Annotated in this window: 44 protein-coding genes and 1 other RNA gene (1 of these 45 only partly in view); 13 read left to right on the top strand and 32 right to left on the bottom strand. The window is 40.8% G+C overall.

From position 1 onward, the window contains the following. The 3 genes from EV282_RS20415 to EV282_RS04075 all read right to left on the bottom strand — a co-directional run. On the bottom strand, positions 1 to 216 hold a 216-nt coding region (locus tag EV282_RS20415; RefSeq protein ID WP_207224280.1), incomplete at its 3' end, for a hypothetical protein. 120 nt (positions 217 to 336) lie between these two features. Continuing rightward, entirely contained in the window at positions 337 to 1,905 is a 1,569-nt protein-coding gene (locus EV282_RS04080) for a flotillin family protein (protein WP_130294005.1), read from the bottom strand. A gap of 15 nt (positions 1,906 to 1,920) precedes the next feature. After that, positions 1,921 to 2,454, bottom strand: coding sequence for an NfeD family protein (locus EV282_RS04075; RefSeq protein ID WP_130294003.1), 534 nt, complete (start codon positions 2,452 to 2,454; stop codon positions 1,921 to 1,923). Between the two features lie 228 nt (positions 2,455 to 2,682). Here EV282_RS04075 and EV282_RS04070 point away from each other — a divergent pair, with 228 nt between their 5' ends. Continuing rightward, positions 2,683 to 3,363 (top strand): DNA alkylation repair protein, encoded by a 681-nt coding sequence (locus tag EV282_RS04070; RefSeq protein ID WP_130294001.1) that lies wholly within the window; start codon positions 2,683 to 2,685, stop codon positions 3,361 to 3,363. A 22-nt stretch (positions 3,364 to 3,385) separates the two neighbouring features. Here EV282_RS04070 and EV282_RS04065 read toward each other — a convergent pair whose 3' ends face one another. After that, positions 3,386 to 4,150, bottom strand: coding sequence for an STAS domain-containing protein (locus tag EV282_RS04065; protein WP_130293999.1), 765 nt, complete (start codon positions 4,148 to 4,150; stop codon positions 3,386 to 3,388). A gap of 227 nt (positions 4,151 to 4,377) precedes the next feature. On the opposite strand from EV282_RS04065, the gene EV282_RS04060 reads away from it, so the two are divergent. The 4 genes from EV282_RS04060 (at position 4,378) to EV282_RS20110 (ending at position 7,878) form a co-directional block, all read left to right on the top strand. Next, complete coding sequence (locus EV282_RS04060; protein ID WP_130293997.1) at positions 4,378 to 5,670, top strand: homoserine dehydrogenase; 1,293 nt, start codon at positions 4,378 to 4,380, stop codon at positions 5,668 to 5,670. A 1-nt stretch (position 5,671) separates the two neighbouring features. Then, positions 5,672 to 6,730, top strand: coding sequence for a threonine synthase (gene thrC / locus EV282_RS04055; RefSeq protein ID WP_130293995.1), 1,059 nt, complete (start codon positions 5,672 to 5,674; stop codon positions 6,728 to 6,730). Next, complete coding sequence (thrB, locus tag EV282_RS04050; protein ID WP_130293993.1) at positions 6,731 to 7,648, top strand: homoserine kinase; 918 nt, start codon at positions 6,731 to 6,733, stop codon at positions 7,646 to 7,648. It abuts the gene before it with no gap. Between the two features lie 86 nt (positions 7,649 to 7,734). After that, the gene (locus EV282_RS20110; RefSeq protein WP_165389350.1) at positions 7,735 to 7,878 is read left to right on the top strand and encodes a hypothetical protein; all 144 of its coding nucleotides are present in this window, start codon (positions 7,735 to 7,737) and stop codon (positions 7,876 to 7,878) included. 207 nt (positions 7,879 to 8,085) lie between these two features. Here EV282_RS20110 and EV282_RS04045 read toward each other — a convergent pair whose 3' ends face one another. From EV282_RS04045 to EV282_RS04030, 4 genes are all read right to left on the bottom strand, one after another. Next, entirely contained in the window at positions 8,086 to 9,264 is a 1,179-nt protein-coding gene (locus EV282_RS04045) for a glycosyl hydrolase family 18 protein (RefSeq protein WP_130293991.1), read from the bottom strand. A 57-nt stretch (positions 9,265 to 9,321) separates the two neighbouring features. Continuing rightward, positions 9,322 to 10,104 (bottom strand): 2-phosphosulfolactate phosphatase, encoded by a 783-nt coding sequence (locus tag EV282_RS04040; RefSeq protein ID WP_130293989.1) that lies wholly within the window; start codon positions 10,102 to 10,104, stop codon positions 9,322 to 9,324. Between the two features lie 160 nt (positions 10,105 to 10,264). Then, the gene (locus EV282_RS04035; RefSeq protein WP_130293987.1) at positions 10,265 to 11,500 is read right to left on the bottom strand and encodes an aminopeptidase; all 1,236 of its coding nucleotides are present in this window, start codon (positions 11,498 to 11,500) and stop codon (positions 10,265 to 10,267) included. Between the two features lie 138 nt (positions 11,501 to 11,638). Continuing rightward, on the bottom strand, positions 11,639 to 12,487 hold the full coding sequence (locus tag EV282_RS04030) for a GAF domain-containing protein (RefSeq protein WP_226535745.1): 849 nt from the start codon (positions 12,485 to 12,487) through the stop codon (positions 11,639 to 11,641). 375 nt (positions 12,488 to 12,862) lie between these two features. Between EV282_RS04030 and EV282_RS04025 the strand changes: the two genes are divergently transcribed. Next, on the top strand, positions 12,863 to 15,250 hold the full coding sequence (locus EV282_RS04025) for an immune inhibitor A domain-containing protein (RefSeq protein WP_165389349.1): 2,388 nt from the start codon (positions 12,863 to 12,865) through the stop codon (positions 15,248 to 15,250). A gap of 86 nt (positions 15,251 to 15,336) precedes the next feature. Further along, positions 15,337 to 15,669, top strand: coding sequence for a hypothetical protein (locus tag EV282_RS04020; RefSeq protein WP_130293985.1), 333 nt, complete (start codon positions 15,337 to 15,339; stop codon positions 15,667 to 15,669). Between the two features lie 227 nt (positions 15,670 to 15,896). Here the strand turns inward: EV282_RS04020 and EV282_RS04010 are convergent, their stop codons facing one another. From EV282_RS04010 to EV282_RS03990, 5 genes are all read right to left on the bottom strand, one after another. Next, positions 15,897 to 17,345, bottom strand: coding sequence for a hypothetical protein (locus EV282_RS04010; RefSeq protein WP_130293981.1), 1,449 nt, complete (start codon positions 17,343 to 17,345; stop codon positions 15,897 to 15,899). Positions 17,346 to 17,411: 66 nt separating this feature from the next. Then, a complete protein-coding gene (locus EV282_RS04005; RefSeq protein ID WP_130293979.1) occupies positions 17,412 to 18,353 on the bottom strand; it encodes an FTR1 family iron permease in 942 nt (313 codons plus the stop codon). A gap of 24 nt (positions 18,354 to 18,377) precedes the next feature. After that, positions 18,378 to 19,130, bottom strand: a complete 753-nt coding sequence (locus tag EV282_RS04000; RefSeq protein WP_130293977.1) for a hypothetical protein — start codon at positions 19,128 to 19,130, stop codon at positions 18,378 to 18,380. A gap of 156 nt (positions 19,131 to 19,286) precedes the next feature. Continuing rightward, positions 19,287 to 20,474, bottom strand: coding sequence for a hypothetical protein (locus EV282_RS03995; protein WP_130293975.1), 1,188 nt, complete (start codon positions 20,472 to 20,474; stop codon positions 19,287 to 19,289). A 136-nt stretch (positions 20,475 to 20,610) separates the two neighbouring features. Continuing rightward, positions 20,611 to 21,120: a DinB family protein gene (locus tag EV282_RS03990; RefSeq protein WP_130293973.1), complete on the bottom strand. Its 510-nt coding sequence runs from the start codon at positions 21,118 to 21,120 to the stop codon at positions 20,611 to 20,613. A gap of 171 nt (positions 21,121 to 21,291) precedes the next feature. Here EV282_RS03990 and EV282_RS03985 point away from each other — a divergent pair, with 171 nt between their 5' ends. Further along, a complete protein-coding gene (locus EV282_RS03985; RefSeq protein WP_130293971.1) occupies positions 21,292 to 21,702 on the top strand; it encodes a VOC family protein in 411 nt (136 codons plus the stop codon). 49 nt (positions 21,703 to 21,751) lie between these two features. On the opposite strand, the gene EV282_RS03980 is transcribed toward EV282_RS03985, so the two are convergent. Together EV282_RS03980 and EV282_RS03975 are read right to left on the bottom strand one after the other, a co-directional pair. Beyond that, entirely contained in the window at positions 21,752 to 22,774 is a 1,023-nt protein-coding gene (locus EV282_RS03980) for an LLM class flavin-dependent oxidoreductase (protein WP_130293969.1), read from the bottom strand. A gap of 108 nt (positions 22,775 to 22,882) precedes the next feature. Next, positions 22,883 to 23,890, bottom strand: a complete 1,008-nt coding sequence (locus EV282_RS03975; RefSeq protein WP_130293967.1) for an LLM class flavin-dependent oxidoreductase — start codon at positions 23,888 to 23,890, stop codon at positions 22,883 to 22,885. A gap of 205 nt (positions 23,891 to 24,095) precedes the next feature. Here EV282_RS03975 and EV282_RS03970 point away from each other — a divergent pair, with 205 nt between their 5' ends. Further along, on the top strand, positions 24,096 to 24,968 hold the full coding sequence (locus tag EV282_RS03970; RefSeq protein WP_130293965.1) for an esterase/lipase family protein: 873 nt from the start codon (positions 24,096 to 24,098) through the stop codon (positions 24,966 to 24,968). 40 nt (positions 24,969 to 25,008) lie between these two features. Here the strand turns inward: EV282_RS03970 and EV282_RS03965 are convergent, their stop codons facing one another. Beyond that, entirely contained in the window at positions 25,009 to 26,235 is a 1,227-nt protein-coding gene (locus EV282_RS03965) for an EAL and HDOD domain-containing protein (protein WP_130293964.1), read from the bottom strand. A 254-nt stretch (positions 26,236 to 26,489) separates the two neighbouring features. Here EV282_RS03965 and EV282_RS03960 point away from each other — a divergent pair, with 254 nt between their 5' ends. Further along, positions 26,490 to 27,020 carry a general stress protein gene (locus EV282_RS03960; protein WP_130293962.1) on the top strand — a complete coding sequence of 177 codons (531 nt, stop codon included), beginning with the start codon at positions 26,490 to 26,492 and terminating at the stop codon, positions 27,018 to 27,020. Between the two features lie 18 nt (positions 27,021 to 27,038). Then, on the top strand, positions 27,039 to 27,245 hold the full coding sequence (locus tag EV282_RS03955) for a CsbD family protein (protein WP_130293960.1): 207 nt from the start codon (positions 27,039 to 27,041) through the stop codon (positions 27,243 to 27,245). 52 nt (positions 27,246 to 27,297) lie between these two features. On the opposite strand, the gene EV282_RS03950 is transcribed toward EV282_RS03955, so the two are convergent. The 12 genes from EV282_RS03950 to EV282_RS03895 form a co-directional block, all read right to left on the bottom strand. Beyond that, positions 27,298 to 28,728 (bottom strand): LVIVD repeat-containing protein, encoded by a 1,431-nt coding sequence (locus tag EV282_RS03950; RefSeq protein ID WP_130293958.1) that lies wholly within the window; start codon positions 28,726 to 28,728, stop codon positions 27,298 to 27,300. Positions 28,729 to 28,922: 194 nt separating this feature from the next. Further along, the gene (locus EV282_RS03945; protein ID WP_242611827.1) at positions 28,923 to 29,984 is read right to left on the bottom strand and encodes a M42 family metallopeptidase; all 1,062 of its coding nucleotides are present in this window, start codon (positions 29,982 to 29,984) and stop codon (positions 28,923 to 28,925) included. 110 nt (positions 29,985 to 30,094) lie between these two features. Then, a complete protein-coding gene (locus tag EV282_RS03940) occupies positions 30,095 to 30,868 on the bottom strand; it encodes a hypothetical protein (RefSeq protein ID WP_130293956.1) in 774 nt (257 codons plus the stop codon). 476 nt (positions 30,869 to 31,344) lie between these two features. Continuing rightward, positions 31,345 to 31,682, bottom strand: a transfer-messenger RNA (tmRNA) gene (gene ssrA / locus EV282_RS03935). 149 nt (positions 31,683 to 31,831) lie between these two features. Then, on the bottom strand, positions 31,832 to 32,299 hold the full coding sequence (smpB, locus tag EV282_RS03930) for an SsrA-binding protein SmpB (protein ID WP_066292503.1): 468 nt from the start codon (positions 32,297 to 32,299) through the stop codon (positions 31,832 to 31,834). A 102-nt stretch (positions 32,300 to 32,401) separates the two neighbouring features. Then, positions 32,402 to 34,693, bottom strand: a complete 2,292-nt coding sequence (gene rnr, locus EV282_RS03925) for a ribonuclease R (protein WP_130296893.1) — start codon at positions 34,691 to 34,693, stop codon at positions 32,402 to 32,404. A gap of 56 nt (positions 34,694 to 34,749) precedes the next feature. Next, positions 34,750 to 35,496 (bottom strand): alpha/beta hydrolase, encoded by a 747-nt coding sequence (locus EV282_RS03920; RefSeq protein WP_130293954.1) that lies wholly within the window; start codon positions 35,494 to 35,496, stop codon positions 34,750 to 34,752. Positions 35,497 to 35,508: 12 nt separating this feature from the next. Then, complete coding sequence (locus tag EV282_RS03915; protein WP_130293952.1) at positions 35,509 to 36,198, bottom strand: alpha/beta hydrolase; 690 nt, start codon at positions 36,196 to 36,198, stop codon at positions 35,509 to 35,511. Positions 36,199 to 36,338: 140 nt separating this feature from the next. Next, positions 36,339 to 36,578: a preprotein translocase subunit SecG gene (gene secG / locus EV282_RS03910; RefSeq protein ID WP_077359719.1), complete on the bottom strand. Its 240-nt coding sequence runs from the start codon at positions 36,576 to 36,578 to the stop codon at positions 36,339 to 36,341. A gap of 88 nt (positions 36,579 to 36,666) precedes the next feature. Beyond that, positions 36,667 to 36,999 carry a hypothetical protein gene (locus EV282_RS03905; protein ID WP_165389348.1) on the bottom strand — a complete coding sequence of 111 codons (333 nt, stop codon included), beginning with the start codon at positions 36,997 to 36,999 and terminating at the stop codon, positions 36,667 to 36,669. 44 nt (positions 37,000 to 37,043) lie between these two features. Continuing rightward, positions 37,044 to 37,304, bottom strand: a complete 261-nt coding sequence (locus tag EV282_RS03900) for a hypothetical protein (protein WP_130293948.1) — start codon at positions 37,302 to 37,304, stop codon at positions 37,044 to 37,046. 215 nt (positions 37,305 to 37,519) lie between these two features. Beyond that, positions 37,520 to 38,221, bottom strand: a complete 702-nt coding sequence (locus EV282_RS03895; RefSeq protein ID WP_130293946.1) for an FHA domain-containing protein — start codon at positions 38,219 to 38,221, stop codon at positions 37,520 to 37,522. 183 nt (positions 38,222 to 38,404) lie between these two features. Here EV282_RS03895 and EV282_RS03890 point away from each other — a divergent pair, with 183 nt between their 5' ends. Together EV282_RS03890 and EV282_RS20670 are read left to right on the top strand one after the other, a co-directional pair. After that, positions 38,405 to 38,578 carry an asparagine synthase gene (locus tag EV282_RS03890; protein WP_077359727.1) on the top strand — a complete coding sequence of 58 codons (174 nt, stop codon included), beginning with the start codon at positions 38,405 to 38,407 and terminating at the stop codon, positions 38,576 to 38,578. Between the two features lie 184 nt (positions 38,579 to 38,762). Continuing rightward, positions 38,763 to 38,849, top strand: coding sequence for a putative holin-like toxin (locus EV282_RS20670; protein WP_226536389.1), 87 nt, complete (start codon positions 38,763 to 38,765; stop codon positions 38,847 to 38,849). Positions 38,850 to 39,015: 166 nt separating this feature from the next. Here EV282_RS20670 and eno read toward each other — a convergent pair whose 3' ends face one another. From eno to EV282_RS03870, 4 genes are all read right to left on the bottom strand, one after another. Beyond that, positions 39,016 to 40,308, bottom strand: a complete 1,293-nt coding sequence (gene eno / locus EV282_RS03885; RefSeq protein ID WP_077359729.1) for a phosphopyruvate hydratase — start codon at positions 40,306 to 40,308, stop codon at positions 39,016 to 39,018. A gap of 97 nt (positions 40,309 to 40,405) precedes the next feature. Then, entirely contained in the window at positions 40,406 to 41,938 is a 1,533-nt protein-coding gene (gene gpmI / locus EV282_RS03880; RefSeq protein WP_130293944.1) for a 2,3-bisphosphoglycerate-independent phosphoglycerate mutase, read from the bottom strand. After that, positions 41,935 to 42,693, bottom strand: coding sequence for a triose-phosphate isomerase (gene tpiA / locus EV282_RS03875; RefSeq protein WP_130293942.1), 759 nt, complete (start codon positions 42,691 to 42,693; stop codon positions 41,935 to 41,937). Before tpiA ends, gpmI begins: the two co-directional genes overlap by 4 nt. A gap of 266 nt (positions 42,694 to 42,959) precedes the next feature. Beyond that, positions 42,960 to 43,343 carry the end of a phosphoglycerate kinase gene (locus tag EV282_RS03870; RefSeq protein ID WP_130293940.1) on the bottom strand. The gene runs 801 nt beyond the window's last position, so 384 of the gene's 1,185 nt are visible here — the last part of the coding sequence; its start codon lies off the right edge, out of view — the gene reads right to left on this strand; its stop codon occupies positions 42,960 to 42,962.

The following is a 43,343-nucleotide window of genomic DNA, read 5'->3' as shown; positions in this document are numbered from 1 at the left end:
TTGGGAACCGCTCGTAAATCTTGGGAACCGCTCGTAAATCTTGGGAACCGCTCGTAAATCTTGGGAACCGCTCGTAAATCTTGGGAACCGCTCGTAAATCTTGGGAACCGCTCGTAAATCTTGGGAACCGCTCGTAAATCTTGGGAACCGCTCGTAAATCTTGGGAACCGCTCGTTCAGCGATCATAAACTCCGCTGAACGAGCATAATTCTCCATGAACGCGCATATATCTCTTCGAACGCGCATATATCCCAACGAGCGCGCATAAAACGTCATATTCAGAAAAAAGCTTACTCTTGATGGGCATTTCCAGCCCCTAGAGTAAGCTTTCTTCTATTATTCTCCTTTAGCAGATGTTACTTCTGCTGCTTTTTCTTTTGTTTTCGCAGCGTTTGGTTCTTTTTTCGCAAAGTCGATGCGTAAGTCGTCAATACTTTGACGAACATTCCCTTTACCAGAGAAGTTTTCTAGTAATTCTTTTACATCAATCCCAGAGGAAGCTTTCAAAGACTCTTGCAATGTTGACATCAAGTTTGTTGCATAGCCCGTGATGCGGTTAGCTCCGCCGTTCTCACCACCGCCTGTATCCACGACAGTAATCTTATCGATATTAGATAGCGGTGCTGCAACTTGCTTCGCGTATTCCGGAAGCATCTTGATCATCATATCCATCATGGCTGCCTGGCCGTATAACTCGAATGCTTCGGCAATCTTTTGTTTCGCTTCTGCTTCTGCAAGACCTTTTAGGCGGATAACTTCAGCTTCAGTTTCCCCTTTAGCACGTTCTGCTTCTGCTCGGGATAGACCGTCGAGTCGAACCTTTTCTGCTTCCGCTTTTGCCATTGCTTCTACACGGTACTTATGTGCATCAGCTTCTGCAACCTGCTTGCGCTTTTCAGCTTCTGCCGATTGTTCAACGGCATATCGGTCTGCATCGGCTTTCTTCTTTACTTCTGAATCATATTGCTTTTCACGGCGCAGAATCTCTTTTTCTTCAAGCTCGATCTGCTTTTGACGCTCAATGATTTTGATCTGCATCTGCTGTTCTGTAACCTGTTGTTTTGCGATAGCTTCTTCTAGGTGATAAGCCTGGTCAGCACGTGCCTTCGCAACATCTTGCTCACGTCTGAATTCAGCTACCTTCAGCTGGTTCATCTTTTCAGCTTCCGCTACTTCTGTCGCGCGTCCTAACTCGGATTGTTTGGCTTCTTTATCTGCTTCTGCTCGTTTGATGCGTGTTTCTTTTTCAGCTTCAGCTGTCGCGATATCTGCATCACGCTTAACTTGTGCAATACGAGGTTTACCCAGTGCATCCAGGTATCCATTCTTATCGCGTACATCTTTGATCGTAAATGAAACGATGATCAATCCCATTTTTGCAAGGTCCTGAGACGCGACACGCTGGACCTCTTGAGAGAATTTTTCACGGTTTTTATAGATTTCTTCAACTGTCATAGATCCGAGGATCGAGCGCAAGTGACCTTCTAGTACTTCACGCGCTTCATTCTCACGGTCTTCTTTTGTTTTCCCTAAGAATTGTTCAGCTGCAGTTGCAATTTCCCCGATCGAGCTTCCGACTTTGATGATCGCTGTTCCATCAGCCATTACAGGAACACCTTGCTCTGTATACACTTCTGGCGTTTGAACATCCAGCTTGCTCGTTAATAAGCTAAGAGGTTTCGCTTGCTGAAAAACCGGCAGGACGAACGTACCGCCTCCACGTACGATCTTGATCCTGTTGCCTGATTCATCAATATTCACGTTTTTGTTTCCTAAGAAGCTTCCTGTTACGATCAATGCTTCATCAGGACTTGCCGTACGGTACTTCGTAATAAAAACACTAATAAGAGCTGCTAGCAGAAAGACTGCAATTCCAACTACAATAAATAATGGCGAAAAACTCATGAAATCCCCTCCAGATTAATGAAAATAAGTTTGTTCTACTTGTTCATAACGCATAACCGAAACAACACCTTTTTGAATATCGATAATTAATATCTTTTCCCCTTGCTGAATCGGTTTGTTATCCATACTTATTGCGGTTTTTGAGATTCTACCGCTAATTCCTTCAATTAATATCTCTCCAAAACCATCAACCGGAACAGACGTAATGACTGTACCTACTCTTCCCTTTAAATCCTCATCCCGATAAGCTAATGACTCTTCCGCCGATCGAATCGGTGTTAAAACAAATACGTTTAAAAGAGTGACAAGCAACAGAGAAAGCAGACAACTGAACACAAGGATGAACCAGCTGTTGATTCCGGTCATGATCTCCAGCAGATAACCTGAAGCGCTGCCGATCGTAAAGAAGGAAAGAATAAGTGCCGGATGCAAGAATTCCATGGCTGCATCAAGCATGTCACCAAAAAGAATATAAACAAACGTGATACATCCAAATACAATGAAACTTCCTAAGTATATGGTTGATAACGGATACCCAAACAGTTCCATGTTCATCTCTCCCTACCCTTTATTAAGTTATTATTTTTAGATAACAAGCCCCCCATGTCGAATTTCTTTAACCATATCAAAAAGGTAAAGAAAAAAATGTAAAATTTTGTCGAAAGTAAGATAAATTCCAATATTGGTTTTATATGTTAATTTACGGATGTCTATTTAAAAAGTTTCAGTTTGTTAACAATTTTTTGTATAATTTTGTTAAAGAGAGGATGGGATCGTATGTACATTGATCGATTAAGAAATGCTCTGAAAAAGATGGAGAATAAAGAAGAAGCTGAAAAAATGAAGCAATATATGCGTGGGCAGTTTGAGTATTTTGGATTGCGAGCACCTGTAATGAAAGATACGTTTAAAAGTTTTATCCAAGAGAATGGTCTCCCTGCTCATAATGATCTTTATTTCTTTTTAAAAGAAGCATGGGCAATGCCTGAACGTGAAATGCAGATGGCCGGTCTATCCATTGCGGATAAATTGAAAAAGGAAATGACACAGCAGGACATTGAATGGATTGAATATATCATCGTAAATAAAAGCTGGTGGGACACAGTTGACCATATTGCAAAACATATAGCAGGGTACTATTTCAGCAAGTTCCCTGAACAAATACACACTGTAACAGAACGATGGATCGCATCTCAAAATATCTGGCTGATGAGGTCAGCAATTCTGTTTCAATTAGGGTATAAGGATAGAACTGATAAAGAACGGCTGGCACACATTATTAAAGAAACCAAATACGAGCAAGACTTCTTTATTCGTAAAGGCATCGGATGGGCATTGCGAGAATACGCAAAAGTAAATCCGGATTGGGTGTGGGATTTCGTACATATAGAGGAATTAAGTCCGCTTTCTTATAAGGAAGCGATCAAAAATATAAAGAAAACAAAGCAGCCGTCATGATTAACGGCTGCTTTGTCCTTATTTAGGATGGTATTCCTACTTTAGAGGCAACATATCGTATCGCATTACGGAACGACACAAAGGTTTTCTGATTTGTATCAATTCCGAGATTCACCATGTTCTTAACCATGTCCTGCTTAAATCCGCAATAAAGGACTTCAGCCCCCATTAGTTCTACCGTCGTTGTCAGTTTCTGAATCTCCTGGCCTAAGTCAGGATCTTCCACCGTCGTAATTCCAGAGAAGTCTATAATGACATACTCAGCATGATAATTTAAACATTCGTTTAACAGTTTTGTCGTTAAGCTTTCCATTCTCTCTAATGTCAGCTCACCGATAAGGGGTACGAGAAGTGTATTTTCCGCAATCGTCGGTAAGATTGGTGTAGATAATTCATTAATGATCGCTTTTGTTTTTTCCTTTTCTTTTTCACGCTCAGTAATGTCTCTCCATGTTAAGATAAACCCTAGTTTTTCTTCTTTAACAATGAATTCCTTTACGACCAGTCTGGCTACAAACTTGTTGAATAAAACAAGCTGCATGTCGATTGGAAAATCACCTTTTTGAAGCATTTCTTCTTGGTAAGAAGGATTTTTATGAAAATGGGCAATCGGAGTACCAATCAATTCTTCTGCTTGATCCAGCCTAAAATAGGTCTTAAGGGATTCAATGAAACCTTTTGCCGCATCATTCATCCAGGCAACCTTATAGTCTAAATCGATAATAAAAATATTTTCTTCTAGACAATTAAGTGTATCAGTAATGGTATCCTCTAAATGGTAGACCATAAAAGCTATCCCCTTCTCTAATTTCCTGTATCTATCATATCCGAGTTCGACAAATTCTTCTATAGAATTCCTCGATATTCTCAAGTTTCCCAACACATTCCATATTAAATGTAAGCGCTATCTTAATCTTTACAAAGATATCTGTTGTAACCTCTCTTCACACCATGTAAAATGTCCCTATCAAACATACAATTGTATTTCTCAGAAAAACATAAGGGGTGGATCAAATGGTAAATCATGTTTCTGTAGGACTTTTAGGATTAGGTACAGTGGGTAGCGGTGTCGTTAGAATGATTGAAGGAAACCGTGAAGAACTTCAGCATCGTGTTGGCTGTCCGGTTTATATTGAAAAGATCTTAGTTCAAAACACAGAAAAAGAACGTCTCGTTGCGATCAAAAATGACTGGCTGACACAGCAGCCGCAAGAAGTATTAGAAAACCCCGATATTCATGTTGTTATTGAAGTAATGGGAGGCATCGAGCTTGCCCGTGAATATATCACGCTTGCTTTGCAGAATAAAAAACATGTGATTACAGCAAATAAGGACCTCATGGCACTTCATGGTGCTGAACTTTTACAAGTTGCACAGCAGAACGGATGCGATCTGTTCTATGAAGCAAGTGTTGCAGGAGGAATCCCTATTATCCGTTCACTTGTCGACGGACTTGCATCTGACCGTATCACAAAAATGATGGGTATCGTGAACGGAACAACAAATTATATCCTTACTAAAATGGATAAACAGCAGCGCAATTATGAAGAAGTTTTAAAAGAAGCACAATCACTAGGCTATGCTGAAGCCGACCCGACTTCCGATGTAGAAGGAATTGATGCGGCAAGGAAGATGGCAATACTTTCAACACTCGGGTTTTCAATGCACATCCACCTTGATGATGTTAAGGTTACGGGTATTTCAAGAGTGACTCAAGAAGATCTCGAATACGCAAGACAATTTGGCTATACACTTAAACTTATCGGAAATGCAAAAAAAGATAACGGAAAAGTGGAGATCAGTGTAGAACCTACTTTGCTGCCTGATTCTCATCCCTTAGCAAGTGTACAGAATGAATATAATGCGGTTTACGTATATGGAGAATCTGTGGGAGAGACGATGTTTTTCGGACCTGGCGCCGGCCAGCTTCCAACAGCTACATCCGTCGTTTCAGATCTAGTAGCTGTAGTCAAAAACATGCGTTTAGGTGTTAATGGCAAAAGCGCGGTTGCTCCACAATTTGATAAACAATTGAAGCAGCCTGAAGAGATCGATGGAAAGTTCTTTTACAGACTGCACATCAAAGATGAAGCTGGCGCGTTTTCAGCGATCACTTCCCTCTTTGCCCTACATGAGATCTCTTTGGAAAAATTAATCCAGAGTCCCGTTGATGAAAAAGGTGTTGCGGAAGTGGTAATCGTTACTCATGGCACGAATAAGCAGCAAGACAACCATGTTTACAATTTGCTGAGAGATTCAGATGTTGTACAGGAAATTAAAAGTCATTACAGAGTGGAGGGTGCCTAACATGAACTGGAATGGGTTGCTGCAGCAATATAAAGAATACTTGCCCGTGAATGACGGCACTCCCCTGCTTTCTTTAAACGAAGGTCATACACCTCTCATCCCTTTAGACCATCTATCAAAGGAATGGGGCATCGAGCTGTACGCGAAATATGAAGGTGCCAATCCAACAGGCTCTTTTAAAGACCGGGGGATGGTTCTTGCAGTTGCAAAAGCGAAAGAAGCAGGCAGCAAAGCGATCATCTGTGCATCTACAGGCAATACTTCAGCCGCTGCTGCGGCATATGGAGCCCGTGCCAGTTTGCGCTGTATTGTCGTGATTCCAGACGGAAAAATTGCTCAAGGTAAGCTCGCACAAGCCAAAATGTACGGAGCTGAAATTTTTGCTATACAAGGTAATTTTGATGAAGCGCTTGAAATGGTAAAGCAGATGAGCGAAGAAGAAGGCTATACACTTGTAAATTCGGTAAATCCATTTCGGTTGGAAGGTCAAAAAACAGCAGCCTTTGAACTTGTAGATTCACTCGGAAAAGCCCCAGACATTCTTGCGATCCCAGTCGGAAACGCCGGTAATATAAGTGCATATTGGAAAGGATTTAAAGAATACGATTCGGTCAAAGCTTCAGGTACGCCAAGAATACATGGCTTTCAAGCTGCAGGTGCTGCGCCCATTGTAAATGGCAGCGCCGTAAAGAATCCAGATACGATCGCAACTGCTATCCGGATCGGCAACCCGGCAAGCTGGCAGCTGGCGACTGCTGCTCTAGATGAGTCAGGCGGTATCATCGACAGTGTAACTGATGAAGAAATTTTAGAAGCATATCAAATGCTTGCTTCAAAAGAAGGTGTGTTTGCAGAACCGGCTTCCTGCAGTACGATCGCAGGATTATATAAACAGCATAAGCAAGGACTCTTGCCAAAAGGAGCTTCTATCGTTGCGGTTTTAACAGGCAATGGATTGAAAGATCCTGACATCGCATTAAAAACTGTTGCACAAGAACCAGTTGTGATCCCCAATGATCTGGATCAGTTACGTCAGCAGCTGAAAGGATGTGTCGTATAAATGAAGCTTGATGCTTATTCCATTCATGTACCTGCCAGCACGGCCAACCTCGGTCCAGGCTTTGACTCTGTAGGGCTCGCACTCAATCGTTACTTATCTGTCCATGTACAACCAGCATCTGAATGGAAAACGGTTTTTTATGGCCAAGAACTGCAATCTTTAAATGGAGAAGAACAGAATTTAATCATTCGAGCCGCTCAATTTACGGCGAAGGCTTATGATAAAGACCTTCCTCCTTGCAGATTGGAAGTTGAGAGCGGGTTCCCTCTTTCAAAGGGCATGGGAAGTTCTGCATCCGCAATCGTGGCAGGGATTGAACTGGCTGATACCCTTTTCGATCTGCAGCTCTCAAAAAAAGAAAAGGCACTTTTGGCGAGTTTGTTGGAAAAACACCCTGACAACGTGATACCTGCTATTTATGGCGGGCTGACCATCAGCTGTTATAATGGAAAAGATGTCGAAACGGTCCATGTTCCTGATGTTGCTGTTGAAATGATTGTCGCCATACCTGATGAGGTTCTTCATACAAAAGAGTCACGAAAGTCATTGCCAAATCTTCTTCCTTTCAATAAAGCGGTTGAAGCGAGCGCCATCAGCAATGTTCTCGTTGCCGCTTTAATTAAAAATGACTGGCAAAAAGCGGCTGATATGATGAATCGCGACCTGTTTCATGAACCGTTCAGGACAAAGAATATTCCTTTTTATTGTGAACTAAAAGAAAAGGCTGTTTCGCTCGGAGCATACGGTGCTGCGATCAGCGGGTCAGGTCCTTCTATCGTATTCTTTACACCTCATCAAAAAGCAGCTTCGATAACAGAAAAACTTTCATATCAGTATCCAGACTACCTTTTCGAAACGGTTTTCCCTGACAGAAAAGGTGCAGTGGTAAATAAGTCTTTATCTGCTGCTGCCTTATAGGACTTACGTTACTTTTCCTTCTGATTGCGTTTGGTTTCATAACAGCGTGGTAAAGGATTATATCAAATCCTTTAGGAGGGATAAAAGTGAAGGAAGAAAAAAATGAAACAGTTAATGAAAGTTTAAAAGAACAGGAAAAGAAGAGGCAGGAAAAAGAACAAGCAAAATATGATCAGACAAAGCGGATTCCGAATGAACAGAATCGGATGATTGATACTCAGAAAAGATGATTAAATCAAAATTCTTTGCTATGTCATATATATATATGACTAAATGTGGATTGATGGACAAATCTCGTGGATTCGAGCCCAATATTTTTGGATTCAGCACCGGAATTTTTGGATTCAAAGCCAAAACTTTTGGATTCCACACTTAAAATAACCTCATCATATAAAAGTGGCTGACTAGTACGTTCTAGTCAGCCACTTTTTCCTTTATTATCTTTTTGCGATCTGGAATTCATCTCGCAGTTGTATCCAGTTTTCAGGGAAAGGCTCACCAAGTACCCAATATGCAAGTCCTCTAAGCTTATATTGTTTTACAAGCTTATTTTTTGCCTCGGCACTTTGTTCATTTTCAAACCACACCACGTGTTCTTTTCCATTATCATCTTTATAATTAAAGAACGGAGCTTGTGCTTCATTATCGTATTTCACTGTGACTTTTTCTTTTAACGCTAGGTCATGTGCTTCTGCTGGAGCTATGCGCTTCGCAAATTTGTTTCCTTTTTTATAAGGAAGTGTCCAGTCATAGCCATAAAGCGGTGCACCCATGATAATTTTTTCAGGAGGGATTACAGAAACTGCATAATCTACAACTTTCTTAACTTGCGGAACAGGTGCTACAGCCATTGGAGGACCACCAGACCAACCCCACTCGTAAGTCATGAGGACTACAAAATCAGCCAGTTCTCCGTGTCGTTTGTAATCATGAGCTCCATGCCAAGGTCCTTTTTGCTCGTCGCTTGTTTTTGGAGCAAGTGCTGTTGAAACCTTGAATCCTTCTTTCTGCACTTGAGGGATGATTGTTTCTAAAAATCCATTGTATAGCTCACGGTCTTTTTCTTTTATATGTTCAAAATCGATATTTAGCGCTTTATAGCCCTTTTGCTTCATCGTGCTGATCACACTGCCAATAAGTGTTTTAGACGCTTGTTTATCAGTAAAAATGTTGTGTGCGATCTCTGGAGAAAAGTTGCCATCTGAAAAGTTCGTTAAAACCATCATAGGCATCGCGCGTGTCTTTTTGATTTCCTTAAGTGCAGCCCAATCCTTGATCGGTTTTAATGTACCGTTTTTGTTGACTTGGTAGCTGAAAAAAGCTATATAAGTTAGGTCATTTTCTGCTTCTTGAACATCTTTAACCGATTGTTTCGCTTCAAGAGGCTCTAAAAAACCAAGTGTTTCAATCCTTGTTTTTCCGTGTTTGGTCTCAGCTTTTGAAGTATCCTGCTGTGTTTTTTTCGGAGAATTGATCTGTTCTAGCCGAGGACTTTCTCTTGTTTCATTGCTCATATTCTTCGGAGCCGCTTCACTCTCTTTCATATCATTAGAGCCTCCGCCGCAGCCGGTAAGTACAATCGTGAACGTCGCAAAGAACGCGACTAATTTTTTCATATATAAACCTCCTCTGTTTTCGTTATTTTTCCATGAGGAGGCCAGTTATATTCTTAATTATTTTAAAAGATAAGATAGTTCAAAGCTGATGAATTTGTTTCCGGATAATACGGGTACAATAGAACTGGCATTCAATTGAAGGCAATAATCTACATCCTTAGCAAAACCGCGTTCTGCTAATTCTCTGCCGCTGCCGCATTTTTTTATTAAATTTGGCAGTTCATGCTTTGATCCTTGAAATGCCTGTTTGCAAACGAAAGCTTCAGGAGATAACAAGCCATTGAGTGAGGAGATAATGGCTCCTGCTCCTAAATAATCTTCAATTCCCGGTCTAAGTTGATTTTCATACGAAGCAGCATTTTCCCAGCGTTCGCCGCAAGCGATGATCGTGATCGGTTTTCCAGACTTTTTTTGCAGATCTAAAGTAGCTTCTGCAACGGCTTGTGCGTTTCGTAAAGATCCCATAAACAGCCCAGGAACTTTTTTAGCTGCTTCTACACACGCAGCACCATTTAAAGAACAAAGTACATACGATTTCCCCCGATCATCTGCCGTGAAAGAGTTCGGTGAGAGTGAATGTTTACCGGTCTTTATTGCCTCTGCTCTCCCGACGACAAGCTCAGCACCGAACTGATCTGCGTAGTTTTTTGCCTTTTCGTTAATGGGTGGAGGAAAAGGATAAATGACCGCATTATTTTCCATAGCAGCTATTACTGTAGAAGAAAAACTCAGTACATCGACGATGATTAGGATTTCCTCTCTTCTTGCTGCTTCCTTCGCTCCTCTTATGCCCCATTCAACCTTAATCTCATATGGCGATTGATCAAAAAATGTATTCATCATATAGCCTCCTTCATTTCTTGTTATAAAAGCATAACGAGAAAATCAAAAAAGAAATAGACTGTTTTTCTAAAATTTGGTATCCTGTTGATTGAGGTCTGTCTAGCCCATTCAGAAGATATCCAAAAAAAAGACTCCAGTCATTGGAGTCTTTTCGTGTTTAGATAGCCCAGTTTCCGTTTTTGAATAGCGGAATGCGTTTGCCATCTTCATATTCTGCTTCAATTTCAAGGTCAGCAGAACCAATCATAAAATCGGTATGGCCGCGGCTGTGGTTAATTTCTCTTTCTTCCATCTGTTCAGGTGTAAGATTTCCTGCATCCTTGACAGACATCGTGATCGAAGTACCGATTGCCAAGTGACAAGAAGCGTTTTCATCATATAGTGTATTGTTAAAAATGATGCCCGAGTTTGAGATTGGCGAGTCGTAAGGCACTAGAGCCACCTCTCCTAAATACCCCATACCGTCATCGATGCTAAGCAGCTGTTTCAGTGTGTCGTATCCCTCTTCAGCTGTAAATTCTACTACCTTTCCATCTTTAAACGTTAAGCTGAAATTATCGATAAGGTTCCCCATCGCAGATAAAGGCTTAGAACTTGATACTTTTCCATTTACACCATATTTTCTAGGCGTAGTGAATACTTCTTCTGTTGGAAGGTTTGGAATGTAGTAAGTTCCAAAAGTGGAATTGTGTCCGCCACCAATCCATGTATGATCAGGATGCAAATCAATACTTAGGTCTGTTCCCTCTGATTTATAATGAAGAGTTTTAAATCTCTGCTCGTTTAAATAATCCACTTTTTCTGAAAGTGTTTTAACATGCTCTTCCCATGCCGCAACTGGATCTTCTTGATCTACACGAACCGTTTTGAAAATCGCTTCCCATAAAGCATCAACTGCTTCATCTTCACTTTTTTCAGGGAAAACAGATTTTGCCCAACCTGCTGTAGGTGCACCAGCAATCGCCCAGTGCATATCCCCTCTAAGCTGGCCAGCTGAAAAGGCCTGCAGCTTTTCGCCTCTATTCTTTTGGACGAACATCATGCGCTCTGAAGGAACACCTTTATAAGCGTTCGGGTCATTTCCTGTTACCATCAAGAAACAATCGTGATTTTCTACCAGATCGTTATATTTATCGATTTCCCAAGATTGCAGGTCATCTTTGAGCACTTCTTCCTTCGCACTCGTATAATGAATTCGGTTGATCTGAGTATCAACCCAGTCCACCATCACTCTTTTACACCCGTTCTCATACGCATGTTTTGTTACTTTACGCGTAAATTCTGCAGCCTCGATTGGAGAACTGATTAATAACTTTTGTCCCTCTTGCATGCTTAATCCAACTTTTACAACAAGTTCAGCATATTGATCTAATTTTTCCTCAAATGACTTCATTCAAATTCCCCTCCAGTGAGTTCAAATAAAAACGACTGATAAGTTTATAATATACATTATAGAGTAAAAAGAAAATTTAGACTAATTAAAACTAAAAAAAGAGCCACTTTTTTTAACCTGGCTCTTCTTTTTACAATTCTATGATTTTTTGTTCAATACAAAACCAATGTGAGAGAGCGCATTCTCTAAGTTACTCGTAATGACGATATCTTGAAAATCCACTTCTACTTCCATCGTTCTTATAGCCAGATCAGGTCTGAACCCTGTAAGAATGGGTGTTACACCAATTAGTTTTAAAAGCTTTACGATATTAAGAAGATAGCTGCTAACCGAGTTATTTATCTGGCTGATTCCAGATAGATCGATGATCATGTACTCTAAGTCTAAGTCCATGCTGCTGTTTAATGTATTTTGAATGATGATATCAGCTCGGTATTCGCTTATATGTCCAATGATCGGTAAAATGGCTATTCCCTTTGTAAGAGGAACAATTGGCACTGATAAATCTTTAATTTCTTTGTTGGCTTTGTCCAGCTCTAATACATAGGTTAAGAGTGAGGACATCGTTTGGAAGAGTTCTACATGCTGTTCGGTAAATTCAAAACGATTTGTATCCAGCCCGCATATTGTCCCGTAATTTTCCCCATCTTCGTAATATATGGGAATCGCTATAAAACTCCCGCTTCCTAGACTAGCGGTAACACTAAGCTGCTTAGTCCGCTCATTCTCCAAAATATCTTCAATAAGCAGGATTTCCTTGCCTTGATCTACACTAATTTTACAAAAGGTCTCATGAAATGGAAGAGTGGATCCCTCTTCCAATAACGTTTGTTCTTTGTTGATGACCTTTTTAATCTCGTTCACTTTTTGATCGTTCTTAGCTATGAACAATGTGTTGATATTAATCAGCTTACTCATAAAAGTAAGAATATTTTCCGTTGCTTCCTCAAAATTCTTCACTGATTTAGGGTGAATAGAAATTGACAATGTGTTGACCGACCTTTCATGAATAAGTTCTATTTATATGTTTTAAAACCCTACCCAACTATTTTCCCTACTATTTAAAAATGAAACATTCTCGCAATCTTGTTTTTAAAAAATTATTTTTGTTTCATCCAAGTAATCCTAAAGACCTATCATAAAATAGCATTAAAATCGGTTATTATATATTTTTCCCCAATTTTCGACTACTGCAAAATAGTTCTAATAATAGTAAATATTCCCCATTACAGACAGGAAACAAGGGATATATCTCCTATTCTAGAATTCGACATGACGTGGTAACATTTTGAATATGCGGAATTATTCGACAATAGTCATTGTTGATTTCCAGCCGTGAAACTACTTCTAGGGGGGATTTTAGTGAAAAAGGGAAAATGGGTTTCAGCTGCCCTTGCAGCGATATTAAGCTGCAGCACTTTTGCGAGCGTTAGCGCCGCACCTGTCAATGTTCTGTCAGATGTCAAGGCATCGTCAGTCGAGGAAAAGAGTCATAAACACACCGGTGGTCCATTCGATTTAGCAGTGGCCAACGATGAAAGATTAATAGAAATGCTTAAGAAGAACGGACAGATCTCAAAGAATGCAAGTGAAGCACAGGCACAAGCGAAGCTTCAGCAGTTCTTAAAGAACAAACAAGAGCATGCTGAATCTCTTCCAAAAGGAGAGCTTGAAGACGAGCATGCTAAAAAGGATGAAAAAGGACATAAGAAGCATAAAAAAGATGGATTAAAGCATGGCAAGAAAGGTAAAGGCAAAGATGTCAAGCCCGTTGAAGAAGAAAAATGGACAGGCGGCCAGCGTGTTGATAACGTATTGGTACTACTTGTAGAGTATCCAGACTTTAAAGCGAAAGATATTGCACCTGAAGAGACAGATATGCATTATGATGATTACTTAAAAGAACACTATGAAGATATGATTTTCGGTGAAGATGGATATGAAGGTCCAAATGGTGAAGACCTAATCTCTGTAAAAGAGTATTATGAACAGCAATCTGGTGGCAGCTATTCGATCACAGGTAAAGTTGGCGGCTGGTACCAAGCACAACATCCTGCAGCTTACTATGGAGGAAACGTTCCTGATCCAGACGGAAGTGACGCTAAGCCGCGTGATCTGGTTAAAGAAGCATTAACTGCAGCTGCTAATGATCCAGAGATCGATTTAAGTGAGTTTGACCAAGAAGACCGTTATGACTTGGACGGTGATGGAGATCTTCGTGAACCAGATGGATTAGTCGATCACTTAATGATCGTTCACTCCAGTGTTGGTGAAGAAGCTGGCGGAGGTTCTTTAGGTGGAGATGCCGTTTGGAGTCACCGATGGAATCTTGGCGGAATCTTTTCTATTCCAGGATCTCCAACTCCAGAAGTGGACTACTGGGGTGAAGAGACAATGTATGCTTACGATTATACGATCGAACCTGCTGACGGTGCTGCTGGGGTATTTGCACATGAATACGGCCACGACTTAGGTCTTCCAGATGAGTATGACACTCAATACTCCGGAACTGGTGAGCCTGTTGCATACTGGTCGATCATGTCTAGCGGAAGCTGGGCTGGGGATATTCCTGGTACAGAACCAACTGGATTCAGTGCATGGTCGAAAGAATTTTTACAATCCAGCATGGCAGAATCCAATTGGTTAACAGGCGAAACTTTTAACCTAAATGATTTAAGCCCTAAAGGCACAGAAGTTTTACTAGACCAAGCCAATACAAAAGGAACTAATGATGATGCTGTCCGTGTAGACCTTCCTCAAAAAGAAACGGTTGTAAATACACCATTCAGCGGAGAGTATGAGTATCATAGCGGCAGCGGAAATAACCTAGATAACGACATGGTAACATCGCTTGATTTAACAAATGCAACATCTGCTGAGCTTTCATTTAAAACTTGGTATGATATTGAAACAGATTGGGATTATGCATCTGTTCAAGTGAAAGAAGAAGGTTCTGAAGAATGGGTTGCAATTCCTGGTAACTTAACAACAGATACAGACCCTCATGAACAAAATCCAGGACATGGTATCACTGGTGAATCTGATGGATGGGTTGACGGAACTTTTGATCTTTCTGCTTTTGCAGGTAAGAACATCGAAGTTAAACTTAACTATTGGACGGATGTTGCAGCGGTTCATCCTGGATTCTATGTAGATGAAGTAAGTGTTACAGTTGACGGCGCTCAAACTCTTTTTGATGACGCTGAAGGTGAGCCTGCGTTTACTTTAGATGGATTTAAGAAAGACCAAGGTAAATTCTACTCTGAACACTATTATCTATTAGAGTGGAGAAACCATGAAGGCGTTGACGAAGGCTTAGCACATATCCGCCGTGGTGACAGCTTGATGAAATACGATGGCGGTTTAGTAGTTTGGTATGTGGATAACAGCTACAGCGATAACTGGACAGGTATCCATCCTGGTGAAGGATTCTTAGGAGTCGTAGATGCGAATCAAGAAACTCTAAAATGGAGTGACAATTCTGTTGCATCTACTCGTTACCAAGTTCATGATGCAGCGTTCAGCAAGAAAAAGAGCGACAAAATGTTCCTTGATTATCGTGAGTTGCTAGGATTGACACTAACAGATAAAAACGTTAGTCCAAACCCTAAATTCAATGATAAAGAAGACTACAGCAACGCTGGCATGCCAGATGCTGGACGTAACGTACCAACATACGGACTTCAGTTTGAAGTTGTAGGAACAAGCAAGGACGATTCAGTTGCTAAGATCAAGTTATCACGCAGATAAATTATACATTCACAAAACCCAATTGCTCCCATGCAATTGGGTTTTGTGTCATAATAATAATAAACAAGCGTAAAGGAGTGGGTTCTATGAAACAATGGCTGACACTATTAGTAGTTGTTTTATTCACAGTTGCATTTACAGCTTGTTCGAACACAGAAGACTCTAAAAGTGAGCAACCTGGTGAAAAAAACCCAACAACTGAGGCGGTTAATATGATAGCTAACGATGAAAAGATTATAGAGATGCTTAAGAAAAAAGGAGAGATACCTGAAGATGCTTCACAAGAGGAGATCGAAAAAGCTCTTCAAAAATACTTAAAAGGAAAAGCGTCTGGACCTGGCAGTTTAAAGGACGAAAAGGAAAAGCAGAAATATATTAATAAGCTGAAAGAAGATATTCAAAAGAACATTAAGGAATAAAAGGACAAATCCAAACTGGATTTGTCCTTTCCAATCTTTGTTGCTATTGGATGTGGTTGATTTCCGCTCCAGGATGCTCGCTTTCCGGGGGGCGTGCGGTGAGCCTCCTCTGCGCTTTGCGCCGATAGGAGTCTCACCTGTCCCGCTGATCCCCCAGGAGTCTCGCACCTTGCGCTCCAATCAACTTTCAACGATGCACTTTACAAAACAATCCGACAAAAAGAACCTTATTTATCTATCCACCGATACAATGTAATTTCATCATAAACCGGATCAAAGAGTTCATTTGATCTGAACGTTTTAACTTCCTCAAGATGATCTGAAACATCTATCCCCTGTTCCTTAAACCCTTCAATCAGATGATTCGTGACATATATCTTCTTATTTTTATTGTATTTCTTGTCCTGTAAAAATAGATCGTACGTGTAAAACCGCTTATGTTCAAAAGGAACATCCAAGTACTGAAAGACTCGGGTTTCTTCCCAAGTGTATACAACGATCTCTTCATCTTGTTGTGTGAGATAGTTTGCTGTCTGGTAAACTGCCGGATTTTTCTCCGCCTGTTCTTTAAGAATCGGAATACCTATGACGAGCTGCATAACAGTAAGACCCATACATGCCCACTTTAAAAGTGTATGTTTTCCAATAATGTACACGAGCCACAAAAACAGGAGCATAAGTGTGATGGGGTAAGAATGTCTTGGTTTTTCTATATTTTGTGCAAACAGATTCCATAAAAAATACATCAATAAAAGTGTCAGCATCACATAGTGTTTCTTCAGGAAATTCCCGGCTGCGTCTGTTTTATTTTTCAGCAAAGCGATAATTGAAATCCCCGCAAAAACTAAAAGAATAATGAATGACTTCGCAAACATTCCTACGTAAATAATATTATTTATGACAAGCTCGTAAAGCCTTGTGAAGAACGGTTCATGTGTATCAACTACGGTTCCTCCCCATGATGTGAAATGACCCGTAACGAAAGCCAAGGAGAGTTTAATAAACCCGTTCAGGCTCCCTTCAGTCATGATGAGAGCAACTACCCAAATCATCTGAAATAAAACAGCTAAGAATATAAATAAAATCAAACGTATTGAATCTTTGTTTCTTTTATAATCAAACCACCATAAGTATAAGAGACCAAATCCAAATGGAAGATACGAAAGCCTGATTCCCATCAAGATCGAAAATAGGAATAGAGGCAAAAGCTGATAACGAATCTTATTATTGTGCAGCCCTATGTTTAAGCTCCATAGGAACCACCATAAAACCCCAATTGCAGAACCTTCAGACATCGGCTGGCTGACAAGTATCATGAAATAAACACTAGACTGCAGAGCAAGTGTAACGATAAGAGCAGAGACCCCATCAACATACTTTCTTGCTAATAAATACATCGGTATCGCAGCCGAAACCGCTATAATTCCATTGAAAACGGAAAGCGACAACGAGGGATTCTCTATAAATAAATGAACGATCATCCCTCCAAAAATGAAAATGGGATAGCCGGGAAAATGCGGCTGCATGGCTAAGAGATCATACCGATCCAGAGCTAACACGAAATCCACCTGATCCCACGTACTCGGAAAAGTGACACTAAACATAAACCGAATGACGAAGGTAAAGACAATTAATAGAATTATTATTACAGATAATAGCTTGGTTGTTTTGAGCATTGTCTATCCCTTCCTCCGACTTTCTTCCAATGTAAAGAAAAAGCACAAGGCATCCGCCTTGTACTTTTATTCATTAGCTGAAGCGACTGTTTGCTTCCACGTTTGTTTTTGATTTTGTTTCGGCTTTTCTACTTTTTCTATCTTACGCGCTGGCTTCTTCATAAAGATCAGCATGTAGATGACAGCGAAATAGCCTAGATAAACTAGAACTTCCTCAATAGACGGCATTGAAGAATAGCCTAAGAATGCTTTCAGGAAGATTCCGATGTCTCCTGAGAGAAGCGGTGCTACTCCATGATCGCGCAGATAATGAGCATAATCGATTGGATGCTCCGGCAGGAACCAAGTTATATCATATAGGTGTGGAACGACACTTCCTAAGATTTTTAAATCTTGCATCATCGATACACCTTGAACCATTAAACCAGCTGCGATAAGAACGATGAACGCACCAGTCGTTCTAAAGAATGCTTTGAGTGAAATGCGCATCGTTCCTTTAAAGAACAAGTAGCTTACTACAGAGGCTGCAAGCAATCCGGAAATTGCTCCCCATCCTGTTAATGCAGCTCCGATGTTTCCACCAGTAATCGCTGCAAAGAAGAATACTGTCTCGACACCCTCTCTCATAACGACAAGGAAAGAGTGAATAATCATTCCGATTATACTTCCCGTTGAGATATATTTGCTGATTTTACCTTCAACATTCGATTTAATATTCTTGCTGTGTTCTGCCATCCAGAACACCATCTGCGTTAATAAAAGTGAAGAGATAAAGATGATCGAGATCTTTAAGTACATTTCAGTTCCCATAGCTGAGAAGCCTGTGAAAACAACCTGAAACAATAAAGCTACCAGATAACTTGCTGCAACGGCCATTCCGGCTCCGAGCCAGACAAACTTAACAAATTTTTTATTATCCGTACGTTTTAAATATGTCGTGATGATTCCTACTATTAGTAATGCTTCCAACACTTCACGAAACGTAATAAGAAAAGCTTGTAATTGCACGTCGTTCCCTCCCCTATACCTTATCTATCTTCTCTTTCTAATAACGTAGATGACGACTCCAGCAATAATCGCAATAATAACGATAAGCGGCAGCCAGTTTTTTATGTTTGAAAGATCGGTCCATTCTGTTTTTTCAGAAGTAGTGCTTTCTTCTTCTTGACCCACGTTGAAATGACCAAGTTCAAAATTCTCTGTTTCAAATTCTTTTTGCAGATCATCGATAATGATCTTTTTACTCTGTTTAAAAGCTTCTTTGTCTGCTTCTTTTTTACCGACACCAAAAAGTCCCGGATTCCCTAAAGCTTCTAATGCTTTATCGAACTCTGCTTTAATCTGTTTATCCATTTCAGGGTCTTTTTCAGATACAACAGGCGATAACGCTTGGTATGTAGCGTGCCCTTTTGCAAGCAAACGTTTACTTGTTTCATAGTCTTCAAAATTCTTATCTACGCCAGATAAACGGCGGTCAATATTCAGTGCTAATATTTTCTGCATATTTTCAATCAATCCTTCTTTTTCTTCCTTCTCAAGGTTTTCCTTGATCAGTTTAGAAGGTTCTGGACCCATATGCTGGTCAATTTCTTCTTTAACAGTGTCATAGATTTTTTCAGTCTCAGAGAAGTTAGGAGGGTTTTTATCAAGCTGAACCACCATCTTCTTGTAAGCTTCAGCGATCTTTTCTTCATTCGGATCCCCGTAAGAATAGGCGTTAGCTGTGTTATGTAACGAAAAGAATGTTAACAGTGTTAGTGTCATTATGGCTATGATCTTCTTCATTATTATAAATTCCTCCTTACCCATTGATAATGATAATGATTATCAGTGTCGTTGTCAATACGAACTTCGCATTAATGTTTAATCTTGACTTAAAATACACAAAACATTCATAAAAAAAGAACCTTGTCCTATGAGGACAAGGTTCGATCGTTAAACTTACTTTGCTTGTTCTATTGCTTTATTTAGAGTTTCTTCAAGTTGAGGCATGATTTTTTCTGCCTCTTCTTTATTATTTGCTTTCGCTGCTTCTAAGTAACTTTGAGCTGTGGCAGCTAACTCTGTTGTTTCTTTTTCACCAAGAATCTCATTTAGATCACTTTCAATCATGTTGATAAACAATGCACCTTCGATAGCAGTGATAGAACCTTTCTCTTTACCGAAGTTCTCCATACTTTCTTCATATTCATGAAGTGCAATTTTCGCAAAACCGCGGACAAAAGCTTTGTTAACCGCTTCAGGATCTACTGATTTCACATCAGTTTCAAGATCAAATTGTTTTAAAATAACGTCAGCTTCTTCTGGAGCATTCTTTTTCAAGTATGGATAAACAGATTGATAGAATGCCCATCCTTCAGCTTGTTCCACTTTTGCTTTTTCTGCATCAGTTTTCGCAGCTTCAGCTAGCTTTGTCGCATAACCATGAGGTTTCGCTCCAGCAGCTAAATAGAATGTCTTCATTAACGTCTTATCTACAACTTGCTTGCCGAGACCAAATGCAAGCTTATCTTCTTTTTCAATAGCAGCTTTCATTTCACTGAAACCGCCAGCGATCGCATCTTCCATTTTTGTACCGTATGCAGCATCACGCTTTTGCACTGTCCCTTGTACAGCCATATAAAAAGCTTGAGCTTCCTCATATTCTTCCATTACTTCTTCTTTGTCGCCCCAATGCTCATCAATTTCAGCGAACTCATGGCGCATCGTTTGGAAAAATTCCTTTTGCATCAGTTTATCAAACAATTGTTTAACAACAACAGCGTCCATCTCTTTGTTCTTACCTGCTGCTAATGCAGTTGTAATCGCAGGATCAATCTGCTCATCAAACTCCGCATCACGCTGTTTTACAAGTTCCTGAAGCTGTTCTTCATATATTTTTGTTACTTTATCAAAATCTACTTCTTTGCCTTCTTTTGCTTTTTCAAGTTCAGCAACTGCATCTTTGTAAGCTTGAACAGATGCCTCTGGAGAAGCAGCTTCTTTTTCAGCTGATTCGTTCTCCACTTTTTCTTCTGTTTGCTCTTTCTTTTGTGTTTCTTCTTTATTGGTATCTGCAGAATTTGAACACCCTGCAAAAATTAGTGCTGTTGAAAGTGATAATGCTAAAGCAGTCCATTTAACTGACATTTTGTATATCCCCCTATGATATGTAATGATAATCATTTTCATTTGCCAAAGCAATTATAATAGAGAACGATTCTCATTGTCAATGGAAGATTTAAAAATAAAAATAGAGACCCTCCTAGTGGTCTCTACTTCCTTTTTATTGGTGCTGCAGCGAGTATAAATAAAAAATGTAATCAATTGACGCGCCTTTGTGTCCCAGCTGGTTTAATATAGCTGAGATATGTCCGCGATGATAGGTTCCATGATTAACAACATGCTGGATAAGATCAGCATAATTAGAATGAAGGGTTCCAAAATGAGGATGATGAATCGTTGTTTGTGAGGTTATATCCTCTTGATTTTGAATAAAAGACTCGTATTTTCTGCTCAATTCTTTAAATTTTATTTCCATTTCGTCTAGACTTGCACCCTGTAAATCATCAGTAATCTGCCCGAGTGTCGCTACAATATCATGAAAATCTTCCCCGTTCATAGCCTTAAGCCAGACATAATCAACTTGATACATATGTACAAGCACTGCTGAAACCGATGGAAATACACTCTTGGTTTCCTTACGATAGATTTCTGAGGGAAGGGTCTTTAAATGCTCGAACACCTTTTTATTTGCCCATCCATTAAACTGATACAGTTGTACCGTTTTATCCATTTTCACGACCTCCATTTTTTCCAAAAATATTATCCACTTATAAGTTCTATAACTATTATTCATTTCCTTTCTAAAATAGAGAATTGTCGAACAAATGTTCTTGTTTTGGATTGGTAGTTATAGTAAGATAAACATGAAATAAAAGAATAGATCACAAGAGGAGTGTTTCTGGTGAAAAATCAAGCTGTTCCTTATTTATCATTTAACGGCAATGCAAAAGACGCTTTGAATTTTTACAAAGACGTTTTCAATGGAGAAATCACAGAAATTCAAACATTTGGAGAAGCTGACTTTCCTACTCCTCCGGAGGCAGATAACCGTGTTATGCATGCAAAATTCAAAAAAGGAAATCTTTTCTTGATGGTCTCTGATAGCTTTCCGGGCCATGAAATTACAGAAGGAAATAACATTTCACTTGTTCTAGAGGCTGAGAGTGAAGAAGAAATTGAAAATCTTTATGATAATTTAAGCCAAAACGGATCAGTATTAATGGAGCTCCAAGATACCTTCTGGGGTGCAAAGTATGGCAAAGTGAAAGACCCCTTTGGGATTTCATGGGATCTGAATTATCAAAAAGCATAAGAAAACATAAAAAAGCGTACACCATAAAATAACGGAGTACGCTTTTCTTTTACTTTTCTTTTAAAACACTTGATAATAATTCAAACGAACGAAGACGTGCTTGATGATCGTAAATCTGGCTATTAATAATAATTTCATCTGCCTCCGTTTCATCAAGAAACGCTTGTAATTTCTCCTTCACTGACTCTTCTTTCCCAACAAAGGTTGTGCGGAGCTGCTTGTCTATTGTGGCTTTTTCGAATGGACTCCAGAGTTCTTCCATACTTTCAATCGGCGGTTTAAGTTGCGTTGGATTGCCTCGGATTAAATTCAAAAACTGCTGCTGCAGTGAAGTTGCAAGCCATTTGGCTTCTTCATCCGTATCCGCAGCTACTACATTCGCTCCAACCATCGCGTAAGGTTCGTCCAGTACTTCTGATGGAGTGAAAGTATTTCTGTAAAGCTCTAGTGCAGGCAATGTATTTTCTGGTGAAAAGTGACTAGCAAACGCAAAAGGAAGTCCGAGCCTCCCTGCAAGTCTTGCACTGAATCCACTTGAACCGAGAAGCCAGATTGGGATATTAAGTCCTTCTCCTGGAATAGCTCTTACTTTCATGCTGCCTTCTGCCAACACTGGTTTCAAATAAGTACGCAATTCGTCAAGCTGCAACGGAAATTCGTCCCCGCTCATGCTGAGTTCCCGTCGCAAAGCGTGGGCTGTCAGCTGATCGGTTCCTGGTGCACGTCCGAGCCCCAAGTCAATACGGCCTGGATACATGGACTCTAATGTTCCAAATTGTTCAGCGATGACGAGCGGTGCATGGTTCGGCAGCATAATTCCGCCCGATCCTACACGAATCTTTGTAGTCCCTCCAGCCACATACCCGATTACGACAGATGTAGCTGAACTCGCAATCCCTGGCATATTATGATGTTCAGCAAGCCAATACCGATTGTAGCCCCATTTCTCAGCATGCTGAGCTAGATCTAATGTATTTTTAAAAGATTCTGATGCCGTTCCACCTTCGACTAACGGAGCCAAGTCTAAAACAGAAAGCGGAATATTACTAATACTCTTTTTGCGATTGGACATATGTGCGTCCTCCTTATATATAAAGCAACGAAAAATTAGCTACTATATTTTAATAATCGATAATAGTATAACAAGATACATATGTGATTAAAAAAATAATGCCTATGTTCAATTAGGTTTATTAATCATTTCTTCTGCCAGCAACTCATAAGAACGAATTCTATCCTCATAGCGATGTGTAGTCGTAACAATCATCATCTCATCGGTGTTATACCGTTCCTGCAGTTTTAAAAGTTCTTCCTTTACATGATTAGGAGTGCCAATAATCATCTTGTCTTTTGATTCATTGATAATTTCTGACCACTTTTCCATAGAACAGTAACTTTTTGCATCTTCAATGGAAGGTACTCCTTTACCTCCTTCACCTTGTTGATTCTGCATTCTCCAAAAAAGTACTGGCAGAGCTAATTCGCTAGCTTTTTCCGTTGTTTCTGCACAAACAACGGATACTGCAACAATCGACTTGGATGTTTTTAATATCCTTCCTGGTTGGAAATGGTCACGATATGTTTCTAATAATTGTTGTCCTGGCTTATCACTCATAAAATGACCAAAGGCGTAAGCTACACCATTTTCGGCAGCTGAAACAGCACTCTTCTCGCTTGTACCCAAAATCCAAGGGTCAGGAGATTTTTTCGGAACAGGAGAAGCTGAGACTTTAGAAAACATGTGATCCGCTGGAAAGTCATTATAGAGAAAATGAAGAAGTTCTTTAATAGAAGCGGGCATTCGACGCACTTGTTCCAGATAGTTATCTGACAAAGCCATCGATGCTTCAGCAGAACCTCCTGGAGCCCGTCCGATTCCAAGGTCGATCCGGTCTGGGAAAAGAGTAGCCAGCATGTTAAACGTTTCCGCCACTCGGTATGGTTTATAATGAGGCAGCAAAACTGCACCAGCACCGATTCTTATTGATTTTGTGCTGGCCCCGATCACCCCTAGCATCACTTCTGGAGCTGAACAAGTCAGTCCTGAGAAGTTATGATGTTCTGCGATCCAATATCTTTCATAACCCAGTCTTTCACCCGCTTTAGCCAATTCCATGGAGGCATTTAATGCCTGTTGAGGAGTATGACCATAAGAAATGGGTGATTGATCTAAGATCGATAACTTCATAAATACTCCTCCTTTATTTCTTATTGTTATCTAGTATTTTACGTCAAAAACCAATTTTTTACCGTTGACAACGCTTACATCCTCTAGTTTAATGTTATATAAGTTAATTATTAGATTATGCAGGAATTTGGAGACACGCATAAATCCCATGGATGGGCATTTGCGGTGTCTTTTTTTTATCAAAATTAGAAATGAGGGATGTGTAATGTCAAAGTGGTTTGGTATGATTCTCACCGTAATACTCGTTTCATTCCTGACAATCAGCAGCATGCAAACATCCGCTTTAGCAAATGAATCATCTGCCGGTGGATTCTTGACAGAAGAAGGACTTCCTCCTCCTGGTGCCAATGATGCTTCCTGCAAGCCGAGTGCCGAGCATCCAGAGCCCGTTATTCTCGTACCTGGAACATTTGAAACGATGGAAAGAAACTTTGTTAACCTAGCACCCTTGTTAAAGGAAAAAGGATATTGTGTTTATTCTTTAAATTACGGTTATACCGGTGCTGTACCTGCATCTGGTCCTATTGAGGAATCAGCTGCTGAGCTTAAGACTTTTATTGATAACGTTTTGAACGTAACAGGCGCTCAAAAAGTATCTATCGTCGGACATAGCCAAGGCGGAATGATGCCGCGGTATTATATGAAAAACCTAGGTGGAGCTGAAAAGGTAGAGGATTTGATCGGGCTTGTACCATCAAATCATGGAACAGAAGGTGTTGCAGGGCTTACGAAGCTTACATCAACAGGAGCAGATCTTGCTTCTTGCACAGCGTGCCAGCAGCAAGCCGCAGGCTCCGATTTTTTGATGAGGTTGAATGAAGGCGACGAAACACCAGGTGATGTATCATACACAGTAGTTACAACACGCAATGATGAAGTTGTGGTTCCTTTCACCTCCGCCTTTTTAAAAGGTGAGACGGAGAGCGTAAGGAATATCACCATTCAGGATTATTATCCGTACGATCAGATTGAGCATCAGAACATTGCTCAAGATCCACTTGCTTTTCATTTTGTTTTTGATGCACTCGACCATGAAGGACCTGCAGATCCTCAAAGGGCAGTTGGTCTATTTAAGTAATATATAAGGGACTTCCAGTAATGGAAGTCCCCTTTTGAAATTATTGAACTGTACTTTCCGTTTGGGCATGAATAAATTGATCGGCGGATAAAGTGCTTTCTTGATAATGCTTTAACAATTCAGCATCCGTAGACTGAAGTGCTCGGCACAGCGTTTGTAATTCGTCCCACTCGCCATGTTCAATACACTTTACGGCTGATAGAGCCAGATTATACTTTTCATTGCTACCAATTAAAGCAGCCGCTAGCTCGTTTGTTATTGGAAGATCTTCGATGATATCTTTCATATTTTTGTTAAGGATCGTGTCTATTAGTGAAAACATCCCGAACATATAAAGCTGGTTTTTGTTTAATCCAAAAATACGCGATGTTCGCTCAAAGAAAGAAGCTCTTGTTAAGCTCATTTTCAAAAGTTCTGTCTGATTGTCTGCTTTTTTCATGCTGGACATCATAAGGATCATAATCAATTTTTTGATCTCAAAAAGCCCTAGAAGCACCACAGCCTGCTTAATGGAGGTTACTTTACTCTTAAAGAAAAACGTTCCTGAATTCATCACCTTCAGCAGCTTATAAGAAAGGGATAAATCTTGCTGAATGATGCTGCTGATTTCATCAATATCCGGGTCGGATGAACTTAATTTATTCAACAGCTGCAAATAATTTGTAGGGATTGGATCAATATCTTTCCCTTGCAGAATGATCGGCTTACTGAAGAAATACCCTTGAAAGTACTCAAACCCCATAGCTTTGGCTTCTTCATACTCCTCCCTGCTCTCAATCTTCTCGGCAAGGAAAGTTACTTTATGTTTATATGTCTCAACCATATCTTTAATATCTTCCCGGCTCATTGCTAAATAATCGATCTTAATGATATCAATGTACGGGAGAAGCGGTGAAAGATTTCGTTTAAAAGCTACATCATCTAGTGCAATGATATAGCCTTTGCTTTTCAGTTCTTTGCAAACGTTTAAAATTTCCTGTGTCAGATTCACAGTTTCCAAGATTTCCACAACGATATACTCTGGTGAAATATAAGTAGGAACCCGATTTAATAAAAGATTCTCTGTAAAATTGATAAAACACTTTTTGCGATCTCCGACTTCCTTTATCCCGATTCCAGCAAAACTGTTAACCATAACATCTACCGTCGCACTGTCATGATCTAAGCCTTCATACCTGTTCGCTGTACTGTTTCGATATAAAAGTTCGTAAGCCACAACATTCTCATCTCTATCTAAAATAGGCTGTCTGCCAATAAAAATATCCATTTCTCAATCACCAATTCACAATTTTTTGTACATATGTTAAATCTTAAAATTACCTTAATATAGACATCAAACCATAAAATGTAAATAAAGACAATACGCAAAATCTTGTTAAAAATAACCATTTCAACAATTCATTTAACATTTGATAGCAGAATTTATGGTAACTTCGACTCAAAAAAGTACTAAAACGTTTCATTGCATCCGTCTTTGGGAACAAAACCTACGTAGTAATCATCTCACAAAGGAGGAAGTCAATGGATAAGCATAATAAAGTAGTAGGCGTTTTCCGAACAGAAGATGATGCAATTGATGCAATCAAAGAGTTAAGAGCGCAAGGGTATAACGAAAATGACATCTCGGTAATTGCAAAGGATAAAAAGGAAGTTAAACAGATTCATGAAGAAACTGGCACAAAGGCTCCACAAGGGGCTGCAACTGGAATGGCTACAGGCGGAGTTCTTGGTGGCTTAGGCGGATTGCTTCTTGGAGCAGGCGCACTTGCTATTCCTGGAATCGGGCCGATTGTAGCTGCTGGACCAATCGCAGCTGCTCTAGGCGGTGCTGCTGTTGGCGCAGGTGCTGGAGGAATCGTAGGGGCACTTGTTGGCTTAGGTATTCCTGAGAAAGAAGCGAAAGAGTATGAAAAAGCCGTCGAGGGCGGTGATATTCTCGTACTTGTTGATGCCAGTGAAGTTGATCGTCACAGACAAGTAAACGATACATTCCGTACGTATCGTTCTACGAATGCTCATCGTTATGAAGATTCTTATTCCAGTAAATATTAGAATGGAGGATGATTAAAGATGAAAAACGATACAATGGAAGGCAAGTGGAAACAACTCAAAGGCGAAGCTAAGAAACAGTGGGGCAATTTAACCGATGACGATTACGATCAAGCGCAAGGTGATCGTGAAAAAATGATCGGTAAGATTCAGGAACGCCACGGAAAAACAAGAGAAGATGCTGAACGCGAGTACGATGACTGGTCTCGCAGATTTGAACAGTATTAATATATAGTACAAACCCCGTCAGATTTTTATCTGGCGGGGTTTTTTACTTAAGTTATTTCATGAGTACAGATTGTAAGTTCATTTTATTAGCGTTGAAATCAGCATTTTTCTGAAGAACTTTTAAACCTTGTCCCATATCAGAAGCTAGGATATAGTTTCTGTCTACAAAAACGCCCCAAACGTTCGCCTTATCCGATACGTAAGAGCCTACCTCAACAGGATTTGCCGGATCAGTAAGATCTACCATACGAATACCATCCGCATAATGAGAAAGATAAAGTGTGTTGCCTCTTACTTTCGGATCATGGACTGTATATGAACCAGGCTTTCGTTCACCTGCTTTGATCTGGACCATAGAGTTCAAAGTTCTGAAGGTACTTAATAAAACAGGGTTACTTTTGTCCTTAATATCGTAAATCCGTACATAACCCCACCCTCTTTCAAACGCCGGGTCATTTGGATCAGGATTAAAGTTTTCTCTTGTTTCAATCAGGATGTTGCCCCCATGCGCCAATGCTGCTGAATGGGCGGCACCTTGAACATGACGTTCAAACTTTGTTCTTCCAACAAACTTAGGATTTGCCGGATCTTCAATGTTTAAGATAACAGTGCCGAGGTCCCAATAAGAAAGGTATGCATATTTGCCGGTTTGGTCAGCAATCACGCTATGTAAAAACGCCGTCCGTTGTGCACCATTTTCATCTTGATATTGATAATCACCATTAAAGCCGTCGCCCACTTCTGTCGGATCCCAATTTGAGAGTTCTTTTGGATTACTCGGGTCTGTGACATCCACAATGGAAAAATCATGAACATCAACCCCTTTATCTTTATAACGATGCGCCATGTAATTAGTCGCAAGTACTAATACTCTATTGTTTTGTTCAGTAAGCCAGAATTCATGGGTACCTGTCGGAAGTTCTGAAGGTGTCTTCCAGAATCCTAACTTTTTAGGATTCTTAGGATCTGTTACATCATAAAGAACAACTCCGCCATTCTCAGATGTCTCTCCTTCATATCCGTATCGTTCCTTGTCCACTCGCTGGACGCTGACAGCTGCAAGGTCTCCTTTAAAGGATGGCGTACTGACAGATTGAACGATCACTTTTTCCTGCCAAGTACCAGGAATATCATTTGCAATTACTGCAACTTCTTTAGGGTTTGAAGGATCTTTCATGTCAAAAATCCGAACACCTTCGTTTGTCATCTTACCGCGATGCGTACCAAGATAGGCAAAGCCTTTATACGCATACACATCCGCTGTAGTAGCGGGCGAGCCTTTAATCTCCTTTAGTGGAACCGCTGCAACTTCTTTTAAATGCTTAAAATTTTTGGAGCCTTCTACTAATGGAATGCCTCCAAATGTAGATTCTCCTGCTTCCATGCTGTTCATCTGACCACTATCACACGCGAGTGCAATTCCTCCTCCAGCCAGTGAAAGGACGAGGGTTCCAGTTAATAACTTTGAGGTGAATTTGTTCATCAGTACAATTCCTCCTTCTTTTTTCTACTTTAAAGATTAGAGAAAATATAATTCTGATGTAAGTGGTAAATTAACTAAATATTCCAATAAAATAAATACGAAAATTTACATATAGGTTGTCCTACATACAGGACTATAAGACTGTGTAGGCAATAAAATTAACCCCTGTTAATGATTTAACAGGGATTTTTCGTTTAGTAATCCAGCAACGAATTAAGTTTATCTTTATCGAGAACCTTAACAAGCTCTACCACTAGTTTTGCGCTGTTTTCCAAATCACTCTTACTGATCATCGATGTATGACTGTGTATGTAACGAGCAGCCACACCTACTACGATACTTGGGATACCTTTTTTGAATAGATGAAATTTACCGGCGTCTGTACCTCCGCCAAGCATAACATCTACTTGATACGGTATATTATTTTTTTCCGCAACCTCAATGATAAGATCACGAAAAGCTGTGTGTGGAATCATAGATGAATCCAGGAACGTAATCAATGGTCCTTTTCCCAGCTTTGCTTTATTGGCATTACCGCCGGGACCGTCCTCCGCTACTCCTACATCAAGTGCAATAGCAACATCTGGTTCCATAATGTATGGTGCTGTTATCGCTCCTCTAAGTCCCACTTCCTCCTGTACCGTTGCTCCACTATAAACGGTATTAGGATGATCTGCTTCTTGAAGTTGTTTTAGTACATGAAGGGCTATGTAGCATCCTGCTCGGTTATCGAGAGCTTTAGCAAGAATCGTGTCATTATTCGGTAACAGCTCAAAAGGACAGATCGGAAGTATAGGATCACCAACTTTAATTCCCCACTCTTTTACTTGATCTTTATCATTTGCTCCGATATCGATAAACATTTCTTTCATCGGATAAACTTTACTTCGTTCTTCAGGCTGAAGGATATGGGGAGCTTTTGAACCAACAACGCCTGTAAATATTTTTTCTTTCGTCTGAACATGGACGCGCTGCGCAAGTAGGACTTGAGACCACCAGCCCCCTAGTGGAACGAAGCGAAGGTATCCATTCTCCGTAATCTCACTTACCATGAATCCGACTTCATCCATATGTCCAGCAAGAAGAATTTTAGGACCATCATCCGCAGATCCCTTTTTCTCTCCAAAAACACTGCCTAAGTTATCCGTAACGAGATTGGCTCCTGTTTTTTCAATCTCGCGTTTCATAATCGTTCTTATTGCTTTTTCGAAACCAGGTGCTCCATTCGTTTCCGTTAACTCTTTTAATAAATCCACCTTAATCACCGTCCTATACGTATAGGATGGGAAATTATTTATGAATTATTACTTTCGTATAAAAATATGTAAAGAAATACCCTGTTTTTGAAAAACAGGGTATACACAGATTAAAGTTTGAACCAGCCTCTAGATTCTAGATCTGCACAACTTCTTTTTTTGTGTTGTTTTTTCTTTTTCTTCCAGTGGTCATGGCTTGAAGAAGAAGATACTTCTTTGCACCAAATTGGGGTTGAACTAGAAGATGAACTCGAAGATGAAGATTCTTTTTTACACCAAAGCTCAACTGAGCTAGAAGAGGATGATTCTTTCTTGCATTTGGATGAAGATGACGATGAAGATTCTTTTTTGCAATCATGTTTCTTTTTGCAATCATCTTTCTTCTTTCCACAAGGGTCCTCTTTTTTACAGCATAAAACTCTGCAATTGCTGCTCTCGTCGTCACCTGGTTCGCCAGCTTGAGTGATAAAGTTGATGGAGCCAATCGGAATCGTTACAATATTTAAGGTTTCTTCTTCAACGATTTGGATAGATGTGCGGTTAACAGATGTAAGGACGCCTTCGATTTCTTCATCGCCACCATCGTTAACTTCAACCTTGCAATTGATCAATTTATTTAATATGCTTCGGAACGTATCTCTGCATATTACTTTTTTCCCTGTATGGCAGCAGCTCTTGTCAGAAACGACAGAAATATTTCTAACATTGTTTAACGGTAAATAGAATACTTCTTTGTCATCTGTCTTGATTGCGATAAAATCTCTTCCAACGCAGACAAGCTTACCCTCTATTTCAATGTCGTCGAATCCTTCATTGGCTATGACACGCTTACATATAAACTGTGCTACCTCTCGAGCCGAGAGATTGTTTTTCTTACAACTCAAAAAATTTCCTCCTGAAAATATTATTGACATCTCTTGTCCATGTATTATATGTAGCAACGCGTGAAAAGGCATAGTTACTTGTCTATATTTCGATTTTTTAAGTCATATGAATTGTTTTTTATTGAAAAATTGACATAAAAAAAGACCAACAAATAAATGTTGGTCTGTATCCACCTATGTATTGGTGGAGACGGTGGGACATGTTGTTCCATGCTTTCGTCATGGCACTGACTATATCTTGAACCTGTTATTCAGGTCCCCCGGCGTATTATACGAAATATAAATTTACTTGTATCCAAGCAGAATTTCGTATCCTAGTACTACCAAAAACTCTGGCAGCCTATAAGTCGATACATGGCTGTTGGATTGCTCCACATACCACTCGGCATTGCCTTGCAGAGAAGTTTTTCACTGGTTAGGTTTCACCGATAAAGCCGGATTTTCACTTATGTGTTACCACATAAGGCGACTAATCCTAATCGAACCCACGTCCAAAGATATTGGCACTTAAGCTTCTACGAGTGTAGTCGGTTTATTCGCGTTTCGCGAATCCATCTGCCAGCCGACAGGCGTCCAGATCGCTAGCCTGATTATTCTCTTCCATCGTCCTCAGGCGGAGGACAACCGGCGTAGCCCACTAAGAGTGAGTCCCTTACCCTACCACATGGGCGATGGAGGGAGGAACAGCTAAAGTGCTATTACGCAGCTAAAGCTAAGTTGTTGTTTGTTTTGCCAGTTATTGGCTTTGGCGTTTTAACGAGGCCGACCCCCTCGACTCGCAACTTAAGCTCAAACTACCCCTGTCGAATCCGTAACGTCCCCATTATAAAATGGAAAGCAAGAAATTAATCCTGCCGAACCTCGGAAAGAGATAAAAGCTTATTTGCTCTTATTCACTTGTGTACCCAGTATAACATTTTTAGTGCATCGTCTCAATTGTAAGTTCCTGTAAGAACGACCAATTTAGACTTTCTGACGATCGCGGAATGCGCGCTCGATTTCTCGCTTTGCATCTTTCTTCTTAAGATCATCACGCTTATCATAATGCTTCTTACCTTTAGCTAGACCAATCAAAAGCTTGGCAAAGCCATTTTTAAGATACATTTTTAAAGGAACAATAGAATACCCTTGTTCTTTTGTTGCACCTAAAAGCTTGTTAATTTCCTTGCGATGCAAAAGCAGTTTTCGTGTACGAAGCGGATCATGGTTGTAACGATTTCCTTGTTCGTACGTGCTGATATGCATATTGTGCAGAAACAACTCGCCGTTTTGCACACGTGCAAATGAATCTTTAAGGTTTGCACGCCCTGCGCGAATGGATTTTATCTCCGTGCCCTGAAGGACAATTCCAGCTTCAAATGTTTCTTCGACGTGGTAATCGTGCCGCGCTTTTTTATTTTGTGCGACTACTTTACCTTCTCCTTTTGGCATGTAAACTCAATCCTCCCCACAGCAAGTGAACTCTAATTATAGCAATTTGGTCAAATAACGTCAAGGTTCACCATTTTTGATGAACCTTGATCATCATATCCGTTATTTCTTCTTTTTCTTGCCTTTCTTTTTCGCCACAGGCTTATAAAAAGGCTTCTTCTTCCCCTTTTTGGAATCCTGGGGTCCGCTGGAACGATCAGACTCACTTTTACGGTTCTTGCTGCGTCTTCCTCGTCCTCGTTTTGGTGTGTCGCCGATATCAATAACCTGCTGGCGATCTTTATGACGCTTGCGCGGTGTTCCTTTCATACCGACGATTTCAAAATCAATCGCTCGTTCATCAACGTTAACGTTCACAACCCGGATTGAAATCTCATCACCGATGCGGAACACGTTACCCGTACGCTCTCCGATCATGGCCATGAACTTCTCATCAAAACGATAATAATCGTCTGTTAAGTAGCTGACATGTACAAGACCTTCAATTGTATTCGGCAGCTCTACAAAAAGGCCGAAATTCGTAACGGAGCTGATCACACCATCAAACTCTTCCCCAACTTTATCAAGCATAAACTGGGCTTTCTTCAGCTCGTCCGTTTCACGCTCTGCATCAACTGCACGTCGTTCCATGGCTGAAGAGTGTTTCGCGATTCCTGGCAGCTCTGCTTTCCAGTGGCTTATCGTTTTTGGACCTGTATCTTTTTCAAACAGATATGTTCGAATCAATCTATGAACGATCAAATCCGGATAACGACGGATCGGTGAAGTGAAATGTGTATAGAATTCAGTGGCTAAGCCATAGTGACCGAGTGACATATGATCGTATTTTGCCTGTTTCATGGAACGAAGCATGATCTTGCTGATCACCATCTCTTCCGGTTCGCCTCTAACGGTCTCCAGAAGCTGCTGAAGGCTGCGTGGGTGGATGTCACTTGCAGTACCTTTTAACGCGTAACCGAACATCCCGATGAATTCCAAGAAACGCTCCAGCTTGCCTTCGTCTGGGTCTTCATGGATACGATACATAAACGGAAGCTCTAGCTCGTGGAAATGCTGGGCAACGGTTTCATTGGCGCAAAGCATAAATTCCTCGATCAGCTTTTCAGCTACGGACCGTTCACGCAGAACGACATCCTGCGGATCGCTGTTTTCATCTACCAGCACTTTAGCTTCTGAAAAATCAAAGTCAATCGCACCGCGGGCAAAACGCTTTTTACGGAGAACTTCTGCCAGCTCACCCATCAGTTTGAAAAACGGAATTAAAGGCTCATAGCGCTTCGAAACTTCTTCATCTTCGTCCTGTAAAATCTTTCTTACATCTGTGTAGGTCATTCGTTCTGTTGTTTTAATGACACTCGGGAAGATATCGTGTTTGATGACTTCCCCGTCATGATTGATCTCCATCTCACATGAGATCGTCAGGCGGTCAACTTTAGGGTTCAAAGAACAGATTCCATTCGATAGGCGGTGCGGAATCATTGGAATAACACGGTCTACTAAGTACACACTCGTTCCGCGTTCGCGTGCTTCTACATCGATTGCAGACTCTTCTGTTACGTAGTGAGTAACATCCGCAATATGAACGCCAAGTTTATAATGACCGTTCGGCAGTTTAATAACATGAACTGCGTCATCCAAGTCTTTTGCGTCTGCTCCATCAATCGTAACGATCGTTTCATTTCGTAGATCCCGGCGTCCTTCAATGTCTTTCGGATCGATCTCATCTGGCGTATTGTGTGCTTGTTCCAATGCTTCTTCAGGGAACTCCCTTGGCAGGCCGTGCTTAAAGATAACAGAGATAATATCCACACCCGGATCGTTTTTATGTCCGATAATATGAATGATCTCACCTTCAGCACTGTTTCGCCCTTCTGGGTACTTCGTAATTTTCACTACGACTTTATGTCCCTCTACAGCCCCATTCACACCGTCTGCTGGAATGAAGATGTCGTTTGGGATTCGTTTGTCGTCAGCCACAACAAAACCGAACTTTCGGCTTTCCTGGAATGTACCGACTACTTCAGTCACACCGCGTTCTAGAATTCGAATAATCGTTCCTTCTGGACGTGATCCTGAAGAGGTATTGTTTAAACGGACTAAGACGGTATCACCGCTCATCGCACCATTCATATCGGATTGTGAGATATACACATCTTTTTGATCGCTGTCTTCAGGTATTAAAAAAGCAAAACCTTTGGCATGGCCCTGCACGCGCCCTTTGATCAGGCTCATTTTTTCAGGAAGACCGTAGCGGTTCGTTCGTGTTCTGACAACCGAACCTTCATCTTCTAGTTGGTTTAGTGTTAAAACCAGTTCTTTGAAAGCTTCAGCGTCCGGGAGTTGAAGTGCTTCTTCAATCTCGGTTACTGTCATCGGTTTTTCCGATTCTTTCATGAGCTGGAGTATTTGCAATTTATCCAAAAACTGACCTCCTTTTTAAGGAAAAGGTTCTATTCAGACCAGTTCAGGTCTTCTAAGAATGCATATACGTCTTCATGCAATTGTTCTTTTTCCTTGTCTAATGTAATGACGTGTGTTGAATTTTCGTACCATTTTAAATCTTTCTTTTCACTTTCAACTTCGTTATAAATAATATTTGCAGAATCTGTGTTAATCATTTCATCATGTCTAGCCTGCACCACAAACGTAGGTGCGTATACAAGATCAACCGAATTTCTTACACTTTGAAGAAGCTCTTGTAGCGCTTTTAGCGTATTCATCGGTGTTTTCTTAAACTCTTCCATTTCTTGTTCAATTTGTTCAGGAGATTTTTGTTCTCGCTTTTTATATTCTTCGGCATACTCACAAACCCCTTTATACATCACTTCTTCGCTTTTGATGTACATAGGTGCGCACATAGGAATAACGGCTTTTACAGGGTGTTCAGTTGCGAGTTTTAATGAGAATACGCCTCCAAGAGATAGTCCGACTACTGCAATTTCGTCAAACCCTTTTTCTTTTAAGTGGTTGTATCCGCCGATTACATCTTCCCACCAGTCCTCTGGGCCTGTGTGAACGAGTTCTTCAGGTGGAACCGCGTGTCCTTTGTATTGTGGTGCGTGGCATGTGTAGCCTTTCTTTTGAAGGAATCTCCCCATCATTCTTACGTCCGCTGAACTGCCGGTAAATCCGTGCAGCATGAGGACTGCCCGCTTTCCTCCTTCAAAGAAAAACGGTTTTGGTGCTGTAATTTTCATGCTGTTTCTCTCCTATTCACTCATTAAAAATTGATAAACCTCATCGATCAGCTGATCTTTTTCTACATCATGGCAGATCATGTGTTTCGATTCTTTAAAGTAGCAGATTCGTTTATTGGATGCTGCGATCGTCCCATATAAAAACTCGGCACTCTTTCTTGGTACAAGTCCGTCACACTCTCCTTGTACAATCAACGTTGGTGCTGAGATCTGTGCTAATTCTGGTTTAAGCATCTTCACTAGCTTTCGAAATTCCCTTGTTGCACTTAAAGGGGTATCAAGCAGTTTCTTTCTGTATCTTTTATAGAGTTCATGATCTTTTAACTGACCATTGAATCCTGAGATCATCATATTCGCGATATCTTTAATCATCTGTCCAGGGTTTAAATAATAAGCACTTGCATTCAACAAGATTAATTTGTCGCAGCCATATTTGGATGCCAGATAACCCGCGATCATTCCACCCATTGAAAACCCGACAATGTAGATTTTTTCGGCTTTTTCTCGAAGTTCCAGATAGGCATTTTCCGCTTCTTGCAGCCATTCTTTGTGTGTTCTTCCCTTTAATGAAAGCTCAGTCCCATGTCCTGGATAAGTCGGAACAGAAAGTATCCAATCGGTATTTTTCTGCAGATACTCTGTGATAGGCTCGATTTCATAAGGTCCTCCGGTAAAGCCATGTAAACAAAGACAACCGATCATGCTACCACCTTTTTGACTTTAGATTACCCTTTTATGTACGTATCAAATCATATCACAACCAATCTAAGAAATGGTAAGCAACGGTTTTTGCACATAAAAAAACAACAAGCGATGTTTCGCCTGCTGCTTTTAAGTACTAATTAATTTGTAGGTAAGAAATACGCTACTGAAATTGTCAAAATGAAGAATAATACTGCAAGAATCACTGTAAGTTTACTAAGCAATGCATCAATACCGCGTGCTTTTTGTTTACCAAAAAGCTGCTCAGCTCCACCTGTAATCGCTCCTGATAATCCGGCCGAACGACCTGACTGAAGAACAACGACAACAATTAAAGATAATGATACTAAAATAAGAAGGATTTTTGCTGCTGTTAGCATGAATGTTACACCTCCACCGTTCCACGTTACATTACTATAAATGTATCATAGTGGAAGGGACGAGGCAAAGTTTTTTTCTGAACCTTCTTTAATTTGTTCCAAAGTAGTTGATATCAAATTCCTTATGAAAGATATAAAGCCGGACAGCTCTTATTACGTTGAGCCTTTTATTCAGAAGTCCCACGATTTGGACTGTAACTCCAGGTTGAACTGCTTCATCTGGCGCAATATCAAGTGTCTTATCTCCATCAAGGAGCTCTGTCTTGGAATCTAGCTGTACTCTCATCACCGTTTTTTTATGATGAATCGTAAACATACTTCCCTTTGCTTCTTTCACTTTTCCAACAAAGCTGATTGGATTCAATTTTTCTTGTTTGATTTCTGCACCATCCGAAGATTCTTGTTTAAGTGGCTGCATCATAAACATCCCCTCTTCGCATTATGGGGACATCCCCCATATTCATTTTACTGATCTTTTGGTTGTTTTATGTCTGTTTCTGCTGGTGTGTCCTTCTGTGAGGAATAGTAGTTGTCGTTGAATATGGATTTTTTTATTACAACATCTTCATAAGTTTCTGATTTCAAACGGGCTTTTTCACCATTCGTAATCTGCAGGTCGTACGTTCTGAAAATCAAAATAATAAATAACAGAATGATAAATCCAAAATATAACTGAAAACGAAATGCCCTGTCTCTTCGATGCTGTATAGTTTCCTCTACCCTCATTTTCACTTCACCACACCTATTTGGAAGAAACATCGATTTTTAAGGAGTTTTTTCCTTTTACTTAATTTACTCTCTTTTCATCAACTCTAAAATGGCTTTTGCATGATTCTTCTCTCATACGAACATGATAAGTTTCTGAAAATTAAACAGATAAAGCTCTCGATAAAAAAACCTGCATGAGTGTAAGCTTATGCAGGTTTCTAAGTGGTCGTATTTTATTTAATTTGCAGCATGTAACCGTACCGAGGAACGGTAACTATAGAGTCACCATATGGACCGAGCTTCTTTCTCAAACGATAGACCAGCGCATTAATCTCATCGTTCCCTACATCAGGCAGCGCATTTGATCCTGCTACCATTCTTTCAGGCCAGATTTGAAGCTTAATTTCATCGCTGCTCACAGCCTGATTCTTTTTCCTGTAGAGAAGAACGAGAAGATCGGTGTGTTTTCCTGATAAAAATAATGGTTCTCCGTCGATTGATATTTGGCGACGTTCAGGAATGATATGCAGTCCGTTCGTGATTTTCTCTTCAGCCGGTTCGATTGGTGATGTGAACTCCATCGTTAGATCGGTTTCTTCTGTTTCGGTATTCAAATAGGTTAACAGGACTACCCCTTTCGCCAGGCTGATCACATCACCTGACTGCAGCTGTTTTGGAACATTCGGATCAAGCTTCATATTATTCAGCTCAGTCCCATGTTTGGAATCCAAGTCACGAATAAAAGGCTGATCATCTTGTATAAAGATTTCAGCGTGGTTACGCGAAACATATGGACTCAGCAACGAAATATCCGTTTCATTTGTATGTGATGACCTTCCAAAAGTCAAGAACTCACCTTCAGACTTTAGCGGAATCAAGCTCCCCGTATCATAAGGATCTCCCGCTTCTATACGTATGTATAAGCTTTGTTTCATATCAATTCCTCCGTACAAAAACAATAACTTGTTACTAGCATTTTAAATGATAATGACTCAAATTAGAAGAAATAAGGATATGTAAAAAATGATAGTATCGTTTATTCCGACATGGCAACAATAACAATGGTGTCTTAATGATACCGCAGAACCTACAACTCAAGGTGTCGGAGGGATATTGCGATGAATATTCGTGAAGGCTTCATTCCTGCAACTTTAGGAACAGCAGTAACCGCTACTGGATATGCGTTAAAACAGTCACGCGGAACGAACAAGATGGTTGCCAATACGATCTTTGGTTTCGGTCTTGCTCACGTTGTGCTTGGTGTAATTGACCTTGTTGAACATCGTCGTTAGGTTCTATTTTTATTGAAAGAAGATGCCTCGAAAGTTTTTGCTTTTGGGGCTTCTTCTTTATTTTGATGTAATCATTTCGTTGGAGTATTAAATTTTATAAATATTTAAAAATTTTTAGTTTGTACCGTATAGGACAACCCTGCTTTTACAAATCTTAAAGGTAACAAGATTGGAGGGATCCAAAATGACTGTTTTTGAAACGATGTCACTGATGATTAGTTTCTCAATGCTCATTGTTACTATCCTTCATTCTAACGGCCGCTCTCGATAAGCAGCAGGGTTTTTCGTTGGTTAAACAGCTTGTGCCAGTATCGCAGTTTTAAATGAAGACAGCCCCCGGATGCGGCTCTGAGGCGCCTATCCGGGGGCTGTCTTTGTCAGAAAGACAAAATGGCGGTTTGTCTTTGTTTGGGGTCAGACCCCTACTTTTGTACTACTTACTTCTTTAGGTTGTAGAATGCGTTCATTCCTGGGTATACAGCAAGGTTGCCTAGCTCGTCTTCGATGCGAAGAAGCTGGTTGTACTTCGCAACACGGTCCGTACGTGAAGGAGCACCTGTCTTGATCTGACCAGCGTTTGTCGCAACTGCGATGTCAGCGATCGTGCTGTCTTCAGATTCACCTGAACGGTGAGAGATAACTGCTGTGTAACCAGCACGTTTAGCCATTTCGATTGCGTCGAAAGTTTCAGTCAATGTACCGATTTGGTTAACTTTGATAAGGATAGAGTTACCGATTCCTTTTTCGATACCTTCAGAAAGCTTTGTTGTGTTTGTAACGAATAAGTCATCACCAACTAGCTGAACGCGGTCACCGATGCGCTCTGTTAATAGCTTAAAGCCATCCCAGTCGTTTTCATCAAGTCCGTCTTCGATTGAAACGATCGGATACTTGTTAACAAGCTCTTCGTAGAATGCAACCATCTCTTCAGATGATTTAACAACACCTTCACCAGAAAGGTGGTATTTGCCGTCTTCTTTCTTGAACAATTCAGAAGCAGCAACATCCATTGCAAGACGTACTTCTTCACCTGGCTTGTAGCCAGCTTTTTCGATTGCTTCCATGATCGTTTGAAGTGCTTCTTCGTTTGAACCAAGGTTAGGAGCGAATCCGCCTTCGTCACCTACAGCTGTATTTAAGCCTTTTTCTTTAAGAACAGCTTTTAAGCTGTGGAAAATTTCAGTTCCCATGCGAAGTGCTTCAGGGAAGCTTTCAGCACCAACAGGCATAACCATGAATTCTTGAATATCAACGTTATTGTCAGCGTGCTCTCCACCGTTAAGGATGTTCATCATTGGTACTGGAAGAGTCTTAGAGTTGAATCCGCCAAGGTACATGTATAGAGGCACGTTTAAGAAATCAGCAGCAGCGTGAGCAACAGCCATGGAAACACCAAGGATTGCATTAGCACCTAGCTTGCCTTTGTTTTCAGTACCATCAAGCTCGATCAACGTTTGGTCGATTCCAACTTGGTCTAGTACGTCAAAACCAATAAGTTCAGGAGCTATATTTTCGTTTACGTTGTTTACTGCGTTCATAACACCTTTTCCAAGGTAACGCTCTTTGTCGCCATCACGAAGCTCAACTGCTTCATATTCACCAGTAGAAGCACCAGATGGAACGATCGCGCGTCCGAAAGCACCTGATTCAGTGTAAACTTCTACTTCAACTGTTGGATTACCACGAGAGTCAAGAACTTCGCGAGCATAAATTTCAATAATCGTTGACATATAATTCTCTCCTTTTTAATAAAAAGTTACTTTCAACATAAGCCAGATGATGCAGACGTACAAGGGCCCTTTGCAGCGTTGTGCACCGTCGAAGCTGCTACTTCATTAACGTTTTACCTGTCATTTCTTTCGGCTGGTTGCCACCTAAAAGAGTTAGAACTGTTGGTGCAAGGTCGGCCAAGATTCCGTCCTGGCGAAGCTCTGCTCCCTCTTGGGTAACAATGACCGGTACAGGATTTGTGGTATGAGCTGTCATCGGGTTACCTTCCATCGTAATAACCTCATCGGCGTTACCATGGTCAGCTGTAATGATTGCAGCTCCACCTTTTGCGATGATCGCATCTACTACTTTTCCTAAACATTCATCAACTGTTTCAACCGCTTTGATCGTAGGTTCCAGCATTCCGGAGTGCCCTACCATATCAGGGTTGGCAAAGTTTAAGATGATTGCGTCATGCTTGTCCGCTTCGATCTCTCCTAAAAGCGCATCAGTCACTTCATAGGCACTCATTTCAGGCTTTAAGTCATATGTCGCGACTTTTGGCGAGTCGATCAAGATGCGGGTTTCACCAGGAAACTCAGCTTCACGTCCTCCGCTGAAGAAAAACGTAACATGCGGATATTTTTCAGTTTCGGCAATACGAAGCTGTTTGAAGTTTTGTTGTGATAAAACTTCTCCAAGCGTATTGTCCAGGTTCGTCGGCTTAAATGCCACGTCACCATCTACTGTCTCACTAAAATGCGTTAAGCATATAAAATGAAGGTTTTTAGGGAACGCTTCACCGCGGTCAAAGCCACGGAAGTCTTCATTCGTGAACACTTGTGAGATCTGGATGGCACGGTCAGGACGGAAGTTACAGAAGATGACTGCGTCTCCATCCTGAATGGTCGCTACCGGCTCGCCATTTTCTTTTTTCAACACAGACGGCAAGACGAACTCGTCATGAACGCCGTTGCTGTATGAGTCTTCTACAACTTCAAATGGATCTTTGTAATCAGGACCCTCGCCATAAACCATCGCACGGTACGATTTTTCTACACGGTCCCAGCGCTTGTCACGGTCCATAGAATAATAGCGGCCTGATAATGTTGCGATCTCACCAACACCAAGTTCATTCATCTTATCGACAGTTGTTTGAATATAGCCTTTTGCAGATTGCGGCGGTACATCACGCCCGTCCAAGAATCCGTGCAGATATACCTTTTCTACATTCTGCTTTTTAGCAAGCTCAAGCAAAGATAAAATGTGTTCGATATGACTGTGGATTCCGCCATCAGAGAGCAATCCAAAGATATGAAGAGCTTTTCCTTCTTGCTTCACATGGTCCATGGCATCGATAAATGTTTGATTTTCGTAAAAATCGCCTTCTTTAATCGATAAATTCACGCGAGTCAAACTTTGATACACGATACGCCCTGCACCAATGTTTAAGTGACCCACTTCTGAATTTCCCATTTGACCATCAGGAAGACCAACAGCTTCCCCACTTGCAGTTAGTTGTGCATGTGGATACGTTTCCCAGTAGCGGTCAAAGTTGGGCTTTTTCGCTTGTGCAACAGCATTACCTTTGTCTTCATTACGGCAAGCAAAGCCGTCTAAGATGATTAAAGCTACCGGTTTTTTACTCATCGGCTAACGCCCTCCAAAAGCTGAAGGTAAGATTTTGGCTCAAGGCTGGCACCGCCAACTAAAGCACCATCGATGTCAGACATGCTCATTAATTCTTTAATGTTGTCAGGCTTTACACTGCCGCCGTATTGAATACGCACAGCATCTGCTACATCTTGTGAGAATTGTTCTGCAACAACACTGCGGATGTAAGAACAAACTTCATTTGCATCTTCAGAAGATGCTGTCTTTCCTGTTCCGATTGCCCAAACTGGCTCGTAAGCGATAACCGTTTGTTTCATCTGCTCGTCTGTTAATCCAGATAAGCCTTTTTCTGTTTGTTCTTTAACAACGTCCTTCGTCTTGTCTGCTTCACGCTGTTCAAGCGTTTCACCAACACAAACGATCGGAGTCAGACCATGCTTGAATGCAGCATGTGTCTTCTGGTTAACCAGTTCATCTGTTTCGCCATAAAGCTCACGGCGTTCAGAATGGCCAAGAATCACATACTGAACGTTTAAATCTTTTAGCATAACAGGGCTGATCTCACCTGTGAAAGCACCGCTCTCCTCAAAGTGCATGTTTTGAGCACCGATCGCAAGAGGTGTACCCTCTGCTTCGTCTGCTAAACAATCAAGGAAAAGAGCAGGAGCACAGATTACAGAATCAACAGTTTCAGCTGAAGGCACAAGACCTTTCACTTCTTCTACGAAACTGCGTGCTTCCGTTAACGTCTTATTCATTTTCCAGTTACCTGCAATAATAGGTTTACGCATTCAAATTCACCTCTTTAAAGTGTCTCTTTTTTCTAAAAGGTTGCTGCATTCGGTCGTTCTTGTTAGGAGTCTTCATTGACAAGTTGATTGGAGCGCAAGGTGCGAGACTCCTATGGGATCAGTGGGACAGGTGAGACTTCTAAAGGCGCAAAGCGCGAGAAGGCTCACCGCCCGCCCCATGGAAAGCGAGCAACCTGAAGCGGAAATCAACCACCCACGATAACAACAAAGCTTACCAAAACAGCCTTTTTAAACTTGCAAATGTCTTATCGGTCGTTAAGTGCTTCGACGCCTGGAAGTGCCTTACCTTCCATGAACTCAAGAGAAGCTCCGCCGCCTGTTGAGATGTGGCTCATCTTGTCTGCAAGACCGAACTTTTCAACAGCTGCAGCTGAGTCTCCGCCGCCGATCACACTGTATGTGTCAGTGGCTTCTGCAAGTGCGTTTGCAACAGAACGCGTACCGTTAGCGAATGCGTCGATTTCAAACACACCCATCGGTCCGTTCCATATTACAAGCTTCGATTCTTTAATAACCTTTACGTACTTTTCAATTGTTTTCGTACCGATATCAAGACCTTCCCAATCTGAAGGGATGGAATCGATGTCTACGTTCTTCGTGTTAGCATCATTTGAAAAATCGTCTGCTAC

It is taken from the genome of Fictibacillus sp. BK138 (assembly GCF_004216955.1).
Lineage (GTDB): Bacteria > Bacillota > Bacilli > Bacillales > Fictibacillaceae > Fictibacillus.
This window is presented reverse-complemented; position numbering and strand designations above follow the sequence as displayed.

What these genes read in the sequence shown, in the direction of transcription:
- EV282_RS20670 (WP_226536389.1), top strand. Translation starts at nt 38,763, where the DNA reads ATGACTGTTTTTGAAACGATGTCACTGATGATTAGTTTCTCAATGCTC.
- EV282_RS04080 (WP_130294005.1), bottom strand. Translation starts at nt 1,905, where the DNA reads ATGAGTTTTTCGCCATTATTTATTGTAGTTGGAATTGCAGTCTTTCTG.
- EV282_RS04060 (WP_130293997.1), top strand. Translation starts at nt 4,378, where the DNA reads ATGGTAAATCATGTTTCTGTAGGACTTTTAGGATTAGGTACAGTGGGT.
- EV282_RS04075 (WP_130294003.1), bottom strand. Translation starts at nt 2,454, where the DNA reads ATGGAACTGTTTGGGTATCCGTTATCAACCATATACTTAGGAAGTTTC.
- EV282_RS04020 (WP_130293985.1), top strand. Translation starts at nt 15,337, where the DNA reads ATGAAACAATGGCTGACACTATTAGTAGTTGTTTTATTCACAGTTGCA.
- EV282_RS03975 (WP_130293967.1), bottom strand. Translation starts at nt 23,890, where the DNA reads ATGAAGTTATCGATCTTAGATCAATCACCCATTTCTTATGGTCATACT.
- thrB (WP_130293993.1), top strand. Translation starts at nt 6,731, where the DNA reads ATGAAGCTTGATGCTTATTCCATTCATGTACCTGCCAGCACGGCCAAC.
- EV282_RS03990 (WP_130293973.1), bottom strand. Translation starts at nt 21,120, where the DNA reads ATGGATAAAACGGTACAACTGTATCAGTTTAATGGATGGGCAAATAAA.
- thrC (WP_130293995.1), top strand. Translation starts at nt 5,672, where the DNA reads ATGAACTGGAATGGGTTGCTGCAGCAATATAAAGAATACTTGCCCGTG.
- EV282_RS03900 (WP_130293948.1), bottom strand. Translation starts at nt 37,304, where the DNA reads ATGAGGGTAGAGGAAACTATACAGCATCGAAGAGACAGGGCATTTCGT.
- gpmI (WP_130293944.1), bottom strand. Translation starts at nt 41,938, where the DNA reads ATGAGTAAAAAACCGGTAGCTTTAATCATCTTAGACGGCTTTGCTTGC.
- EV282_RS04010 (WP_130293981.1), bottom strand. Translation starts at nt 17,345, where the DNA reads ATGCTCAAAACAACCAAGCTATTATCTGTAATAATAATTCTATTAATT.
- secG (WP_077359719.1), bottom strand. Translation starts at nt 36,578, where the DNA reads ATGCTAACAGCAGCAAAAATCCTTCTTATTTTAGTATCATTATCTTTA.
- rnr (WP_130296893.1), bottom strand. Translation starts at nt 34,693, where the DNA reads ATGAAAGAATCGGAAAAACCGATGACAGTAACCGAGATTGAAGAAGCA.
- EV282_RS03905 (WP_165389348.1), bottom strand. Translation starts at nt 36,999, where the DNA reads ATGATGCAGCCACTTAAACAAGAATCTTCGGATGGTGCAGAAATCAAA.
- tpiA (WP_130293942.1), bottom strand. Translation starts at nt 42,693, where the DNA reads ATGCGTAAACCTATTATTGCAGGTAACTGGAAAATGAATAAGACGTTA.
- EV282_RS03965 (WP_130293964.1), bottom strand. Translation starts at nt 26,235, where the DNA reads ATGGATATTTTTATTGGCAGACAGCCTATTTTAGATAGAGATGAGAAT.
- EV282_RS03895 (WP_130293946.1), bottom strand. Translation starts at nt 38,221, where the DNA reads ATGAAACAAAGCTTATACATACGTATAGAAGCGGGAGATCCTTATGAT.
- EV282_RS03970 (WP_130293965.1), top strand. Translation starts at nt 24,096, where the DNA reads ATGTCAAAGTGGTTTGGTATGATTCTCACCGTAATACTCGTTTCATTC.
- EV282_RS04040 (WP_130293989.1), bottom strand. Translation starts at nt 10,104, where the DNA reads ATGAATACATTTTTTGATCAATCGCCATATGAGATTAAGGTTGAATGG.
- EV282_RS04065 (WP_130293999.1), bottom strand. Translation starts at nt 4,150, where the DNA reads ATGGTCTACCATTTAGAGGATACCATTACTGATACACTTAATTGTCTA.
- EV282_RS04045 (WP_130293991.1), bottom strand. Translation starts at nt 9,264, where the DNA reads ATGAAAAAATTAGTCGCGTTCTTTGCGACGTTCACGATTGTACTTACC.
- EV282_RS03955 (WP_130293960.1), top strand. Translation starts at nt 27,039, where the DNA reads ATGAAAAACGATACAATGGAAGGCAAGTGGAAACAACTCAAAGGCGAA.
- EV282_RS04070 (WP_130294001.1), top strand. Translation starts at nt 2,683, where the DNA reads ATGTACATTGATCGATTAAGAAATGCTCTGAAAAAGATGGAGAATAAA.
- EV282_RS03980 (WP_130293969.1), bottom strand. Translation starts at nt 22,774, where the DNA reads ATGTCCAATCGCAAAAAGAGTATTAGTAATATTCCGCTTTCTGTTTTA.
- smpB (WP_066292503.1), bottom strand. Translation starts at nt 32,299, where the DNA reads ATGCCAAAAGGAGAAGGTAAAGTAGTCGCACAAAATAAAAAAGCGCGG.
- EV282_RS03950 (WP_130293958.1), bottom strand. Translation starts at nt 28,728, where the DNA reads ATGAACAAATTCACCTCAAAGTTATTAACTGGAACCCTCGTCCTTTCA.
- EV282_RS03995 (WP_130293975.1), bottom strand. Translation starts at nt 20,474, where the DNA reads ATGTCAGTTAAATGGACTGCTTTAGCATTATCACTTTCAACAGCACTA.
- EV282_RS03915 (WP_130293952.1), bottom strand. Translation starts at nt 36,198, where the DNA reads ATGATCGGTTGTCTTTGTTTACATGGCTTTACCGGAGGACCTTATGAA.
- eno (WP_077359729.1), bottom strand. Translation starts at nt 40,308, where the DNA reads ATGTCAACGATTATTGAAATTTATGCTCGCGAAGTTCTTGACTCTCGT.
- EV282_RS04000 (WP_130293977.1), bottom strand. Translation starts at nt 19,130, where the DNA reads ATGAAGAAGATCATAGCCATAATGACACTAACACTGTTAACATTCTTT.
- EV282_RS04035 (WP_130293987.1), bottom strand. Translation starts at nt 11,500, where the DNA reads ATGAAGTCATTTGAGGAAAAATTAGATCAATATGCTGAACTTGTTGTA.
- EV282_RS03890 (WP_077359727.1), top strand. Translation starts at nt 38,405, where the DNA reads ATGAATATTCGTGAAGGCTTCATTCCTGCAACTTTAGGAACAGCAGTA.
- EV282_RS03920 (WP_130293954.1), bottom strand. Translation starts at nt 35,496, where the DNA reads ATGAAAATTACAGCACCAAAACCGTTTTTCTTTGAAGGAGGAAAGCGG.
- EV282_RS03960 (WP_130293962.1), top strand. Translation starts at nt 26,490, where the DNA reads ATGGATAAGCATAATAAAGTAGTAGGCGTTTTCCGAACAGAAGATGAT.